Genomic DNA, 53,352 nt, shown 5'->3' with positions numbered 1-53,352 from the left:
GCGCAGCCGACACCTCCAAGATCAATGTCGTGGACCACACGGCGGGCGACCCGGCGGCCGGGCTGCCCGCGCCCTCCGCCGAGCCGGCCGCGGTCGTGCTCGCGCCCGGGCAGTCGTACGAGGTCCAGTTCGCCTGGGTGCCCTCGGAGTCCTGTCCGACCACGAACCCCTCGCCCGACCCCTCGCCCACCGAGAACAGCGGGGACGCGGGCGGCACCGGCGACACCGAGTCCGGCGTGCAGACCCAGCTCGCCTCCGGCGAGGGCGGCACGGCCGACGGCAGCGTGGCGATCACGCACACCGCCGACCCGGGGGCGCCCTCAGTCGAGGTGACGATCCCCAACGCGTGCGCGGGCACCATCTACCGGACCGAGGCGCTGCCGGCCTCCTAGGGAGCGCGCCGCCCGGTGCCGCTCCGTGAGGCGGTCGGACCTCCGGTCAGGTGGCCGGTACCGCTCCGTCAGGCGGTCAGTACCGCTCCGTCAGGTGATCGCGGCCGAACGGAGGCTCGTACGGCTCCGGCCAGAAGTCCGTGATCGCCGCGATACGGCCCGACGCGTCGGCCGTGAACAGGTTGACCGCATAGCTCTCCCTCAGGCCCTCCCTCATGAGGATCCAGCTGACCGCCTCGTCGCCCTCCGCGACGATGCGCAGCACCTGGGCGTGCCAGTCGCCCGGATACTCCTTGTTGAACTGCACATAGCGCTCCTTGCCGCGGATCCGCTCGCGCGACTGCGGCAACTCGTACACGACATCGTCCGCGAGCGTGCCGGCGAACGTCTCCCAGTCACGGGCCTCGGCCGCGGCCCAGTACGTCTCAACTGCCTTGCGCAGTGCGGTGGGTGAGGTCATGTCCGCAGTGTGCACGCCGCCACTGACAACGACGCCCGCACGTCGTCCGCCGCGATCGGGTTTCATGGCCCCATGAACAACGACAGCCCCGCGACGCCTGCCGACGTCCCCCGCTGGGAGCAGCGCTTCCGTGCCCCCCGCGTCTCCCTGCCGGACTGGGCGGAGGACGCACCGCAGCGCGCGCTGTTCGTGTCCAATGCGACCGGTACGTACGAGCTCTACGCCTGGGACCGCGACACCGGCGCGCAGCGCCAGGTCACGGACCGGCCCAACGGCACGACGGACGGGGTGCTCACCCCCGACGGCCGGGCGATCTGGTGGTTCGCGGACACCGACGGGGACGAGTTCGGCGTGTGGATGCGCCAGCCCTTCGAGGGCGCGGCGGGCGGCACGGACGAGCCGGCCGTCCCCGGTCTCGCGCCTTCGTATCCGGCCGGACTCGCCCTCTCCCGTGACGGCTCGGTGGTGGTCGTGGGGCGCTCGACGGACGACGAGGGCACGACGGTCCATGTCGTACGCGACGGGGGAGAGCCCGTCGAGATCTACCGGCACGAGGAGTCGGCCGGCGTCGGCGACCTCTCGCACGACGGCACCCTGATCGCGATCGAGCACACCGAGCACGGCGACGCGATGCACGCGGCGCTGCGCATCGTGCGCCTGGACGGCTCGACCGTGGCCGAGCTCGACGACTCCGCGGGCGGCACGAAGGAGCTGGGCCTCGAAGTTCTCGGCTTCGCCCCCGTGGACGGGGACACCCGGCTGCTCGTCGGCCACCAGCGCCGCGGCCGCTGGGAGCCGATGATCTGGGACGTCGCCGCGGGCACCGAGACGGACCTCGCCCTCGACCTGCCCGGCGACGTGAGCGCGCAGTGGTACCCGGACGGCTCGGGCCTGCTCGTCGGCCACGGCTTCGAGGCCCGCAGCGAGCTGTACCGCTTCGATCTGTCCTCGCGTGAGCTGACCCGGATCGACACCCCGCCGGGCTCGGTGGGCGGTGCCACGGCGCGCCCCGACGGCACCGTCGAGTACCTGTGGTCCTCGGCGGCCGTGCCGCCCGCGGTGCGCTCCACGACCGGCGCGGTGGTGCTCGACCCGCCCGGCCCGAAGGCCCCCGGCTCCGTGCCGGTCGAGGACGTCTGGGTGGAGGGACCCGGCGGCCGGGTGCACGCGCTCGTGCAGCGCCCCGCGGGCGAGGGCCCGTTCCCCACCGTCTTCGACATCCACGGCGGTCCGACCTGGCACGACAGCGACGAGTTCGCCGCGGGCCCGGCGGCCTGGGTGGACCACGGCTATGCGGTGGTCCGGGTCAACTACCGGGGTTCGACGGGATACGGACGCGCGTGGACCGACGCGCTCAAGCACCGGGTCGGCCTGATCGAGCTGGAGGACATCGCGGCCGTACGCGAATGGGCCGTCACCTCGGGCCTGTCCGACCCGGCCCGCCTGGTCCTCGCGGGCGCGTCCTGGGGCGGCTACCTCACCCTGCTCGGCCTCGGCACCCAGCCCGGCTCCTGGTCCCTGGGCCTGGCCTCGGTGCCGGTGGCGGACTACGTGACGGCGTACCACGACGAGATGGAGAACCTGAAGGCGATGGACCGCACGCTCCTGGGCGGCACACCGGAGGAGGTCCCGGAGCGGTACGCGGCCTCGTCCCCGCTCACGTACGTGGACGCGGTCAAGGCGCCGGTCTATATCGCGGCGGGGGTCAACGACCCGCGCTGCCCGATCCGCCAGATCGACAATTACGTCTCCCGCCTGGAGGCCCGCGGCGCCGTCCACGAGGTGTACCGCTACGACGCGGGCCACGGCTCCCTCGTGGTGGACGAGCGCATCAAGCAGGTCCGCCTGGAGCTGGAGTTCGCGGAGCGGCACCTGGGCTGAGGCCCGCGGTCCCGGCGCCCCGGGTCCACCGCCGGGCCCCCGCACTCCGGGCTCCCCGGGACCCGGGCCCGGGGAGCCCGGGGCGGGGCCGTACCGTAAAGGGGTGTACCGCTTCCTGCTGACGCCGCGCTGGTGGGGCATCAACGTCTTCGTCGCCCTCGCCATCCCCTTCTGCATCTTCATGGGGTCCTGGCAGCTCGGCCGCTTCGAGGACCGCGTCGAAGGCCACCGCACGGCGGAGCGGCAGAGCGAGCAGGCGGGCAAGGGCGCGGCCGCCCCGCTCACCGACCTGCTCCCGGTCACGAAGGAGACCTCCGGGAAGCGGGCCACGGTGACGGGCACGTGGGCCGACCAGTTCACGGTCCCCGACCGCGAGCTGGACGGGAAGCGCGGCTTCTACGTCCTCGGGCTCCTGAAGACCGACGCGGGCAAGGCGATCCCGGTGGTCCGCGGCTGGGTGCCGGCCGGCACGAAGGAGCCGTCCGCCCCGACCGGCGAGGCCACCCTGACCGGCGCGCTCCAGGCCTCCGAGAGCGCCGGCAGCGGCGCGGGCGCGGCCGGCGGCCTGCCCGAGGGCCAGCTCGGCATGATCAGCGCGGCCTCGCTGGTGAACCTGGTCCCGTACGACGTCTACGACGCGTGGATCACCGCCGACCGGGCCGCCGACGGGCTGCGCCCGGTCCCGCCGAAGGCCGCCCAGGGCACGGGGCTCGACCTGAAGGCCTTCCAGAACCTGGGCTACACCGGCGAGTGGTTCATCTTCGCGGGCTTCGTGCTGTTCATGTGGTTCCGCCTGTTCCGGCGCGAGGTGGAGTTCGCACGGGACGCGGAACTTGGCCTGGCGCCGTCCGACGAGACCGCCGCGGCCGGTGGCCGGCCCGGTGAGAGCGCCCCGGCCGAAGCCCGCCGTACCGCCGACGCCTGATCCACCCCGGCCGCCCGCGCCCGCAAACACCCGAGCGCGCAGCCGCACCCGCACGCACCCGAGCCCCGACCGGAAACGGCCGGGGCTCGGGCGGAGACAGGACTCGGACGCTCGGACGCGGGAAGGGCGTCCCTCAGGGTCCGTCAGCGGTTGCCCTGACGGCGGGCCTGGACCTTCTGCTGCATCCCGCGGGTCTTCGCGCTGATGGACTGCACCTCGGGCTTCGTGCCCTTGGCGCGGGCCTGGGCCGCGGAGAGCTTGGAGTGCTGGGGGTCCTTGGGGTGGTCGTGGGCGTGCTTGGCCATGATCCACTGTCCTCCTTGCGCCGGAAGCGGCATACCTCCTCCACTCTCCCCCCGGTACGGGGCTTCGGCCACTTGGCGCAATCGGCGACACTGGGGCCATGGGATTCGCCGTGATGGCCACGCTGCCCGGTCTCGTCGTCCTTCTGACGGTGATCGCGATCGTCGACCAGGTGCTGCTGCGCGCCGGCCGCGCGGGCATCCTGCCGTGGCGGAACGCGGCGCGGACGGGGCAGATCTCCGCCACCGGCTTCGAGCAGCTGCACGGTTCCCTGTCGCCGGGCAAGCAGCACGAGCTCAAGGAGCGCGAGTCGTCCCTCGTGCTGCGCGACGACGAGGACGACGGCGCGCCCCCGCACCGCGGCGTGATCGACCTCGACAGCGGCACGGCGGTCATCCGCCGCCCCCGGCCCTAGCCCGCCTTCGTTTCCGCTGCCCTGCCCCTAGACGGCCTTCAGCTCCGCCGCCCCGAACGACACGTCGAACCGGTCGCACCAGATCGACACGCTCCCGAAGTCGTCCAGGCGCACGTCGGCCGGGATCGCGTAGTTCTGGTCGCCCTTGTTGCCCTTGAGCTTGCCCAGGCTGACGTACTTGCCGTCGTCGAAGACCCGCCAGCCGGCCGTGCCCTCCTTGACGGGGGCGTCGGTGATCCAGACCCGCAGATCGGGCCCGTTGCTGGTGTCCAGGTCCGTGAGGCGCAACACCCGGGAGCCGTCGGCCAGTTCGAGCACCTGCACCGATCCGCGCGTCGCGTGCTCGTGGCTGATGAACGAGCCGCGCGCCAGCGCCTTCGGCTCCGCGGCGCCCGTACGCTCCCCGGCCCCGCCGCCCGGCTCCTGCGACGCCGTGCCGCCGCCCGGCGCCGAGACCCCCGGCGCGGCCTCGCGCACCGTCTCGTCCTGCCACAGCTTCCACGGCTGGAACCAGTACAGACCGAACCCCACGAGGACCGCGCCGGCCACCGCCGCGGTCACCAGGTACCGGGGCCTGAGAAGCCTGCGTACTCGGGACATGGGAACCTCCTCACCGGCACCGCGAACGCCGGCACCACCGACACGGCCGGACCGGCCGCTCACCGTATTCAACGGCGGGAGCGGCCGGTCCGATCGCGAGGAGCCGGTGACGTAAGACTTCCGTCATCAGGCCTTCGTCAGCAGGTGGCTGCCCTCAGGCCTCTGCCCTCAGGCCTCCGTCAGCGCTTGACGGTCTTGTTGTACGCGCGCAGCGCCCACCAGTACCCGAAGAGGCTGAGCCCGGCGCACCAGGCGAGGGCGATCCAGCCGTTGTTGCCGATCTCGCCGCCCATCAGCAGGCCGCGCACGGTCTCGTTGATCGGCGTGAAGGGCTGGTACTCGGCGAACCAGCGCAGGCCGGACGGCATCGAGTCGGGGTCCACGACCGCGCTGCCCATGAGGGGGAGCAGCGTCAGCGGCAGCGGGCCGTTGGAGGCGGACTCCACGGTCTTGGCGTTCATGCCCATGCCGGCGCACAGCCAGCTCAGACCCAGGGCCAGGAAGACGAGCAGGCCTGCGGCGGCGAGCCACTCGACGACCGAGGCGTCCGGCCGGAAGCCGATCGCGACGGCGAGGCCGGTGATCAGGACGAGAACGGCCGTGACCTGGATGGTGCTGCCGAGCACGTGCCCGCTGAGCATGGCGCCGCGGGAGATCGACATCGTACGGAAGCGGTTGATGATGCCTTCCGTCTTGTCGGTGCAGACGGACACCGCGGTGGCCACGGCACCGGAGGCCGCGGTCATCACGATGATGCCGGGCACGAGGTAGTTGATGTAGTCGTCGCGCGTGGTGCCGGGGCCGAGGGTGCCGGTCCCGATGGCGCCGCCGAAGACGTACACGAAGAGCAGCAGGAAGAGCAGCGGCATGACGATGATCGAGATCGTCATCGCCGGGTAGCGCTGCATGTGCTTGATGTTGCGGCGCAGCATCGTCAGCGAGTCGCGTACGGCGGTGGAGCGGCCGGAAGCGGCCGGGGCGGGGGTGAGGGTCGCGGTGCTCATCGGGCCGACTCCTTCGGCTGGTGGGGGAGGTGGGCGGGGTCGTCCGTCTTCGGCCGGCCCGTGAGGGTCAGGAAGACGTCGTCGAGGTCGGGGGTGTGCACGGTCAGGGACTCGGCGTGCACCTCGGTGGTGTCGAGGACGTCGAGGATCGCGCGCAGGTTGGTGGTGGAGCCGTCGCTGGGGATCTGCAGCGTGAGGGACTCCTCGTCGCTGGTGGCCACCCCGAACACCGAGGCGGCAGCGGCGAGTTGGGCCGCGTCGGCGAACTGGAGCCGCACGTGTCCGCCCGGGATCAGCCGCTTGAGCTCGTCGGCGGTGCCCTCGGCGATCAGCTTGCCGTGGTCCAACAGTGCGATGTTGTCGGCGAGTTGGTCCGCTTCCTCCAGGTACTGCGTGGTGAGGAAGATGGTGGTGCCCTGGCGCACGAGGTCGCGGATCAGGTCCCACATGATGCGCCGGCTGCGCGGGTCGAGGCCGGTGGTGGGTTCGTCGAGGAAGATGATGCCGGGCGCGGCGACCAGGGTCATCGCGAGGTCCAGCTTGCGGCGCATACCGCCGGAGAAGGTCGCCGCCGTCTTCTTCGCGGCCTCCGTGAGGTCGAAGCGCTCGAGCAGGTCGGCGGTGCGGCGCCTGCCCTCGGCCTTCGGCAGATGGTTCAGGTCGGCCATCAGCATCAGGTTCTCCTCGGCGGTGAGGAGGTTGTCCACGGCCGAGAACTGGCCGGTGACCCCGATCGACTTCCGTACGCGTTCGGCCTGTTCGACCATGTCGTACCCGGCGATCTGCGCCTTGCCGGAGTCGGCGGCGATCAGGGTCGAGAGGATCTCGACGGTGGTGGTCTTGCCGGCGCCGTTCGGGCCGAGCAGGGCGAAGATGCTGCCCTTGGGGATCGTGAGGTCGATCCCGTCGAGCACGACTTTGTCTCCGTAGGACTTGCGCAGTCCGAGGGCGGTGATGGCGGCGGGAGCAGTGGTGGACGTGCTCATGACAGCCGGCCTCCTTCGCGGGGGTAGGGGTGGTGAAGTCTCTTGTTCTGTACGGGCGTCGGGACCCGTGTTCTGTACGGGCGTCGGGCCCCGTGCGGGGCGGGTGGCACCCTCCGACGGGCGGAGGGCGCCCGGGGCGGGTCAGGCGCGGCGGATGACCACGTCGCCGACCGAGGTGCGGCCGCGGACCTCGACGGTCTCCTTCGAGGCGTCGGGTCCGGCGCTCGTGCCGAGGCTGTTGCGGACGGCGCCCGCCTTGGTGCTCACGTCGAGCCAGGCGGCCGTGCCCTCGGCGATGCCGATCTCCAGCGGGCCGACGGAGGTCTCGAAGCGGACGCTGCCGCGCTCGACCCGGCCGATCTGGATGCCGCCCGTGGAGGAGGCCGCGTCCACGTTGGCCCGTGCGGTGCCCACGCTGATCCGGCCGTTGGCGGCCTTGACCTGGAGGTTGCCGCTGATCACGCCGATGGCGCTGTCGCCGTTGCTGTTCTTCACGGTCGCCGAGCCCTCGATCTCGCCGAGGTCGATCCGGCCGGTGCCCGAGGTGAACAGGTGGTCGGGGCCGCTCGCGCGGTCCACGCGGATGTCGCCGAAGCCGGTTCTGACGCTGGCGGTGGCGACCTCGTCGATCTGGACGTTGCCCATCGAAGTCTTGACCGTGACGTCACCGAACCGGCCCTCGCCGTCGATGTAGATCATCGAGGCGTTGCTGTTCAGCGCGGAGCCGGTCGGCACGGCGATGACCACGTCGATCCCGCCGGACTTGTTGAACACCGAGCGGGACTTGGGCGCCTTGACGAGCAGCCGGCCGCCGGCGAGGCCGACCTGGGTGTTCTGCGCGGTGCGCACGTCGCGGTCGCTGCCCTCGTTGGTGGGCGTGACCTCGACCGTGGTGTCGGTGCGGTCGCTCGCGGTGATCCGCAGGTTCACCATGTCGCCCTCGACGGTGACGGTGATGGGTCCGGGGGTCTCGTAACGGGTCATGTCGGGTCCGTCCTTACGGTGCGAAGTCTGCGGTGGAAGTGAGGGGGGGCTCGGCGGGGTCTAGGTCGCCCAGCCGGTGAAGTCGCGGGCGTGGTCGGGGTGGTGGGGCGGGCCGGGCGGCGGTGCAAGGGCGGCGGCCACGGCGCGGCCGAGCCAGGCGTTGAGCGAGAGTCCGTCGCGGGCGGCGGCGGCTTCGGCCCGCACCTTGAGGTGGGCGGGGAGCCGGAGGTTGATCCGGGCGGTGCCGCCCTCGTCGGCGTCGGCGGGCGCGTCCGCTCCGGGGGCGGCCGGCGGCTCCGGAAGCGCCATCGCCGGGGCGGGGAAGGCTGTCGCCGGGGCGGGGAACGCCGTCGGCCGTACGCGCTCCGCCTCGTCCGGCTGCGGCGCGCTGACCACGAACTCGGGGTCGGTGCCCCGCAGCCGTACGGCCACGGAGCCCGGGGCGAGCTCCCTGGTCACCTCGGCCATGGCGTCCGACAGCGCGGCGAGGAGCGTGAGCCGGGCGGCCGACTCGAGCGGCCAGGTGAGCCGCTCGGCGAGGGCGTGGGTGTCCGGCCCGGCCGCCTCGGCGGCGGTCGCCAGTTCCTGGCGGAGGGTGTCCACGTACGGCGTGAGGTCCATGACGCCACTATGGCGCCATTGCGGCGCCAGGTCAAGCGGTCTTGGCGCGAGATGGTGCCAGAACGGGTCGGCCGGAGCGAGGGATTTGGCGTCTGTGCAGGTCAGGGCTGCTCCTGGTGGTCAAGAAAAAATCCCCGACCGCCGCTGTACGAGCGACGGACGGGGATCTGTGGTGCGAACCTCGGTGCGTGATGGCGCCACGTGGCGCCATGGGGGTGCGAGGGGTAGCTGCTGCCTAGCTCACCCACCCCGTGAACCCCTGGCCCGCCCCGCGCGCACGGGAGGCGGCGGGCTGCTCGTGCCGGGGCTCGGGGTGGATGGCCTGCGAGGCGGCGCGGACGAGCCAGGCGTTGACCGAGAGGCTGTCGCGCGCGGCGGCCTCCTCGACCCGGGCCTTGAGGTGGGCCGGCAGCCGGAAGTTGATCCGCGCCATCGAACCGTCGTCGGCCTCGGGCGCGACGGGCGGCGCGGGCGGCAGCGGCGCCTGGACGGGCGCGGCGGGCTGGGCCGCTGCCTCGGCCGCGGGCGGGTTCGTCACCACGAACTCGGGGTCGAGCCCGCGCAGCCGTACATCAACGGACCCCGGCGCCAGCTCACGGGTGACCTCGTCCATCGCCGCCGACAGGGCGTGCAGCAGGGTCAGCCGGGTGGCCGACTCCAGCGGCGCGGACAGCCGCTCGGCCAGATCGCGCGCCTCGGGCCCCGCGGCGTCGGCGGCGACGGCGAGCTCCTGGCGAAGGGTGTCCACATACGGCGTGAGGTCCATGCCGCCGATTATGGCGCGTGTGGCGCCATGGGGGGTGCGAGGGGTGCCATGGGGGGGGGCTTGGTGTGCGGGCGGGCGAATCGGGGCGAAGGGTGGTGGCGCCAGGGGCGGGGGTGTAGCGCAACGGGGTGCTCCGCTACCCCGTCTGTTCCCGCTGCCCCGGCTGCCGCACCTTCTCGGCCTGCTCGGTTGGGCCCTGCTCGGGCCTCCCCGGCCCGGTCCGTACTCGCTCCGCCCGCAACTCCCGTATGAGCGCCCGCACCGCGGCGGTCCGCGCCAGCTCGGGTGTGGTCACGTACCCGATCGTGCGGGTCGGGCGGCCGGGGCCGAGGTCGGCGATCTCCACCGTGGGCGGGGCGTCGCGCAGCGACAGCTCCGGCATGACCGCCATGCCACGGCCCTGCGCGACGAGGGCGAGCACCGTGCCGTCGTCCTCGGCGGTGATCGTCGCCCGCGGCAGCCAGTCCTGTGCCTTTCATGGTTCGTCGAACTGCCATCGACGCAACGGTCTGCCCGGCTGGTGGATTCCTCCGTAGCGTCCCGGCCATGACGATCACAGCACGCGTCGTGCACCAAGTGGCACGGCCCTCCGGCTTCCCGTCCGCCGACGACTTCGCCTTCACCGAGCAGCAGCTCGCCGCGCCCGCCCCGGGCGAGGCCCTGGTGGAGAACCTGCTGCTCTCCGTCGACCCGTACCACCGCGAACTCATGGACGAGGCAGGCCTGACGAGCGGCGCCGTCTCGTGGGGGCTCGGCTCCCCGCTGGAGGGCCGCTCCATCGGGCGCGTCCTCACCTCGGCCGACCCCGCCCTCGCCCCCGGCGACCTGGTGTACCACCGCGCGGGCTGGCGGACCCACGCGCTGGTGCGGGCCGACGCGGTGCGGGTGCTGCCCCGTTACGACGGGGTGCCGACGACCGCCTTCCTGTCGGTCCTCGGCGGTACGGGCCTGACGGCGTGGGTGGCTCTCACGCGTACCCTCCAACTGCGGCCCGGCACCGACCTGTTCGTGTCGGCGGCGGCCGGCGGGGTGGGCACGGCGGCCGGCCAACTGGCACGGCTGCTCGGGGCGCGGCGGATCATCGGCAGCGCGGGCTCGCCCGCGAAGGTCGAGCGCCTCGTGAAGGAGCTGGGCTTCGACGAGGCCTTCGACTACCACGACGGCCCGGTGTCCTCGCTGCTCGCGCAGGCCGCCCCCGACGGCCTGGACGCGACGGTGGAGAACGTCGGCGGCGACCATCTGGAGGCCGCCATCGGCTCCCTGCGCCCCTTCGGCCGGATCGCCTGGGTGGGCGCGGTCGCCCAGTACCACTCCCTCGGCTCCCCGCCGCCGGCCCCGCGCAACCTGTTCGACGTGGTGGGCAAGTCCCTGCGCCTGGAGGGTGTCATGGTCCGCAACCACCTCGATGCCCAGGCCGAGTTGGAGGACTTCGCCGTCCCGCACATCCGCTCGGGCGCGCTGGTGCCTCAGGAGACGGTGGTGGAGGGCTTCGAGAACACCGTGGAGGCGTTCCTGGGCATGCTGCGCGGCCGGAACACGGGGAAGATGATCGTGCGGGTGGGGACCTGACCGTCCCGTACGGGCCTCGCGATCACGTGTCGTTCAGCCCCACTGAGGTGCGGGGCCCCGCGGGCCGCGCGGCTTCGTCACGGCGCCGACGATCCCGCTGACCGCGCTGGTCGCGGCGAGGCTGCCGACCAGCACCATCATGGCGCCGACCATGTAGAGCCCGCTCGCGTCGTCCGACCAGTCGTAGACGGCGGCCGCGGTCAGCCCGGCGGTCACCCCGATGACACCGACCTGGGGGAGGCCGCGCGCGGCCGCCCAGACCACCGGCCCGAGCAGGGTCAGGACCAGCCCCGCCACCTGCCAGGCCTCGTACGGTCCGGTCGTCGAACCGTCGGGGTGCACGTCGCGCCGCTGGTCCCAGCCGAGCCAGGCGGCCCAGGCGGCGAGCGCGAACGCTGCCAGCGCCACCGTCGCGAGGCGCGGGTGGCGAGAGGTGAGGTCGTGGAGTCGCTTGTTCATGATCCCAGCCTCCGCGCAGACGGCGGGACGGACCACCGTACGGATACTCAGGTACCGGGCCGCCGGGTACTCACCCGCCGTCCGCACCCCCACCCCCCCAACCGACTCACCGCATCCCGGCCCGCTCCCGCAGCAACTCCACTCCCTCGCCCCGGAGTTCCGCGCAGTAGTCCGCGCGCCCTGTCATCGCCATCACGAGCGCCAGCGTGCCGCCCGTCACGGGCTTGCCCGACTCCGGGCCCGCCGTGAACGGCCCGTCGTCCGCCACGAGCCGCAGCCCGCCGATCCGCCCCTTGGCCACCACCACGAGGTCCGTGCCGGCGTAGTACCCGGCCACCGCGGTCAGCGTGCCGGCCGGATACGCGCGCCGGATGCCCAGCGGCCGCCGGATGTCCTCACCGTGCACCACCGTCTCGCCGAGCAGCGCGAGCGGCGGCAGCGGCGGCTTGCGCCGGCTCGGTACGGCGGCGCGGAAACGCGCCAGCGTCTCGGCCGCATCGGCGCCGAGCTGCCGCTCCAGCTGCATCGCCACCTGCCGGTCGAAGTCGAACCGGCAGCGCACCACGCCCGCGAACCACGTCACCGGGTTCAGGCGCGCGGCCGCCGTCAGATGCGCGAGCACCTCGCGCACGCTCAGCCCGGCACACAGCGACTCGGTCTCCCACCGCCCGGCGTCGAGCCCCGCGAGATCCTCTGCGAGAGCGGCCCGCTCGGCATGGATCAACGGCCATACGTCGCGGCCGCGCACCGGCCGCCGCGTCTGCTGCACCTGCTGGGTCATTCGGAAGCCTTCCGTGGGGAGACCGGGAACAGGGCAGACCGCTCCGGCACCGCAATCTCATCGCCAGGCAGCGGCCCGCCCGCGGCACAGGCCCACCACCCGACGAACAAGCAGCAGCCCTCAGTCGTGCGGAGCCTCCCCCGTCACCCGGTGATCCGCATGACTCAGCGCCTCCACCACAAGGCGGCGCACATGCCCGTCGCGCAGCCGGTAATGGACATGCCGTCCCTCGCGCCGGGTCTCCACCAGGCCGGCCAGGCGGAGCTTGGCGAGGTGCTGGCTGACCGCCGTACGGGAGGCCGTGCCCTGGCCGGTGAGCGTGCCGACGTCCGACTCGCCCTGGGCGAGCAGCCAGAGCAGATGCAGCCGGGTCGCGTCCGCGAGCATCGCGAACACCGCCGCCGCCTCGGCGAGACGGGCCGCGTCGGGGGCGTCCTGGTGGGCCGCGGGACGGGCCGGGCCCGCTGCGTCGGCGTCGGGGGAGGGCATGGGCTCAGCGTAGAGGAAACGTCATCGTGTGCACGTATGCGCACATGTATGTACGCTGAGGGGGCGGGCGCCGACCACCGGGCCCGATCCGGAGCGACCGCACCGACCCCGGAGGGACCGCCATGCCGACCGTGCTGCGTGACCGGACCTACCGCCGCCTGTTCACCGCCCAGGTCGTCGCCCTGCTCGGCACCGGACTCGCGACGGTCGCGCTCGGGCTGCTCGCCTACGACCTCGCGGGCGCGCGGGCCGGCTCGGTGCTCGGCACCGCGCTCGCGATCAAGATGGTGGCGTACGTGGGGATCGCGCCCGTGATCGGCGCCCTCGGGGCCCGGATCCCGCGCCGGACGCTGCTCGTCGGCTCCGATCTGCTGCGCGCCGGGGCCGCGTCGAGCCTGCCGTTCGTGACGCAGGTCTGGCAGGTGTACGTCCTGATCTTCGTGCTCCAGGCGGCGTCCGCCGCGTTCACCCCGACCTTCCAGGCCCTCGTCCCGGACGTGCTGCCCGCCGAGCGCGACTACACCCGCGCGCTCACCCTCTCCCGTCTCGCGTACGACCTGGAGAGCCTGTTCAGCCCGGCGCTCGCCGCCGCCCTGCTCACCCTCATGAGCTACCACCGGCTCTTCCTCGGCACCGTCGGCGGCTTCCTGGCCTCCGCGGTCCTGGTGGTCTCGGCGGTCCTGCCGAAGCCCGCCGCCGTCCCCCGCGGGCGCGGTGCCGCCACCGCCGGCATCCGCCTCTTCCTCGTCACCCCGAGCCTGCGCGCCCTGCTCGCCCTCGACCTCGCCGTGGCCGCGGCGAGCGCGACCGTCACCGTCAACACCGTGGTGTACGTACGGGATTCGCTCGGCCGCGGCACCGGCGACGTCGCCTTCGCGCTCGGCGCCTACGGTGCCGGTTCGATGCTGGTGGCCCTGCTGCTGCCGCGTCTCCTCGACCGGCTGGCCGACCGTACGGTGATGCTCGCCGGAGGCCTGCTGCTCACCCCCGTCTTCGTCGGCCTCGCGGTCATCTCAGGTCCGGGCGGCGGGAGTTGGCGATGGGCGGCGCTGCTCGGGTCGTGGGCGGCGTTCGGCGCGGCCTGCTCGACGGTGCTCACGCCCACCGGCCGCCTGATCCGCCGCGCGGCCCCGCCCGAGGAGCGTCCCCCGGCGTACGCCGCCCAGTTCTCGCTCTCGCACGCCTGCTGGCTGCTCACCTACCCGCTGGCCGGCTGGCTGGGGGCGGCGGCCGGCCTGCGGTCCGCGGTGCTCGTCCTCGGCGCGCTGGCCGCGGCCGCGGCGATCGCGGCCGTGCGGATGTGGCCCGCCGTGGACGCACCGGCGCACGTGCACCCCGAACTGCCCGCCGGGCACCCGCACGTGGCGGGCGCGGCCCGGACGGCCGGCGGCTGGCGGCACAGCCACCGCCCGGTCCGGGATGCGCTGCACCCGGCGCCTGCCGGCTAGCGACCGCACCCGCCTGGTCACCGTCACCGGCGGGCACCCGTCCCCTCAGCCCGCCACCGCCAACTCCCGCTCAGGCACCCGCAGATACCCACCCCGCTCCAGCAACCCGACCGCCCCCGCACACAGCACCCCCGTCGCGGCCAGCGCCACCCACGGCAGCCACACCACCCCGGTGTCGAACAGCGCGCCCACCCCCAGGTTCCCGACGGCGATCGCGATCCCGGACGCGGTGTTGTACGCGCCGTAGTACGTGGCGACCAGGCGCTCCCCGGACAGCCGCACCACGGTGTCCATCTCGAACGGGTAGAGCAGCGCCCCGCCCCAGGCGAGCAGCGCGGCACACAGCACGAGCCCCGTCACCGCGTACACCCGCGCACCGAAGCCGTCCGCCGCCTGCGCGCCCTGCCCGTACAGCCCGGGCAGCACCGGCAGGAACGCCGCCCCCATCACCGCAAGGCCCAGCGCGATGGCCCGCGGCCCCGAGAGCCGGCGCTTCGCCCAGGCCGTCAGCTTCAGCTGGCCGGACAGCGCGGCCAGCGCGGACACCGCGAAGACCGCCCCCGTGACCAGGCCGGTCCGCTCGCCGAACACCTCGCGCGCCCGCAGCGGCAGGGCGAGGTACACCTGGAAGGCGAGCACGTAACTGCCCGACATCGCCACCGCGAAGAGCAGGAACGGGCGGTTCGCCGCGATCGAGCGCCAGTCCGCGAGCACCGCACGCCAGGCCGGCTCCGCGCTCCGGTCGGCCGGTGCCCGCGCGGGCAGGGCCCGGGCCTGGAGCAGAGCGAGCGCACCGAAGATCACCGCGGAGGCCGCGCACACCGCCCTGAAGTCCCAGGCGAGCAGGGCGAGTCCGGCGAGCGGACCGACCAGGATCCCGGCCTGGTAGAAGACGTTGAACGCGGCGAAGGCCTCCACCCGCCGCTCCTCGCCCGCCTCGGCCGCGAGGTAGGCCCGTACCGCCGGATTGAACAGCGCGCCCGCAAGACCGGTCAGCGCCGAGGCCACGATCAGCGCGGGCAGCGACTGCGCGAAGCCGAGCAGCGCGAAGGCCACCGTCCGCAGCCCGCACCCGGCCAGGATCATCGGCTTGCACCCGTAGCGGTCGGCGAGCGTGCCGCCGACCAGGAACATGCCCTGCTGCGAGAGGTTCCGCACCCCGAGCACCAGTCCCACCGCCCAGGCCGCGAGCCCGAGTCCGTGCCCGAGGTGGTCGGCGAGGTAGGGCATCAGCATGTAGAAGCCGAGGTTGATGGCGAACTGATTGACCATGAGCAGCCGTACGGCCGGATCGAAGGACGCGACCTGCGCGCGCAGCCCCTTCACCGGACACCCGCCCCGCGCGCCGCGACCGCGGTCCTGCCGAGCGGATCGCGCACGCGCCGGCACCGCGTCCAGTGCGTCACCGCACGGGCGCCGGGGTCCGCGATCTCATCGGGCTCCGGCCGCGGCACCGCATCCGAAATCCCTTGCTCCGCACACCAGTTGTCGTTGTAGACCGTCTCCAGATAGCGGTACGGGCCGTCGGGGAACACCGCCGCGATCCGCGTCCCGGGCGCCGAGGTGCGCGCCGCCCAGCCCGCGACCAGCGCGACCGCGCCCACGCTCCAGCCGCCCGAGGCGTAGTGCCGCCGCGCCAACTGGCGGCAGGCCCACACCGCTTCACCCGGCGCCACCCAGTGCACCTCGGCGAAGGCCCCGTAGTCCACGTTCGCCGGATGGATGCTGGAGCCGAGCCCGCGCATCAGGCGCGGACCCGCGGGCTGCCCGAAGATCGCCGAGCCGACCGCGTCCACGCCGATCACGCGCAGGCCGGGGGAGTGCTGCCGCAGTCCGGCGGCGATCCCGGCCGAGTGCCCGCCGGTGCCCACGGCCACGACGAGGATGTCGATCCGGCCGAGCTGGGCGGTGAGTTCGGCGGCGAGCGGCGCGTAGGCCGCGACGTTGTCCGGGTTGGCGTACTGGTCGGGGCAGTACGCGCCCGGGGTGGCGGCGAGCAGCTCGGCCACCCGCGCCTTGCGGGCCTCCTGCCAGCCGCCGGTGGGATGCGGCTGCTCGACGCGGTCCACCTGCGCGCCGAGCGAGGCGAGCAGCCGCACCATCGCCGGCTCCATCCCGGGGTCGGACACCACGGTGACCGGATGTCCGTACGTGAGCCCGGCCAGGGCGAGGCCGAGCCCGAGTGTGCCGCTGGAGGACTCGATCACGGGCGCACCCGGCGCGAGCTCCCCGCGGCGCCGGGCCTCGCGGATCATGTGCAGGCCCGGACGGTCCTTGATGCCGCCGGGGTTGGCCCCTTCGAGTTTGGCGAAGAAGCCGCGCCCGTGCGGCGCGAAGGGCTGGTCCACCCACAACACCGGGGTGTTGCCCACCAGTTGGGCGGGGTGCCGGGCGACGACCGGGACGGGGGTGTGCACGGCGGGGCCGGGGGAGTCCGGCACGGGGTCGAGGGGGTCGAGCTGTTCGAGCAGGTGCAGGGCGTTCATGGCGTACGGCTCCTACGTGCCGTGGGCGCGCGAGGGCGCGGGGCACGGGATGAGAGGGCGGTTCGGGTACACGCGGACGCACCTCGGCCGCACCGCCTCCCGGTTGGGAGAGGAGGGTGGCGCGAGGTGCGGGGGCGTGCCTACAGCCGCCAGATGCCGAGCGAGGACCGGTCGCCGTCGCAGCCGGGAGGCCCGGCGGGTGGGCGGACGGCCCGCACGGGCGGCGCGCGGTGCGCGTCGTGGACCGCGGGCGCGGAAACGAACACGGCTGGCAGCTCGGGCAGTTGAGGCTCCTGCGCGCCGCCCGGGTCGCGCGGCCGGTCCACGCTGTGGTCGACGTGCCGGCTTCCGTCGTGCTCGTGAGCGGGGTTGGGGGTGAGCTGCTCGGGGTTGGGGGCTAGCTGCCCGGGGACCGCTGTGGGCGGGGCCGTCCCGGCCCCGGCGTCCTGTCCCGCGCCCTCGTTGTGCCCGGCGCCCGGGCCCGCGTCCTGCCCGGCGGCCTGATGCGGACCGGCCGCCGCGTGGTGCGCGGGCGGGCAGATCGCGACGACCCCGACGTGCGGCCCGGCGAACGGGGCGCTGTGCGCGGCGCTCGCGAGATGGGCCGTGATGAGCACGGCGAGCAGCGGCACGAGCGCGAGACGGCCCCGCCGCACCGCCCGCACCAGCACCCGCCACGCCTCGATCATGTGCCGACCGTAATTCAGCCGTTACGTGACGTCACGTTTCTGCGGGGCCGGATCGCCCGTACGTGGCGGGTCCGCGGGCTTGTGCGATGCTCGACCGGGACCGGCGCGTCACCCGTAGCCGACTGCCGCCACCAGCTATTCGGAGGCACCAGATGACCCGCTCGAACGAGATCGCGCCGCAGGGCGGCGGTGAGAGCCAAGTCGCCTTGCCTGACCGGGTGTACGAGCTTGCCCCGGCGCCCGGACGCGGGCGCGTGAGCGCCTTCGGGGAGGCCGTGACCAGGGACGGCGTCACCGTCATCCCGGTCGCCGAGATCTTCGACTTCGGCGGCGCGACGGGCCCGGACGGGCAGGGGCAGGGTCGTGGGCAGGGGCAGGGAAGCGGGCCGGGTGCGGGCGCGATGTCGGGCGCCCACCCGATCGGCTACATCGAGATCAGGAACGGCACGGCCACGTACCACCCGCTGCGCACCCCCTGGCAGCGCGTCGCCCTCCCGCTGGCCGCCCTCGCGGCGGGCGCGGCGGTGCCCGCGCTGGTCCGGTGGCTCGGCCGGTGGAGCCGCTAGCCGTCGGGTGAGGGAGGCCGGAAGCCGGCCGGGGGCCGGCGGCCTCAGTACGCCACCGTGGCGCAGTACCGCTCCGCCCACGCGGACGGCCCGTGGGAGTTGGCTGCGCGGACGGTCACGCAGATCTCGTCCCCGGAGAAGGGGCCCTTGATCGTGTAGCTGGTGGCGGCCGTGGAGTACGTCGTGTCCACGTTCTTCTGCGTGAAGTTGCTGCCCTTGTTGGTGTAGTGGATGTCGTAGCGGGTCGCGCGCGGGACCGCGTTCCAGCTCACCTTGATGGGCATGTCGCAGGCGCCGACACAGGAGTTGACGTACTTCAGGTCGTACGCGGTGAGGTTCGGCGGCGGGGAACCCGCGGCGGATCCGCCCCCGCCGTCGGACCCCGACCCCGAGCCGGATCCCGAACCGGACCCGGATCCCGAACCCGAGTCCGCGCCTCCGGCCGCGGCGGCGGAGCCCTCGCCGGTCGGTGCGCCGCCCGAACCCTGCGCGGCGCCGTCCGAACTCCCGTCGCTCTCCCGGGCGTTCGGGCTGTCACCGCCCTGCCCGTCCTCCTTGCCCTTGCCCTTGTCCTTGCTCCCGTCCTCGTCCGGGCCCTTCTCGCCGCCGGAGGGCGAACCCGACGGCGTACGGGCGGACTCGCTCCCACCGGGCGTCGCACTGGCGCTGCTGCCCGGCGGCTGCGCACGGCTGCCGTCCCCGCCGTTCCCGAACGGCTGGAGCAGGGCGACCGTGCCGCCGCCGACGGCGAGCACCGCGACGACGGGCAGCACGACGACCGTGCGGCGCCGCCGAGGCCGTCCCTCGCGGGTCGCGGTGCCGGCCCCCGCTCCCGTGCCGCCTCCGGTGTCCGCTCCTGCACCTTGTGGCCTGAGCCCGACGGTCGCGCGGTCCGCTGGGGCCGCCGGGTCCGCTGCCGCCGCCCGTACCGCCGGCGCCGCGCCCTCCTCACGCAGCGGCGAGGCCTCCGCATCAAGCAACTGGGCGGACTGCTGGGCGAGTTGAGCGATCACCGCGGCGGGCAGCCACGCGCCACGTGCCGTGACCGGCCGCGGCAGCTCCGGGTCCGCCACCAGCTCCTCGACGCCCGGCCGCAGCGCGGCGTCCTTGGTCAGGCAGCGCGCGATCAGCGCCCGCAGCGCCGCGTCCTCGACCTCCGCCAGATCGGGGTCGCCCTCCACGATCTGGTACATCACCGCGTGCTGGTTGCTCGCCCCGTGCCCGAACGGCAGCCGCCCGGTGGCCGCGTACGTCAGGACGCAGCCGAGCGTGAACACATCGCTCTTCACTCCCGCGCGCTGCCCGCGTATCTGCTCCGGCGACATGAACCCCGGCGATCCGACGGCCATCCCCGTGCTGGTGAGCAGCGACTCGACGGAGGCGTCGAGCGCCCGCGCGATCCCGAAGTCGATGACCTTGGTGCCGTCGACGGTCAGCATCACGTTGGACGGCTTGAGGTCGCGGTGCACGATGCCGGCGCCGTGGATGTCGGTCAGCGCCTTCAGGAGGCCGTCGGCCAGGGCGTACACGGACTCGGCCGGCAGCGGTCCGTGCCGCCGTACGACCTGATCGAGCGAGAGCCCCGGAACGTAGCCGGTCGCCACCCACGGCGGTTCGTCGTCCGGGCCGGCGTCGAGCACCGGCGCCGTGTGGCGCTCGCCGACCCGCCGGGACGCCTCGATCTCCTGGCGGAAGCGCGCCCTGAACTGGCGGTCGGAGACATGCTCCTCGTGGACCACCTTCACGGCCACGGTCCGCCCGCGTTCGGTCCGCGCGAGGAACACCCGGCCCATCCCGCCCGCGCCCAGCCGTCCGAGCAGCAGATACGGGCCGATGCGCGCGGGGTCGCCCACCGCGAGCGGCGTGATCCCGCCGTCCGTCCCGTCGCCGGTCCCGTCGCCGGTCCCGTCGCCCGTCCCGCCGTCCGTCCCGTCGTCCGCGCCGTCGTACGTCCCGCTCATGATGTTGTCGCTCCCCCGACTCCGCGCGCCTGGTCCCGGCGCAACGCCGTTGAGGATAAACGGAGTTGGCCGCGGCGAGGCAGGCACCCCTGTATTGACAGTCATCGATGCAGGGCGCACTGTTGATTCGAGAAATCTCGAATCAGTGGAGGTGTGTCATGGCCGATGACTCCGCGGATCTGCGCAAGGCCGTGCGCGAGCGCTACGCGGCCGCCGCCTTGCGCGCCGGAACCGCCCCGGCCGGCAGCGGGCGGACTGCCGGGTGTTGTGGCGATGCGTGCTGCGGCCCGGGGGACGTGGTGGAGGCCGGGTTCGGATCGGCCCTGTACGCGGCGCAGGAGCGCGAGACCCTTCCGGTCGAGGCGCTCGCGGCCTCGCTGGGTTGCGGGAACCCCACGGCCGTAGCCGAACTGCGCGCCGGGGAGAGGGTGTTGGATCTCGGCTCCGGCGGGGGCATCGACGTCCTGCTGTCGGCCCGGCGGGTCGGCCCCGGAGGCCGCGTGTACGGCCTGGACATGACCGACGAGATGCTCGCGCTCGCCCTGGCCAACAAGGAGAAGGCCCGTGCGGACAATGTCGAGTTCCTGAAGGGGTCCATCGAGGCGGTCCCGCTGCCTGCCGGCACCGTCGACGTCGTCATCTCGAACTGCGTGGTCAATCTGTCGACGGACAAGCGGGCCGTGTTCGCCGAGATGTTCCGCGTGCTGGTCCCGGGCGGCCGCATCGGCATCGCGGACGTGGTGGCCGAGGACGCCCTCACCGCCGAGCAGCGCGCCGAGCGCGGCGAGTGGACCGGCTGCATCGCGGGCGCGCTCTCCTTCGCGGAGTACCGAACGGGCCTCGCCGACGCGGGATTCACGGACGTCGACCTCGCGCCGACGCACCAGGTCGCGGACGGTATGCACTCGGTGGTCATCCGCGCGTCGAAGCCGGCAGCTGCGGAGCCCGCAGCCGCGGAGTCCGCAGTCGCGGAGCCCGTCGAGGCGTCGGACGTGCGGGGCTGACCGGGGCGTCGGACGTGCGGGGCCGGCCGGGGCGTTGGAAGCGCGGGGCCGGCCGGGGCGGGTCTACGAGGCGTCGATCTCCGCGATCAGCGTCTCGATCCGCTCCCTGATCGCCTCGCGGATGGGCCGTACGGCTTCGACGCCCTGGCCGGCCGGATCGTCGAGCTGCCAGTCGAGGTACTTCTTGCCGGGGAAGACCGGGCAGACGTCGCCGCAGCCCATCGTGATCACGTAGTCGGAGGACTGCACCGCCTCCGTGGTGAGCACCTTCGGGCGCTGGGCGGAGATGTCGATGCCGACCTCCCGCATCGCCTCCACCGCCGCCGGGTTGACGTGCTCGGCGGGCAGGGATCCGGCGGAGCGCACCTCGACCCTGTCGCCCGCGAGGTGGGAGAGGAAGCCGGCGGCCATCTGGGACCGTCCGGCGTTGTGCACGCAGACGAACAGCACGGAGGCTGCGGGGGTCGACGTCATCGCTTCTTCCTTCGTCGGCTCGCGATTCGGCTCGCGGTTCGGGTCCGGGTCGGTGCCCACGGTTCGGGCCGCGGCCGCTCTCGGCGGTACGGTCCGGACCGCTCCCGTCGGTTCAGTCCCTGCTGGTATCAGCATCGGCTGATGTGACAGTATCAGCCCATGCTGACATCAGTCGACGCTGAACTGATGCGGGTGCTCGCCGACCCGCTCAGGCTCCGGATCGTGACGCTGCTCGCCCGCGAGACCCTCTGCACCACGCACCTGGTCGAGGAGACCGGCGCCAAGCAGACCAACCTCTCCAACCACATGAAGGTGCTGCGCGAGGCGGGCGTCGTGGAGACCGAGCCGTGCGGCCGGTTCGTCTACTACAGGCTGAGGCCCGCGATCCTCGACGCCCTGGCCGGCTCGCTCGGCGAACTGGCCGCCACTGCACGGGAAACCGTGGAGACCGGACGCAAGAGGGCCTGCTGATGACCTCCACCGAACCCGTCACGACCGGCGGAGGGGATACGGAGGAGGCGGGCGTCGTCGCGCGCCTGTCCACCCTGGACCGCTTCCTCGCCGTCTGGATCCTGCTCGCCATGGCGCTCGGCCTGGGCCTCGGCCGGCTCGTCCCCGGCCTGGGCGACGTGCTGGCCGCCGTGGAGATCGGCGGCATCTCGCTGCCGATCGCGCTCGGCCTCCTGGTCATGATGTATCCGGTCCTCGCCAAGGTGCGCTACGACCGGCTCGATGCCGTCACCGGCGACCGCAGGCTCATGGTCTCCTCGCTGGTCGTCAACTGGGTGGCCGGGCCCGCGGTGATGTTCGCGCTGGCCTGGATCTTCCTGGCCGACCTGCCGGAGTACCGCACGGGGCTGATCATCGTCGGCCTCGCCCGCTGCATCGCGATGGTGATCATCTGGAACGACCTCGCGTGCGGTGACCGCGAGGCAGCCGCCGTCCTCGTGGCCCTCAACTCGGTCTTCCAGGTGCTGGCGTTCGGCCTGCTCGGCTGGTTCTACCTCGACCTGCTGCCCGGCTGGCTCGGCCTGGGCGAGGGGCAGGCGCTCGACATCTCGATGGTGAAGATCGCGGCGAACGTCCTCGTCTTCCTCGGCATCCCGCTCCTCGCGGGCTTCCTCACGCGGCGCCTCGGCGAGCGCAGGCTGGGGCGCGAACGCTACGAGTCCGGCTTCCTGCCGAAGATCGGGCCGTGGGCGCTCTACGGGCTGCTCTTCACGATCGTCATCCTCTTCGCCCTCCAGGGGCGGACGATCACCTCGCAGCCGCTGGACGTGGCGCGGATCGCGCTGCCGCTGCTGGTGTACTTCGCGCTGATGTGGTTCGGGACCTTCGCCCTGGGCAAGGCCGTCGGGCTCCCGTACGACCGCACGGCCACCCTCGCGTTCACCGCGGCGGGCAACAACTTCGAACTCGCCATCGCCGTGGCCATCGCCACCTTCGGCGTCACGTCCGGGCAGGCGCTGTCCGGTGTCGTCGGGCCGCTCATCGAGGTGCCGGTGCTCGTCGCGCTCGTCTACGTATCCCTGGCCTGGCGGCGGAAGTTCACCGCGGGCTGACCGGCGCGGCACCATGCGAGCGGCCGGGCACCACCGACGGGTGGTGCCCGGCCGCGCGCGTGAAAGGCGGGTCAGCGACCCGCGGCGGTGAGGACCTGCCCCATCGCGGCGAGCACGCCCGGCTCCACGCGGTAGTACACCCAGGTGCCGCGCCGCTCGGAGCTGAGCAGGCCGGCGTCCTTCAGCTTCTTGAGGTGGTGCGAGACGGTCGGCTGCGACACTCCGACATCCGAGATGTCGCACACACACGCCTCACCGCCCTCGTGCGAGGCGACCAGCGAGAACAGCCGCAGCCGCACCGGGTCGCCGAGCGCCTTGAACATCTTCGCGGCCCGCTCGGCCTCCTCGGCGTCCAAGGGCCGCTCGGTCAGCGGCGGGCAGCACGGGGCCACCCCTTCGTCCGGCTGGTCCAGGACGGGCAGTTCGGCGGCGCGTGAGGTCGGCATGCCTCAATATTGACATCCGTCGAATCAGCATGGCAAGCTCACCGCATCGCCTGATTCGACAGATGTCAAATCAGCGGTCGCCGACAGGCGGCCGTCGCGGCAGCGACCGCTCGGTACGCCCGCGCCACCGCAACCCCTGCGCACCACCCGCCCCGTCCTCGGAAACCACCAAGCCCTGGAGAACGTGATGAGCGAGAGCACCCCCGCCTCCCTGCCGACCGTGGTCATCGGCGCCGGCCCCGTCGGCCTGGCCGCCGCCGCCCACCTCGTGGTGCGCGGCATCCAACCGCTCGTGCTCGAAACCGGGGCCGCCGCCGGCAGTGCCGTCCGCGCATGGGCGCACGTACGGCTGTTCTCGCCCTGGTCCGAGGTCGTCGACGAAGCCGCCGAGAAGCTCCTGGCCCCCACTGGCTGGGTCCGCCCCGACGGCGCCGCGTACCCGACCGGCGGCGACTGGGCCGAGCGCTACCTGCAGCCGCTCGCCGACGTCCTGGGCGACGCGGTCCGCTACGGCGCGACGGTCACCGGCGTCTCCCGCTCCGGCCGCGACCGCGTCGTGGACGCCGACCGCGAGCGGCAGCCCTTCACCGTCCACGTCCGGTACGCGGACGGCCGCGAGGAGCGCCTTCGCCCGCGCCGTCATCGACGCCTCCGGCACGTGGTCCACGCCCGGCCCGCTCGGCGGTGACGGCCTGCCCGCCCTCGGCGAGCAGGGGGCCGCCGACCGTATCTCCTACCGTGTGCCCGACCTCGACGACCCTGCGGTGCGGGCCCGTTACGCGGGCCGGCGCACCGCCGTCATCGGCTCCGGGGCCTCCGCGTTCACCGCCCTCGCACAGCTGGCCGGCCTGGCCGGGGAGGCTCCGGGCACGCACACCACCTGGATCCTGCGCCGCGGCATCTCCGGATCCACCTTCGGCGGCGGTGCGGCGGACCAGCTGCCCGCCCGCGGTGCCCTGGGTCTTGCCGCCAAGGCCGCCGTCGACGCCGGCCACGCCGACGCGGTGACCGGTTTCCGTACGACAGCGGTCGAACGGACCGACGACGGCCGGCTCGTCCTGGCGGCCGAGGACGGACGCCGCCTCGAACCCGTCGACGAGATCATCGCGCTCACCGGTTTCCGGCCCGACCTCTCCTTCCTCGCCGAACTCCGCCTCGGCCTCGACGAACGGCTTCAGGCCCCTGTCGCCCTCGCCCCGCTCATCGACCCCAACGTCCACTCCTGCGGCACCGTCTACCCGCACGGCGTGAACGAGCTCTCCCACCCGGAGCAGGACGTATACCTGGCCGGCATGAAGTCGTACGGCCGCGCCCCCACGTTCCTCGCGATGACCGGGTACGAGCAGGTCCGCTCCATCACGGCGGCGCTCGCCGGGGACCGGGCCGCCGCGGAGCGCGTGGAACTCACCCTGCCCGAGACCGGCGTGTGCGGCGGAGCCGGCCTGTTCGACGGCCCGGCCGGCCCGGAGACCGCCGAGGGGTGCTGCGGAGCCCCCGCCACCTTGCAGATCGGCGCACCCGACTCGTCCTCGCAGGGCGGCTGTTGATGACCTCCACCGGACCCGCAACTAGGGTGCACGAATGACGTCGATCAAGAAATTCCAGGTCACCTTCGACTGCGCCGACCCCGAACGTGTCGCCCTCTTCTGGTGCGAGGTGCTCGGATACGTCGTGCCGCCGCCCCCGGAGGGCTTCGCCTCCTGGACCGAGTTCGACCAGTCGCTCCCGCCGGAGCAGCAGGGCTCCGCTTTCGCCTGCGTCGACCCCTCCGGCGAGGGCCCGCGCCTGTTCTTCCAGCGCGTGCCGGAGGGCAAGGTGGTGAAGAACCGCGTGCACCTCGACGTGCGCGTCGGCACGGGCCTGGTGGGCGACGAGCGCTTCGCGGCCCTGGATGCCGAACGCGCCCGCCTGGAGAAGCTCGGCGCGACGGTCGTCCTCGTCCAGCGCGCCGACGGCTTCAACGAGTCCTGCATCACGATGCAGGACGTGGAAGGAAACGAGTTCTGCCTCGACTGACCCCCGAAGGCGGCCGTCCCCAGGGCGGCCGCCACCCCGACGGAGGTTCCACGATGACCCTCGAACCGGACACCGGACACACTCCGCCGTCGGCTCCGCCTGCCTGGATCCCTACATCCTGCACCCTGCCCACCGAGGCCCGGCCCTTGCGCCTCGCAGAATGGGACGCCCTCTTCAGCACACACCTGAGGTCCCTCACCCACCCGGACCCCTGCCACCTGCGCCTCACGCTGAAGCCGGCGCCGGAAGCCGAAGCCTTCTCCGAACTCGCTCACCACGTGCGCGACTTGACGGATCACGAAGCTGCCTGCTGCTCCTTCTTCACCTTCACGGTGACGACCGAGCTCGCAGCGAAGGCGGTCCACCTGGAGGTCGCCGTGGACGAACCCCACGCCCCGGTGCTGACCGCCTTGAGGCACCGAGCGGCGGCGGCCGCCCCCGGCCTCCTCAGCACTGCCAGAGAAACGCAGCCTTCACACAGGCCCGACAGCTGAAGACATAACTGAGCCCACCGCCACCGAAGTTGGCACTGGTCTCGTGGTCGTACCCCTCTTCGAGGGAGGCCAGGAAGGCCATCGGCTCGGCACACCCCGGGCAGTCGGGCGTCTCGTCCCCTTGCAGCCAGACCACGTCACCGCCCAGCTGCCCCAACACCTTCTCCCCGTCCCCGACTTCACCTTCGGGCCGCGGCAGCAACAGGGAGACCGCACCGAGCAGCGTCTCCCCCTCGGCAGGCACGACCGCAGGCGCCAACTCGGCGAGCCCACCGGTGAACAGATACGCCCGATTCCCCCCACCCACGGCATCCCAGTCATCACACAACCCGGGATCGTTCTGACAGAAGAACACCGACACGGCCTCCGACGCCGCCGCCTCCTCCCCGCCCCCGACAGGCAGGTGGGCGAGGAACTGCATGGCCCCCTCGCACTCGGCGCACTCGGGCCACTCGAACCCGTCCGGCACGAGCGGCACCCCGCCGGTACGGAGCACGGGCGCGTCAGCAGCGGTCTCCCCGCCGTAGGTCAGCAACATGCGCACACCCTAACGACCTCCCGAGCGCGCCCTCCCGCCCGCTAGTGTCGGCCCCATGTCCAGCCCAGGAGACGTACCGCCGGAGATCCTGAACCGCCTGCGCCCGATCTGCGGTCAACTGCCCGAGGCGTACGAGGAGCCGGCCTGGATCGGCCTGCGCTGGCGCATCCGCACCCGGACCTTCGCCCACGTCTACGCCCCGGACCCGGACCGCCACCCGGCCTACGCCCCGTACGCGACCGCGGACCGCGAACTGACCGTGGTGTCCTTCCGCGTCCCCGCCGACGACCTCCTGGGCCTCACGGTCGCAGGCTTCCCCTTCCTGCGCGCCGGCTGGGGCCAGAACGTCGCCGCCGCCATCCTCGGCGACCACACGGACTGGCAGGAACTCACCGAACTCCTCACGGACAGCTACCTCCAACTGGCCCCGAAATTCCTGGCGTCCAGGGTGCTGCTTCCCGAGGGGCTGCAGTGAAGTGGCCGCCAGCAGGTGGTTGATCGAGTCGGCGTCCTGGCCGAAGCTGTCGGCTGGATGGTCGGGATATCTGCTGCTGGAGAAGGGATCTCCCGGCCATGGAACAACCGACACCGGACGCTGTCACCTCCCCCGCATGCACAAGCCTGCGGCGGTAGTTCACCGCGCCCGACGCGTCGAAAAGCCCAAGCCGGAACCTCGTGATCTGGCCTACGCTCGGCCAGCCTGCTTCAGCCGACATGCAGTGAACCCGCGGTACCGGCCGCGAGCGGGTCAACGACCCAGGGAGGGGCCGATGTGGGATGGGGCGTTCTACCGAGTCCGGCGTGACGGCTACGAGATCTGCTTCGTGCCCAACGCCGGAGTCCCCCTCGACGAGATCGATGACGTCGACATGTGGGTGACCTTCGACGACGGCCGGCGCTGGTCGGGGACCATCTGCACCCTGGACGACGTCCGCCGCACCATGGACCGCTGGCAGCAGACAGGGGAATGCCTCGGCGGCCGCTACTTTTTCATCTGGGACGGCCTCATCGTCCGAGACCGAGGCATCTCCGGCATGGTCGAGGTCGTCGACGACCTCGTGCGGACCGGCCACTACAGATCCGCCCTCCGCGAACTGGGTCCGGAAGGGCCGTGAGACGCCCGCTGTGCGTACGCCGGATTGCGTCCCCTGCCTCCACGGGTCAAGGGGAGACAGGCTGAGCCTGCGGAGTCTGCTGCACGAGCACCGCGGTGGCACGTTCGAGAAGGTCGATCAGCGCCGCGTGTTCCGCGTCGGTGAAGGCGTCGGAGAGTGCGCGTTCGAGGACGACCACCTCTCGGTAGGCGAGGGTGAGCAGACGCTGCCCTTCATCGGTCAACGCGGCGATGAGGACCTTCGCATGCATGGGGGAGGGCGTGCGGTCGATCAGACCCTTCTTCTGCAGACCCGTGAGCACGCTCGCCATCGTCTGCTGTGTGACACCACATGCCCGAGCCAGCTGGGCCCCGGAGTTGCCACCCTCGCTGGAGAGCAGAAGCAGCACGGAGTACTGCGTCATGGTCAACCCGTAGCCCCGCAGCACGGCTTCGTGATGCGCCATGAGCGCCTGCTCCGCGCGACGGATGCGCGAGCACAGCAGGTCTTGCGCCGGACTCTCGGCCATCCCGCCTCCCTTTTATCAGCTACCTGTGTTGACTCAGCCAACTGATACTCGTAGCGTCTTCCTGTCTCAGGATACTGATTCAGCTCAGGAGGCTGAAAATGAAGGCAGTTGTTCTCGGAGCCGACGACGCGTTCACCCTCGCCACCGTCGACGAACCCCGGCCCGGGCCTGGTGAGGTGGCCATCCGCGTGCAATACGCCGGCCTTCAGTGGGGCGACGTGCTCGTCCGTAACGGTCACTTCCCCGTCCCCCGTCCGTTTGTGCCGGGATTCGAGGCGGCCGGACGCATCACCGCCGTCGGCGCAGGTGTCGATCCTGACCGCGTCGGCGAACACGTTGCCGTACTGACCAGCGGCGGCGCTTTCGCCGAGGTCGTGGTCGCACCCGCCCCACTCGCCTTTCCCGCACGCGGCCTGGATGCGCGTACAGCAGCAGCGTCCGGCTGGGCCGCGCCTACCGCCTACGACTTGATCCACACAGTCACCCGGGTCCGATCCGGGGAGAGCGTCCTCATCCATGCCGCCCTCGGCGGTGTCGGCAGCCTGGCGGCTCAATTCGCCCGAGCCGCCGGAGCCTCTCGCGTCATCGGTACAGTCGCCGACCCGGACCAGGCGGAGTACGCCTCCCGGCTCGGCTACGACCGGCTTGTGTCACGCCACGAGTTTCCCGCCTCCCTCGGCGGTGACACCTTCGACGTGATCCTCGATCCGATCGGGGGCCCGACCCGCCTGGCGAACGTGGACCACCTGGCCCCGCACGGCCGCCTTGCCGTCTACGGCAACATGGCAACCTTCGAGCCCGTACGGATCGGCACGAACGACCTGCTCATGTCCGGGCAATCCGTTCTGACCTACAACGGCAGTCTGCTCAGCCGGACCCACCCTGAGCGCATCGCCGACGCTGCAGGCAAGGCCCTGCGACTACTGGCCGACGGGCAGGCCGGCATCGACATCAGTGCCGAGTATGAGCTGGCCGAACTCGCCACAGGTATCGAGCGGTTGGCCAAGGGCGGCACTCGCGGCAAAGGCATCGTCCGCATCGCCTGAGCGCGATGGTTCGCCGACATCCGGGTTCTTGGCGGAGTGTGGTCTGCGCACTGACGGCGGCAACTCGGTACGCCCTCGATGCGCATGAAGCACTCGACCCCGCATGTCCTGCCTGACGCTGCTCCGACGGAGCCTGGAGGCAGCCTGATCGAGCTGTCGTACCTACGCCGCGGCCCGGCTCGTAGGCTGTCGACCTACGCAGAAGGCGGAGGTCATGGACATACCGAACGTCATCGGGGACTGGCAGGAGTACCAGTCCGAGCAGTGGGCCGGCCTGAGGGTCCGTGTGCACAGCCTTAAGAAGCGGGAGCCACCGCGCGGTCGCGATGACGACGCGAAGGGTCTGACATACATCACCTTCCAGGTGACCTTCGAGAACCGCGGTACCACCTTCTTCAACATCGACCTCTTCGACCATCCCCAACACTTCGACGTGAGGGTGGGCAGAGACGGACTGGGAGCGTACGTGGACGAGCGTGCCTCCAGCGGCATCTACGACTTCAACCTGTATCCGCAACGCAGGGCCACAGCAGTGGTCTTCGCGGCGGCGCCCACTGCCCAGCTCAAGCAGCTGGCAATTCAGATCAGCCCCGGTATCGACGACGATCAGTCGTTCGGATACGTATGGGTAGGTGGCCTCGGCGTGCACGAAGGCTCTACGCGCGGCAGCTCACGCGCGTCGAACTCGACGTCGGGTGTGGCCCACGAGGTGGAGCGCTTCTTGCAAGACGAGGCTCCTGGGAGCTGACGCCCTGCACGGCCATGCGTTGGCATGTGCCGTTGAAGCGTGCGTCAGGGCCTCTGCCTCACGTCGGCCGACGCTTCGGCGGCACCGGTCCTGGGATCACGTCGAGGTTCAAGTGCTCCTTGAACAGGTGGACCAGATTGGCGCCGTCCAGTAGTTCGAGACGCCCGTGCTCGTTGGCGAACGCCTCGCTGGCCCGGCCAAACCATGAGGTCGTCACGAGGATGCCCTTGGCCGCCCGCTTGTGTTCCACGACGCCGGCCAGGGCCGAGACGGTCTCGAACGGCACCACGTTCTTGGTGCGCTTGGCCTGGATGACGCACAGGCCCTTCATCACCGGGTCGGTGTTCATCGCGATGGCGTCCACGCCCTCGTCCTTCGAGGGCTGAGTGTTCACGCTGTCCAGGCCGATGGCCTCGAACAACTGCCGGATCAGGTGCTCGAACTCCGTGGGCGTCAGGTCCATGAGCACAGGGCGGCTGTCCAGCCCTGCAACGACGTCCAGGCTGTCCATGAGCCGGAACTTACTGAGGTCAAAGGTGACCAGAGGCCGCACCGGCTCCAGCTCGTACGGGTTCGGTGAGATCAGCGAGCGCAGCCGCTTCAAGCAGGCACGTGGGTCCACCTGCGTCAGGACCAGCTGCGCGAACTCCTCCCGGTCCGTCTGGAGGGTGATCAGACAGGGGTGCACCTCGCGCCCAGTGGCCCGGTCGATCGTGGCCACATGTCCGTTGAGCGCGATGGACTTGACGACGCCCTCGGTGTCGGCGGCGAACAGCTCGTGCACGGTGCGCAGCGCGGTCTGGGCGAGGACGGAGGCGTAGAGCTCCTTGCGCTCCTTGTCGGGGCGGGGCACGGGATTCATCTCGTCCCGGGACTTCACGTAGCGGTACGCGCGGGCCGCGGGAACGACGTCTTCCAGCGGGAGGTCGATTTCGACGAGCAGGTCACCGGTATCCGCCTGGTACGACACCCGGTGCGCTTTGGGGAAGCCGTGCGGGTACTTGGAGGCGGCAAGTGCCTGGTCGATGAACCACTCCACAGCTTCGACGTCCCGCTCACGATAGGCCGCCCGGCGTTCCTCGATCCGCGCGTTCCACTCCTCGACCCGAGCGGCCTCCAGATGGTTCTGCTCCTCGTGCTTGGCCCGGAGCTTGTCCAGCTTCTCGACGCGCTTCTTCTCGTCCCGCGCATGGTCGCGCAACGCCTTGTCGAACCGTGCTCGGGCCTGCTCGACTTCAGCGTCGTATCCCTTCCGGCCGAAGCCGAGCGCACCGAGGATGCCGCGTGGTGGCTCCGGCTCGTACTCCTCCCAGCGGGGCTGCGGGGCGGCCTTGGCCCGCCCCTTGGGAGGAGCGAAGGCTGTCGGCGTGAACGTCTGCTTGAGCCGGTCGAAGGTCGGTGGGCTGCTTTCGAGCACAGCCGTCCGCAGGAGGTTGGCCAGTTGCTCGACGTCGTTCTCGAGGACGTAGGTACGGTCGACGGCTTCCTGCGCCCGGGCCGCCTCGTACGCGAGCTTTTCCTCGCGTGCCTTACGTTTCGCTTCGGCCTCCGCCGCCTTGCGCGCCTTCTCGTACTCCCTGGCCTGTCGTGCGAGTTCCCTGGCGTAGGGATCGCTTCCGCCCGCGCCGCCTCTGCCTGCCACTGCGCCCCCCGGTCAGTGCATGATCCTTCTGCCGAACCTCCGCAGTATTACGTACCCGTCCGACAGCGTCAGGAGGCACCAGAAGGTTGGCGAACATGCACGGTGATCTGGCTCAAGCCGCGAGGACGAGCGGACTGCCGTTAATCAACGGGGGGCGTCAGAGCGCCCATCGTCCGGCCCCGGCCGCAGCTGCGGCGGCCGAGGCGCCGGCAGATCGATCAAGTCGCCGACCCCGGCGACTTGTTGCAGTGTGCGCGCCAATGAGTGCTGCGCCTCGCGGGTCGCACCCAGCTGACGGCGCAGTTCGTCCGTTTCCGGCCACGCTCGCGCGTACGTCACGGGATCCTGGTCCGCCGGGCGCATCGCCTCGTATGAAGTCAGCTTGGGGCCTCAGCCATCTCTCCCGGTCGTCCTCGATGTCCTCGGGTTCTTCAGCCTCCAGCCCCGTTCGCTGGTCGGTACTCGAGGAGCGCAGGAGATCGTTTGCCTCGAATTCGGCGTAGGCGGAGGCGAATGCCTGCCCCAGGCTCGCTCAGTCCAGGGCGGGGGTTGAATCAAGTTTCACGCCGGAACCGTACCCTCCGTCACTGACAAGCTGCTGGTCAGGGAGGTGCCATGGCTTCCCGGGTTGTCAAGAGGGGCGTCCGGTCCTCAGTTGGCATGTCGCGCGCACCCGGTGCGCCCTTGAAGCCGTCCAGGGGCCGGCTGCGTCCGGCCACCCTCGGCCTTCGGGATCAATCCCGAGCGCTCCGGACGGCACGACTGAGACAAAGACTGAGACTGGGCGGTTCGTGTGCGCGGCACCGCAACCGCACGGCAGTGTTCGGGCATGTACCTGGCATGAAGCAAGTGCAGTGGTCTCGCCGCAGCCGAGGAGCCATGAAACCCGGCCGAGCGTCGCCCGTCACTCGGACACTTGGGCAGCGGCGAGTCTGGGTTCGGCAGAGGGCTCAGAGACGCAGACGGATAACGGTCCTTCTCATCGCCGTAGGGGCGCTCGCATTGCTTGTTGGCCTGCCGTGGCTGGTGTGGCGGGGCCCCTATGTGCTGGACGGCAGCCACCTCGACGACGACGAGTTGAAGAAGGGCTCGGCCGCGTTGGTTACCGGGTTTCGAACGGCGCTTGTCGCCTGCGTCGCTGCGCTGGGCGCTAGCGTTGCATTGCTCTACACCGCCCGCACGTACCGCCTGACCCGGCGTGGCCAGATCACCGAGCGGTTCACCAAGGCTCTGGAACGACTCGGCTCAGATCAGCGGTACGTCCGTATTGGGGGCATCCTCGCGCTGGGGCAGATCGTCCGGGACGCACCCGAGCAGGTGGCTACCGATGCGGCACGCGTCCTTGGCCACTTCATCCGCGACCGCGCCCCGAAGGCTGCGCCAGCACCAAACTCCGAAGAATCCGAGTCCACTTCTCCATCCGGGGGCCTGTCGGAACTCCCCAGCGAGCCGGATGCGGACGTCCAGGCGGCGCTCACCGCCCTGACCCGCGCGGAATCACGCAGCTACGTAGACCCCCACGAATTCCTCGAGCTTCGTGGCCTCCACCTCGCTGGAGCGCAACTTCACCAAGCAGACCTCACTGCAGCCTTCTTGAGCGGGACGACACTCACCGGGGCCGACCTAGGCGATGCAACGCTCACCGAGGCCAACTTGATCGGGGTGAATCTCGCCGGGGCCGATTTGACCGATGCGACGCTAACTGGGGCCACCCTGGACGGGGTAACGCTTACCAGGGCGATCCTGTCTCGCGCGATCCTCACTGGCGCCAAGCTGACCGATGCGACGCTCACCGGGGCCATCCTGACCAATGCGACGCTCACTGGGGCCAACTTAATGAGGGCAAACCTTGCCAGGGCCAACCTAATTGGGGTGACACTTACAAAGGCCCACCTGCCGGAGGCGACGCTCACCGAAGCCAGTCTGGACAAGGCGACCCTCGACGAAGTCAATCTGGATGGGGCGGATCTGGGGCGGGCCAAGGGACTCCCGCGGTCGCTCACGGGGCTGCAAACAGATGAACACACGGTCCTGCCCCCCGAGTGGCGGCAGATAACGCCGTCATAACCCAATCCCTGCTCTCTGATCACGGCATCCCGCTGGGGAGGATTGCGCTGCTGGTCGGCCACACCAGCCAGGCGACCACGGAGGCGGTCTACCGCAAGCAGCTCCGGCCAGTGATCACACAGGGAGCTGAAGCGATGGACGACATCTTCGCGGAGGAGCAGAAGGCCGCGGATAAGGAGGGCGCCGCGGAGACCGGCGAGGTGGCCTGACCAAATTCGTTTGGCCCCCCAAGCACGACAGAGGCCCAATCGCGATCAAGCGATTGGGCCTCTGACCTGTGTCGGGGTGGCGGGATTTGAACCCACGACCTCTTCGTCCCGAACTACCGGCGGGACGGTCACTGAGGGCTGCTGGGCTGGCCAGACGGGCAATGAAGGGCTATTACGGCCGGTAGTGGTCGCCACGGTTGCTGTACTTCTCTGCTGTACCGCAGCCCGACTTGGCGCGCCTCTCAGTCGGTCTCGCGCGCCCATGCGTAGGGCATCGTGTCAGTGGTGTCGATGATCCACGGGCTCAGGTATCGGGCGTGACAGCCCGTGCACCGTGCGACGAACGTACCGACGTCAGGATTCGTCATGATGCTGTAGTGCGCTGACGGCAGGGCTCGGACCGTGTAGCCGTTGGCCGTACTTTCCAGCGCTGGCCAGTTCGGGGAACACCGACAGGGGGCGCCCTTGGCGAACGTGTCATCGTCGGGTGCGTGGTGCGTGCCTTTGAGCGTCTTGTAGAGCTTCCTCAATCCCCGCACGCTGTGCTCGCATTCTGTGATCGCCGAACAGGGGCGACTGCGCGGTGCCCCTCCTGGGCGGACACCGTACAGCGCGGTCGGTGGAGCGGCTTTGGGCTGGAGCTGCTTTGGGGCGAGTGATCATGGCCCCTTACGCTCGCCGCGATTCGGGCAGTCTCTGGACCTGCCCGCAATAGCCCGAATCGGGGCCATGATCTTAGAGGCTCGCCCCAAAGTGGCTGCGTAAAGCCGCGGAGCCGACCGCCCCAGCCCCGTGCCGGCCGTTTGAACCTCAGGTTGGCGCCCTCGCCGAGCGCGCCGCGGGGCGCGGCTGCCGGTGGCGGAGACATGGAGGCGGGCCGCGCCAAGAGCGGCGCGCGCCCCGCCGTGCGGGGCGCCTTGAACCCGTAGAGAAGGTTTTTACTCAAGCACCGGTTCCGGCTACGCGGCTGCGGGCGTCTCGCCGTGCTCGAGATAGACCGGCGCTGCCGACGATCGGGCTGCGATGGCCGCGTGAATGCGTCGGGCCAACCGCGGGATCGTGCGCTCGTTGATCTCGGCAGGGTCCAGGAAGTGGAAGCTCGTCAGCTCGTCGGGCTGAAGCGTGATCCGGTCCAGGTCTTCGGCGCTGAGCTCGCCGCCATCGAAGAGGTACAGAACCTTGTCGCCCTCGCTGCCGTTCGGCGCCCAGTCGACCGCGAGAAGTCGGCCCAGTGGCGGAGTGATTCCGAGCTCTTCGCGGACTTCGCGGGCTGCGGCCTGGAGCGGGGACTCGCCGGTCTCGACATAGCCGCCGGGGACGTCCCAGTAGTCCTTGTAGGACGGCTCGACCATGAGCACGCGCCCGTTCTGGTCAAAGAAGAGCGCACCCGCGGCCATGCGCGGATGCGCCATCTTCGCTTCGTGCTCGTTGACTGCCATGCAGCCGAGCGTACCTAGGCGACATAACCCGCAAGAGCCCAACTGCCCGGTGATTTATGAGCTGGATCTTACGAATTGGTGCTATGAAGTTCGTCCTTGGCTACGCGCACGAAGCGTTCCTCGGCTTGCTGGAATGCTTGAATAGCTTGCAAGCAGTGTTGGCTATTACTCGGAGGGCTCGGCGAGTTACCCTGCCTGAGGGCAAAGCGCTCATCATCGGACAGTGTGTCGTCATCCAGCGATCCCTCGATCCGACTGCATTCTGCTCTAGCTTCTCGTATCTCCTGAGCGCGTTGCTCCTCGGTCATTGAGTGAGATTGATCCGAGGAGGTAAAGGCTTGCTTCAAGCGGTACAGGGCACTTAGGTAGTCCGATGCAGGGCTGCTTACGCGAGTGTCTGAGTGGGTCGTTGCTCTGAGGAGTTTCCCCCAGGCTCGCGAGTAGTCAGCTTGGCTGGGATACGTCATCACTAGTATCTCCAGCTCATTCACCATCGCGGCTGCCGCGGATGCCACCGCATCCGGCCCTTCTAGCTCGATGATTGTCTGCGCTTCTTTTAGCTGCTTCAAGTGATCTCTGACGTTGATCTTCAGTGCTGTAAATTCACCGTCTGAGACGTCTTCCTCGCATTCCAATTCGCACCGTTCGCAGTCTTCCCGAGTTTGATGAGCCACAATAAGGAAGGTGGCGTATGCGTCACGTTGAATTCCCCGACGCCACTGCCTATGGGTTTCAATTGCTGTGGTCTTGACGGCATCGAGAGCTGCTCTGTAGTTGGCCTCCGCCTGGGCAATTCCTGCCCGCGCGGTTTCTTCAGCGTTGCGCATGGCGCCTTGCATCTGCCATCGGCCGATGATGAGCGCACTCGGAATCCCTACGGCGGCGACTACCGCAGCGGCGATCGCCCCTACCCCCTGCAAGTCCATGGCCTAGATATTGGATCCGTGAGCCGCCCGGTTGAACTGGCGGCCATCATGCGTACGGACCTGCGGTCCGTCTTCCTGAAGTGCATCCAGGATGCGTACGGCGTAGACCTCGCCCATCCGCTCGGAGACCTCGGCAGGTGTCAGCCAGTCGACCGCGATCGACTCGTCCGAGAGCTGCTCCTGTCCTCCCTCGGGGCGGCACCGGAAGACCAAGGCCACGATTCCTCGCGCCGTGTTCTTGTAGACCCCGGTCAGGCGCTCGACCTCGACCTTGATTCCGGTCTCCTCGTAGACCTCACGACGCACGCCCTCCTCGGGCGCCTCGGCCAGTTCGAGCACGCCGCCTGGTGGTTCCCAAGTGCCGTTGTCTGCACGCTTGATCGCCAGAATGCGGCCGTCCTCGCGTACGACGGCGCCTGCCACAGACACAGAGTGGAGCGGCGTTGACCTTTCATCGTGGCCACTGTTACTCATGTACAGGAGCATAGAAGGAAGAGAAGGACTATGACGAGTGCAGTAGGAGAGAAATCGGCGAAGCCGAAGTACCTCCAGATCGCCGACGATCTAGAGCAGGACATCAGGACCGGCGTGCTCGCCCCTGCTGCCGATGTGCCCAGTGAGACCACGCTCATGGATCGGTACAAGGTCTCGTCTGGCACGGTGCGCAAGGCGATCGCTGAACTGCGGGCGCTCGGCCTCGTCGAGACACACCACGGCAAGGGCTCGACGGTGAAGTCCCGGCCGCCCGTCACGCGTAAGTCCTCGGACCGGTTCAGGCGCTCGCACCGGAAGGCCGGCAAGGCTGCGTACCTCGCGGAGACCGAACAGGCCGGGGTGAAGGCGGATGTACGGGTCCTGTCGGTTGGCCCTGTCGCGGCTCCAGCCGAGATCGCGAAGCGGCTCGCAGTGAAGGAGGGCGCGAAGGTGCTCGCCCGTCGGCGGCTCTACTTCAGCGACGGCACCCCGACGGAGGAGGCGACCTCGTACCTGCCCTGGGACGTCGCGCGCGACATCCCCGAGCTGTTCGAGCACAACCCGGGCGGTGGCGGTATCTACGCCAGGCTTGAGGAGCACGGCCGCGAGCTCGCCGAGTTCACCGAGACCGTACGGGCGCGTCTGGCGACCAAGCAGGAGGTGAGCGCGCTGAGCCTCAGTCCCGGTTCGCCCGTGATCCACCTGACGCGGAACGCGGTGACCACGGAGGGACGCGTCGTTGAGGTCTGCGACACCGTGATGGCCGCTGACCAGTTCGTTCTCGACTACCGGATCCCTGCTACGGATTGACGTTGCGTCAGCTCTGATCGGCCCGCCAAGAATCTTCGGCTTGGCGGGTTGACTCATGTATAGGAGTTGGGCACTCTTATTCACATCACTCATGTACATGAGTGACTGAGTCCAACTCATCTACAGGAGTCAACTCATGCCGTCCTTCAAGATCGACACTTCGACCGCTGTCACGTTCATCGCGGTCGAGCCGAAGCCCAAGCTGAAGAACCGGCAGACCGGTGAGATCGCCATCGACATGGAGACCGGCGCGCAGATGATGACCGTCGGCCTGACGATCGCCGATGACGGCGAGGCGAACCTCTACACCGTCTCCGTCCCTGTGACCGGCATCCCCAAGGGGCTGACCCTCGGCATGCCCGTGAAGGTCGTCGGGCTCAAGGCCCGTGACTGGGAGAACGTGAGCGGCGGAGAGAAGCGGTTCGGCATCGCCTTCCGCGCGGTCGCCCTGGCATGTGTGGCGATTCGGGAGAGGGCACCCACCGACGTGGCTGTTTGGCGGGGAAGCGACAATGGCGTCGTGGAGACAGCCGACCGCATCATCGTTGCTTTGGATTTCGATAACCGTCGGGCAGCCGACGAGATTGTCGACCGGCTTGGGGACGAGTGCCACTTCTACAAGGTCGGGTTGGAACTCCTCACCGCAGCGGGACCCGACCTTGTCAGGCACCTCGTGTCCAAGGGCAAAGACGTGTTCTTGGACCTGAAGCTGTTCGAGATCCCGAATTCCGTGGCCGGCGCGGTCCGCGCTGCGGGCGCTCTCGGGGTGTCGATGGTGACGGTGCACGGTATGGGCGGCCGCGGCATCATGGCGGCTGCCGTCGCCGCGGCTCGCGACTTCCCGGAGCTTCGCGTGCTTGCGCTAACCGTGGTGACCAGCATGACCGACGCGGATCTCACTGATGTCGGCGTAGCGGCTTCGACACAAGCTCAGGTGCTACGGCTGGCTCATCTGGCACAGGAGGTCGGGTGCCACGGTGTGATCGCTTCGCCCCAGGAAGTGGCGTCGCTGCGTGGCCTGCTGGGGCCCGGCCCCGAGATCGTGACACCGGGAGTGATACTGCCCAGGGAGTCATCGGGCGAGCATTCCCGTCCCGGGACGCCGCGCGTCGCTGTCGCCGCGGGCGCCTCGCACATCGTCGTGGGCCGGTCGGTCACCCGTGCGGCAGATCCGGTGGCCGCGATGCGGGTCATCCGCGCCGACCTGGCGTCTTGACTGGAGAGGGACTCGTACCTGGTTCAGTCGCCTGCCGGTGACCGTGGCCGTCCGCCCCAGCGCACGCTCTTTTCGCTGCGGATGGAGGCGCGTTCGCGTCCGGGTGCGGCTCAGCTTCCAATACCCGCGGCCCGGAGCCGTTCCCGCGCGGGCTCCCATGACCCGTCCAGAGGAGCGAGCGCAGACGGGAATCCGCCTGTGTCCTTGAAACCGCTCGACGTGGCGACGCAGACGACGGGGCCCTCGACCATCTCGGCGTCCGACAAGGTCCTCAGCCCGGCGAGCCCCGCTGCCGCTGACAGCTCTACCCACATCCCCTGAGCGGCGAGTTCGGCCTGCGCTGCGCGCATCTCCGCGTCGTCCACGAGCAGGGCCCGCCCATCGCTTTCAGCGACCGCGAGAACTCCGCGGTAGCCATTCACGGCGCAGTCAATGCCGTACGCATCCGTGGCCCCGACCGTCACGCGAGTGGCGGGTACGCCTTGGCGCAGGGCCGCCGCCAGCGGACCGCCCGCCGCCGGCTCACAACTGAACAGCCGCGGCACACGATCAGTCAGACCCAGACGGCAGAGCTCTATGAACCCCTTCCATACTCCGAACAGCAGCTCGCCGTATCCGGTGGGCACGAACACCGCGCCCGGCACGCCGAGTTCGGCCGCAATCTCATACGCCACCGTTTTGTAGCCCTCGGCCCCGAACGAGTGCCCGGTGTGGAACGGAGTGAGGTTACTGACCGGGTGGAAGCCGAACTCGTCGGAGATCCGCTCCGCAAGCGGCCAGCGGGCCTCGGTCGGCATCGGCAGCACCACTGCACCGTAGGCGCTGAGGAACGCAGCAACGGCGGGCGGCAGTTCTGGCGATGTGAGCACCACGCAGCGCAGCCCCGCCCGCGCCGCGTAGGCCGCCGCTGAGGCGCCGTGATTACCGGAAGAGGCCACCACGACACCTGGGGCGCCCATCGCGACCGCGGCACTGGTCGTGACCCGGTTGAGACGGTCCTTATGACTCCATGTGGGATTGCGCGACTCGTCCTTGACGTACAGGCCCTCGCCGATCTCCAGCAGCGGTGTGTCGCCCTCGCCCAGGCCGGGCGCTGCCAACGGCGGCAACAGGGGCGCCCAGCGTTCCAGGCCCGCGCCGAATGCCGTCTGGCCTGTCAGAAAGTCCGTGGGGATCCGTCCATAGTCGTAGTCCACCTCGACGGGGTACGACACATCGGGGGAGCTCGTCTGCGGGCAGCCATGACTCAACGGCGGCCACAACGAATAGCGGACGTCCGGATCACCGAGGGAACGCTGGCCCGTGGCCACGGAGGCGGAATCGATCACGATCGGGAGTCTAAGAGTCCCCCACCTGTCCACCAGGCCCCCCACCCCATGCAGGTGGAGGTACTCGCTGCGACAGTCTGGGGGAGTGGATTTCCTTGATCCACTCCCCGTTCACTCCCCAGCGCCCCCAAAACATAAATCAGGCCCGGCTCTCCAAGAAGGAGAACCGGGCCTGACCTGCTATCTCAGCTGTCGGGGTGGCGGGATTTGAACCCACGACCTCTTCGTCCCGAACGAAGCGCGCTGCCAAGCTGCGCTACACCCCGATGTCGTACTCCACGCCCCACAGTCCTGCAGGTCGCGGCGACATCGATTACTTTAGCGGACCGGCGCCCGGAGACGAAATCCGGTTTTCGTGGAGGGCAAACGAGGGGCGGATGCGGTCGAGGCCCACGTACGCCAGGGCCAGGGCGTAGAAGCAGAGGCCGAAGACCACCGCATTGCCGGCGACGCCGCCGTAGCCGTGCTGGTCGACGTCCAGGAACGGGTACGGGTAGCGGGCCGGGGAGCCCGGGGACAACGCGGCACCGCGGATCAGGGCGAAGGCCAGGTAGGCCAGGGGATAGAGCATCCACCAGCCCGCGTGGCGCAGGCGCAGGCCGCCGGGGCGGGTGAGCAGGAACCAGTCGATGACGGCGCCCAGCGGGGTGACCGTGTGGAGCAGGTTGTTCGAGGCCGTGTGCCAGCCGGAGACCATGGCGACCTGGTCCGTCATGGAGAAGTCGGAGGCCGCGTTCGCCAGGACGAGGTGGTAGACGAGTCCGGTGATGGAGATGTAGAGGACCGTGCCGGTCTTCAGCCACGCGGGGAGCGGGGGCCGCCCCGTCCAGGCGCGCCAGGCGGAGACGGCGAAGACCGCCGCGACGATCAGGTTGCTCTGGATGGTGAAGTAGCTGAGGACGCGCAGCGGGCTGCCCAGGATCAGGTCGATCACGATCCCGGTGATCGCCGCCAGCGAGATCAGGGCGCGGAAGGCGGCCGCGAGGGGGCGGCGAGCCGCGGGCGGCGTCACTGCCCCTACCGGGACATGTCCGGAAATGTGAGACCTCGTCATGGAGACACGGTAGACAACCGTCCCCGAGCCCGCCCGCCCGGGGAGGGGGGTGCCCGGTCCGCCCGCCCGCGAAGGCAGGCGTAGCTCAGCCCTCCCGCTCCACCAACGTCAGCAGCGTCGCCTCCGGCGGGCACGCGAAGCGCACCGGGGTGTAGCGGTTGGTGCCGCAGCCCGCCGAGACGTGGAGGTAGGAGGTGTGGCCGCCGGCCGTGTGCGTGGAGAGGCCCTTCACGCGGTCGGTGTCCAGGTCGCAGTTGGTGACCAGCGCCCCGTAGAAGGGGATGCAGAGCTGGCCGCCGTGCGTGTGCCCGGCGAGGATCAGCGGATAGCCGTCCTGCGTGAACGCGTCGAGCGAGCGGAGATACGGGGCGTGCACGACGCCGATCGAGAAGTCGGCGCTCTGGTCGGGCCCGCCTGCCACGTGTTCGTAGCGGTCGCGGCGGATGTGCGGGTCGTCCAGGCCCGTGAAGGCGATCTCGTATCCGTCGATCTTCAGCGTGCCGCGTGTGTTCGTGAGCTCGACCCAGCCCGCCGCGTCGAAGCCGTCGCGCAAGTCCTCCCACGGGTTGTGGACGGCGCCGACGACGGGCGGGTTGCCGTTGAGCCCGTGCTTGCCCTGGACTTTCTCCAGGAGGTAGCGGGCAGGGTTACGGGGCCGCGGACCGTAGTAGTCGTTCGAGCCGAAGACGTACGCGCCCGGGAACTCCATCAACGGGCCCAGCGCGTCCAGGACTTCGGGCACCCCGTTCTGGTCGGACAGGTTGTCCCCGGTGTTGATCACGAAGTCGGGGCGCAGGCCGGCGAGCGACTGCAGCCAGCGGCGCTTCTTGTGCTGCCCGCACACCATGTGGATGTCGGAGACCTGGAGGACGCGCAGCGGCCGCATGCCGGCCGGGAGCACCGGCACCGTCACCCGCCGCAGGCGGAAGGACCGGGCCTCGAACCCCGCCGCATAGACGAGACCGGCGGCGCCTGCCGCCGCGATTCCCAGGGGTACTCCGTATCGCGCGCGCATGCCCCCCATCGTCGCAGACGGATGCGGAGCGTCACAGTCCGCCTGCGGGGTGCGGATACGGGCGGCCCCGTCCCGCCGTGCGAGGGACCTCCCCGAAGCCCGTACGGAAGCGAAATGCGCAGGCATCACACGCGCCGTACCTGCGACACTGAACCCATGACCACGCTCAAGACCAAGCTGCAGGACGACCTCAATGTCGCGATCAAGGCGCGCGACGAGCTGCGCTCCGCCACCCTGCGGATGACCCTCGCCGCGATCACCAAGGAGGAGGTCGCGGGCAAGGAGAAGCGCGAGCTCTCCGACGACGAGGTGCAGAAGGTGATCACCCGCGAGGCGAAGAAGCGCCGCGAGGCCGCGGAGGCCTTCGCGCAGGGCGGGCGCGCCGAGTCGGCCGAGCGCGAGAAGGCGGAGGGCGAGGTGCTCGCGGAGTACCTGCCGAAGCAGCTGAGCGACGACGAGCTGGCGCAGATCGTGGCGCAGGCCGTCGAGGAGGCGAAGGCCGCCGGCGCCGAGGGCCCGCGCGCGATGGGCCAGGTCATGAAGATCGTGAACCCGAAGGTGGCCGGTCAGGCCGAGGGCGGCCGCGTCGCCGCCGCGGTGAAGCAGGCGCTCGCCGGCTGAGCCGGGAGCCGCGGGAGCTGCGGAAGCCGCGCAGCGCGTACGAAGACGAGGGCGCCCCCTGTTGGATCAGGGGGCGCCCTCGTCTTCGTACGCGGCCGGGGTCAGCGGGGCTCGGGCCAGCCTCCGCCGTTGCCGCCTCCGTTGCCGTTGCCGCCGTTGTCACCGCCGCCGATGATGTCCGGCGGGAGGGAGATGCCCGGGAAGGGCTCCTCGCCGTCGTTGCCGCCGTTGTCACCGCCGCCGGGGCGTCCGGGCTTGCCGTCGTCCTCGTGGTCGTCGTCCGGCTTCTCCTTCTTGGGGCCGTCCGGGATGTGCACGCGGTTGAACTGCGGTGCGTCCTTGCCCTCCAGGGCTCCGCTCATCGCGTCGCGCCAGATCGGACCAGGCACCTCGCCACCGAAGACCTTGCCGTGGAAGCGGCCGCCGATCGTGATGTTCTGCATCTCGACCGACTGGGTCGGGGAGCCCACCCAGACGGCGCCGGACATGTTCGGGGTGTAGCCGACGAACCAGGCGTTCTTGCGGCTGTCCGTCGTACCCGTCTTACCGGCGTTGTCACGGCCGCTCAGACCCGCCTTCGCACCGGTACCGGAGTCGACCACGCCGCTCAGGAGCGAGTTGATGGCGTCGGCCGTCTGCACCGACATCGCCTGCTCACAGGTCGACTTGGGCACCTCGAGGGACTTGCCGTTGGCGTCGGTGATCGACTCGATGGCGACCGGGGAGCAGTAGGTGCCGCGGTTGGCGAAGGTCGCGTACGCGCTCGCCATCGTCAGCGGGGAGATCGAGTCCGAGCCCAGCGTGAGCGGAGAGGGCTGCTCGGTGATCGGCTTGCCGTCGCCCTGGGTGACGTGGAGCTTCTTGGTCATTTCCAGGACGGGACACATGCCGATGTCGGCGATCATCTGGACGAAGTAGGTGTTGACCGACTTCTCCATCGCCTCCTTCAGCGCGTACGGGCCCACCTCGGACTCGTTCTCGTTCTCCACGGTGTCGCCGGCAGGGTTGTTGTACGTCGAATCGCAGCCCGAGATCGGAGCCGGATACGGCATCTCATACGGCGCCGGATACACCTGGTCCAGCGGCTTGCCCTGCTCTATGGCGGCAGCGGCCACGAATGGCTTGAACGTCGAACCGGTGGGGAAGCCCTGGCTGTCGCCCATCCGCCGGTCGACCGAGTAGTTGATCACGGTCTCGTTCTTCTTCGACTCACCGCCGTACGGCCGCGACTGGCCCATCGCCAGGATCTTGCCGCTGCCCGGTTCGACGATGGTGGCGGCGGCCGCCACCGAGTCCTTCTGGTAGACGTGATCCTTCAACGAAGCCTGCACGGACTCCTGCGCCTGCGGATCCAGCGTCGTCTTGATGCGCAGACCGCCTCGGTTCCACTTCTCCACGCGCTCCTCGCGCGTGTCGCCGAAGGTGGGACTGTCGAGGAAGGCTCGCTTGACGTAGTCGCAGAAGAACCCCGCACCATTAGTCGCAGTGATACAGCCGTTCTTCGGCTTGGACACCTTCAGCTTGATGTCGCTGGCCTTCGCCTTGTCGGCCTCCTGCTGCGAGATGTCGCCGGTGGCGACCATCCGCTGGAGCACGACATTGCGCCGCTTCTTGGCCTCCTGCTCGTCGTTGACCGGGTCGTAGCGGCTCGGCGACTGCACGATGCCGGCGAGCAGCGCGGCCTCTTGCAGGTTCAGGTCCTTGGCGGGCTTGGAGAAGTAGCGCTGCGCGGCGGCCTCGACGCCGTAGGCCTGCTGCCCGAAGAACGTGATGTTCAGGTAGTTCTCGAGGATCTTCTTCTTGCCCAGCTTCTCCTCGACCTGGATCGCGAACTTCAGCTCGCGGATCTTGCGGCCCAGGGTCTGCTGGGTGGCCTCGCGGAACTTGGCCGGGTCGTCCATCGCCTCTTCGACGAAGACGTTCTTCACGTACTGCTGCGTGAGGGTCGAAGCACCCTGGGAGACACCGCCCGAGCGCGCGTTCTCGTTGAGGGCGCGCAGGATGCCCTTGAGGTCGACCGCGCCGTGCTCGTAGAAGCGCGAGTCCTCGATCGCGACGATCGCCTTCTGCATGTACGGCGAGATGTTCTTGATGTCCACGAGCGTGCGGTCGCGGGCGAAGACCGTAGCGATCGGGTTGTCGTTCGCGTCGGTGATCGTGGTGCGCTGCATCAGCGGCGGCTGCTGGAGATTGGCCGGGATCTCGTCGAACTCCTCGACCGACCCCTTGGCCGCCAGGCCGAACACTCCGGCCGCCGGCAGTGCGATACCGGCCATGACCGCGCCGGAGAGCACGCTGACGCCGAGGAACTTGGCGGCCTGCTGCGTCGGCGACAGTCCGCCACCCGAGAGCTTCTTACCCATGGGGGCAGCCTAATCCGTAGGTCTGTGGGTTCCGAGGGATCGGTCCGTCATCGGGATGTTCGGGCCGGGACCTCACCAGTTCCCCGTTCGGCGCGGCGAACACGGCGGCGGTCCGAACCGGACCCCCGAATGTGATCTGAACCACGGCAGCACCCGGCATGCCAAGGTTCCGATTCGCCGGACAGGCGCGCAGGCGTTGGCCTAAGCTGCTCACAACTGTCACAGCAGTGCGGTCCCGTATCAAGCCTCCGGAACCCCCGAAGTCGCCGGAGAAGCTGTCCGTTTCCGCCTCATGCGTCATCCGGCGCCCGTTGTGACCCAGCTGAACTGCCCCGATCTGCCGGGTAGGTCACGCATGTCCGCAGCTCACTCCGTCGGGTGATCTGCCGCTTACGCATAGTCCGTTCGGGCCATTCAAGATTGGGCCCGAAGGGGGTGTTGCGCTGTGCCCACCTTCCGTAACGTCCTCAACTGGCGGCGGTGAATATGCCGCTGCCGCCGTGGGGGAGCCTCGATTCGGGAGAGGACGGCGCCGGCATGGGCTGGGTAGTTGACTGGAGTGCGCAGGCAGCCTGCCGCACTACTGATCCGGATGAACTGTTCGTACAAGGTGCGGCACAGAACAGGGCCAAGGCGGTGTGCACCGGGTGTCCGGTGCGTACGGAGTGCCTGGCGGACGCCCTGGACAATCGCGTCGAGTTCGGCGTGTGGGGCGGGATGACCGAGCGGGAGCGGCGCGCACTGCTGCGCAGGCGGCCCACGGTCACCTCCTGGCGCCGTCTGCTCGAGACCGCTCGCAGCGAGTACGAGCGCAGCACGGGCCTGCTGCCCGTGGACGAAGAGGACAGCGAGACGTACGAGAGCTACGCCGCGGTGGGCTAGGCCCGTACAGCGGCTCACGCAGCTCCGGCAGCTTGTTGCAGAGCTTCCGGCAGCGTCTTACGCAGCTCCGGCCGGTCGACCACCGGACGCGAGCCGGTCGCCGATGTCGCGTAGCCCTGCGAGGTCATGGACGTCGCCGGGCAGCGCGGCCACCTCTGCGACCGCCACCTCCGGGTGGAGGGCGGTGAAGCGGTCACGGGTGCGCTGTTCGCGTGCCAGCAGTTGCATGCGTTCCGCGTGCAACCGCAGGAGTCCTGCGGTGAGTTCGGGAGTGCTGGGGGATTCGGGAGAGGTACGCACCTCTTCCTTCCCGCCCTCCTGATCCACAATGCCGCCCGTTTCAAGATTTTCTCCGGGGCCCGCATTTCCTGCGGGGACCGCGTGCTCCTCGCTCAACTCGGCCTCCGCGGCGGGCAGTTCACCGTCCGCGGCGTCGGCGGGAAGGTCGGCGGTGAGCGCTTCCGCAGCGGCCAGCGCCCGCTCGGCCGAGAGCCGCGCGGCCCCGCTGCCGTGCACGCGGTTGAGGACGAGTCCGGCCAGCGGCATACGGTCCGCCGCGAGCCGCTCCACGAAGTACGCGGCCTCGCGCAGCGCGTCCCGCTCGGGCGCGGCCACCACGAGGAAGGCCGTCCCCGGCGCCTGGAGCAGCCGGTACGTGGCGTCGGCCCGCGTACGGAACCCGCCGAACATCGTGTCCATCGCGGCCACGAACGTCTGCACGTCCTTGAGGAACGGACCGCCGAGCAGCTTGCCGAGCGTGCCGGTCATCATCGACATCCCGACGTTCAGGAACTTCATCCCGGCCCGCCCGCCGACCTTCGCCGGCGCCATCAGGACCCGGATGAACTTGCCGTCCAGGAAGGACCCGAGGCGGCTCGGCGCGTCGAGGAAGTCCAGGGCCGAGCGCGAGGGAGGCGTGTCGACGACGATCAGGTCCCACTCGTCGCGCGAGCGCAGCTGCCCCAGCTTCTCCATCGCCATGTACTCCTGCGTACCGGCGAAACCGGCCGACAGGGACTGGTAGAAGGGGTTCTCCAGGATTGCGCGGGCCCGGTCCTCGTCCGCGTGCGTCTCGACGATCTCGTCGAACGTGCGCTTCATGTCGAGCATCATGGCGTGCAGTTCGCCGTCGCCCTCGATGTCCTTGACCCGCCGCGGGGTGTTGTCGAGGGAGTCGATGCCCATCGACTGGGCCAGCCGGCGCGCCGGGTCGATGGTCAGCACGACCACCTTGCGCCCGCGTTCGGCCGCGCGCAGCCCGAGGGCCGCCGCGGTGGTCGTCTTGCCCACGCCGCCGGCGCCGCAGCACACGATGATGCGGGTCTTCGGGTCGTCGAGCAGCGGATCGACGTCGAGCGTCGGGGGCACATCCAGCGTCATGAGACTCCCTAGACTCCCTGCCTGCGCAGCGTGGCGGCCAGCCGGTAGAGCCCGGCCAGGTCGATGCCCTCGCTGAGGAACTCCAACTCCTGCACGGGCAGACCGAGTCGGGCCAGCTCGGCGCGCTGCTCCTCTTCGAGTGCGATCCGCTCGGCGTACTCGGCGGCCTGCTCAAGGAGCGGCTCGACCAGCTGCTCCGCGAGCCCGCCCTTGCGTGCACCGCCGAGCCCGGCCCGCGACAGCTCCTTGGCGATGGCCGTCTTCTTCACGTCCTGCGGTACGGGGCCGTCGAGGAGCGTGGGCCGCACCATGTTGACCAGGATCCGGCCCACCGGGAGGCCGGCCGAGCGCAGTTCGGCCACGCCGTCGATGGTCTCCTGGACCGGCATCTCCTCGAGCAGCGTCACCAAGTGCACCGATGTCTCGGCCGACTTGAGGACGCGCATCACCGCCTGCGCCTGGTTGTGTATCGGGCCGATCTTCGCGAGCCCGGCCACCTCGTCGTTCACGTTGAGGAAGCGGGTGATGCGGCCGGTGGGCGGGGCGTCCATCACCACGTAGTCGTACGCGTAACGCCCCCGCTTGTCCTTGCGCCGTACCGCCTCGCAGGCCTTGCCCGTCAGCAGGACGTCCCGGACGCCCGGCGCGATGGTCGTGGCGAAGTCGATGGCGCCGAGCTTGCGCAGGGCGCGGCCCGCGCCGCCGAGCCGGTAGAACATCTGGAGGTAGTCGAGGAGCGCCAGCTCGGCGTCTATGGCCAGCGCGTACACCTCGCCGCCGCCCGGAGCGACCGCGATCTTGCGCTCCTCGTACGGCAGCGCCTCGGTCTCGAAGAGCTGGGCGATGCCCTGCCGGCCCTCGACCTCGACGAGGAGGGTGCGCTTCCCCTCGGTCGCGAGGGCGAGCGCGAGAGCGGCGGCGACCGTGGTCTTACCGGTCCCGCCCTTGCCGCTGACGACCTGAAGCCTGCTCACGCCTTCGAGCGTAACCAGTACGCCGCGGTTGAATCCGCGGGGCTCGGCATCGGGCGGGGATCTTCGGGTGGCGGAGGCTGTGGATCTCCGGTCATCCGACGGGTCGCACCGCGGACCCGCGGCCCCGGCCGGGGCATTACGCTCGGCTCCATGACCAAGTACGAATACGCGACCGTGCCGCTCCTCGTGCACGCGACGAAGCAGATCCTGGACACCTGGGGCGAGGACGGCTGGGAGCTCGTCCAGGTCGTGCCCGGGCCGAACAACCCCGAGCAGCTCGTGGCCTACCTCAAGCGGGAGAAGCAGGCATGAGCGGCGCGGTCGAGGCCAGGCTCGCCGAGCTCGGCCTGAAACTCCCCGGCGTCGCGGCGCCGCTCGCGGCCTACCAGCCCGCGGTCCGCTCCGGGAACTACGTGTACACCGCGGGCCAGCTCCCGATGGTGGAGGGCAAGCTGCCGACGACCGGCAAGGTCGGCGGCGAGGTGACGCCCGAGGAGGCCAAGGACCTGGCCCGTACGTGCGCGCTGAACGCGCTCGCCGCGGTCAAGTCGATCGCCGGCGACCTCGACCGCGTCCGGATCGTGAAGGTCACCGGCTTCGTCGCCTCGGCGACGGACTTCACCGGCCAGCCCGCGGTCCTCAACGGCGCGAGCGAGCTGCTCGGCGAGGTCTTCGGCGACAAGGGCGTGCACGCGCGCAGCGCGGTGGGTGTGGCGGTGCTGCCGCTCGACGCCCCGGTCGAGATCGAGTTCATCGTGGAGATCGAGGAGGGCTGAGGCCCTCCTCCGGGCACGTGGTCCCCGGGTCCCGGTCGCACCCGCGCGACCGGGGCCTTCGCGTATCCGCCCGCCTGCCCCGTACAGGATTGGTTGCCTCTCGAACATCCCGGCGGGAGCGGATAGCCTCCGCCCATGGCATCGTCGACAGGTCAGTGGTACCCGCCGGAATGGCCCGACCGGATCAGGGCGCTCGCGAACGGCGAGCTCACGCCCGCGGTCCCGCGCAAGGCCGCGACCGTGCTGCTCCTGCGCGAAGGCACCGAGGGCACGGATGTCTACATGCTGCGCCGCCGCACCTCGATGGCGTTCGCCGGCGGCGCGTACGCCTATCCCGGCGGCTCCGTCGACCCGCGCGACGACGATCGGCACGTCGACTGGGCCGGGCCCTCGCTGAGCACCTGGGCCGGACGGCTCGGGGTCGGTGAGGCCGAGGCGCAGGCCATCGTGTGCGCCGCCGTGCGCGAGACCTTCGAGGAGGCGGGCGTGCTGCTCGCCGGGCCGACCGCGGACTCGGTCGTCGGCGACGTGTCCGGCGAGGACTGGGAGGCCGACCGGGCCGCCCTCGTCGAACGGGAGCTGTCCTTCGCGGAGTTCCTCGCCCGCCGCGGTCTCGTCCTGCGCTCCGACCTGCTCGGGGTGTGGGCGCGCTGGATCACCCCGGAGTTCGAACAGCGCCGGTACGACACCTGGTTCTTCGTCGCGGCCCTGCCCGCCGGGCAGCGCACCCGCAACGCCTCCACCGAGGCCGACCGCACGGTGTGGATCCGGCCCGCCGAGGCGGCCGGCGGCTACGACCGCGGCGAGCTGACGATGATGCCGCCCACGATCACGACCCTGCGCCAGCTGGAGCCCTTCGGCTCGCCCGCCGAGGCCCTCGCCGCCTCCGCGGACCGCGACCTGACCCCCGTACTCGCCCGAGCGCGCCTCGCCGACGGCGAGTTGGTGCTGTCCTGGCCGGGGCACGACGAGTTCACCAAGCACATCGCCCTGAAGGCTCCCGAGAACGGCTCCACCGCATGACCGACGCAGCCGCCCTGCCGGGCCAGCCCCGCGGCGGGGTCCTCTCCGGCCCCGCGACCGACCGCGCCGTCAACGTCCTCGCGCCGAACGCCAATGCGATGACCCTGGACGGCACCAACACCTGGATCCTCTCCGAGCCGGACTCCCCGCTCGCGGTCGTGGTCGACCCGGGGCCGCTCGACGAGGGGCACCTGCGGAACGTCATCGAGACGGCCGAGCGGGCCGGCAAGCGCATCGCGCTGACCCTCCTCACGCACGGCCACCCCGACCACGCGGAGGGCGCCTCGCGCTTCTCGGACCTCACGGACACGCACGTACGGGCCCTTGACCCGTCCCTGCGCCTGGGCGACGAGGGCCTGAGCGCGGGCGAGGTCCTGGAGATCGGCGGCCTGGAGATCCGCGTCGTGCCCACCCCGGGCCACACGGCCGACTCGCTCTGCTTCCATCTCCCCGCGGACCAGGCGGTCCTGACGGGGGACACGATCCTCGGGCGCGGTACGACGGTGGTCGCCCACCCCGACGGCCGGCTCGGCGACTACCTGGACTCCCTGCGCCGGCTGCGCTCGCTGACGGTGGACGACGGGGTGCACACGGTGCTCCCGGGCCACGGCCCGGTCCTCGAGGACGCCCAGGGCGCGGTCGAGTTCTACCTCGCCCACCGCGCCCACCGCCTGGCCCAGGTCGAGACGGCGGTGGAGCAGGGCCATGTGACGGCCCAGGAAGTCGTGGCGGCGGTCTACGCGGACGTGGACCGGTCGCTGTGGCCGGCGGCAGAGCTTTCGGTGCGGGCGCAGTTGGAGTATCTGCGGGAGCACGGGTTGATCTAGGGGCGCCGGGTGTCGGGGCAGAGCCCTCCCGCCATGGCAGCGGTGCTCCCCTGTCAGGGTTTCGGCCGCGCGTGGTGCGCGTCCTGCTCCTGCTCGCGGATCCGGATCACATCGGCGCCGCCCGTCTTGATCGAGCCCTGAGCGCGCTCCCCGGCCGCGCGCATGGCGTCCTGCCAGCCCTGCGCGTAGCCGGAGGTGCGGGCCTCCTCGAGCTCGTCACGGCGATACACGGCGAAGTCCCCCCTCGTCGTGGCGTGCCCCAGCGCCAGCAGCAGATCAGCGAGCCGTTCGGTGTCCATGGCCACTTGACCCGCCCCGACCCGGAAGCCGGTGCCCTGTTGCGCGTCGGCACGCTGATGGTCCACCGAGTCGTCCAGGTCATCAGTTGTGCCGCCCATAGAGCCCCCACCCCAGTCGTTCAGTCAGCGTCTTTCAGTGCGCCGCCGAGCCTCCTTCTCGTACGAGGGCAGGAACGGAGCAGCCACTTGGAGGAAGAGGTCCCGGCGCTCCTCGGGCACGCCGAGCAGCTCCGCGGCCTCTTCCAGCGTGATGGTCCGGCCTTCTGCGGCGCTCGAACAATTGTACGACGTTGACGCGGGAAGGTCTTCTTCCGTGAGCCGGCCGGATCGGATCAGCACGTCCCGCACCGGCACTCCGAGCGCCCGCGCGAGGCCGCGCATCGTGGTCAGGTCAGGCATGCTCTGGCGCTGCAGCAGCCGGGTCACTGCGGCGCGATGAACCCCGGCATCGTCGGCGATACGCGTGCGCCCGCCCCCGCGCGGATTGTCGATGTCGTAGCCCCGGGACCTCATGAGGTCCTCCATCCAGGCCGCGAACTCCTCGAGTGCGTCCCTCGACACGTGAATCCCCTTCGTTCTATTCCATCCGACCTCAGCCTAGTGCGCGTGCGCGCACAGTTAAACAGCGGTCTGACCAGGAAGCTTTCTGTTGCGTGCGACCCCGCAACATGGCAGGATCGCCGAACATTCGAAGGTGCGTTCTATTCCATCCATTCGAACGCCGAGAATGCTCGAGCCTGTGGAGCCCGCATGAACGAGAAGTCCGACATCCGCGAATCTTCTGCAACCGCACCCTGCATGCCCGCCGCCTGCGCATCCCGAGAAGAGCCTGCCGCCTGCGCCCCGCGCGAGCCGCTCGCCTGTGTCGCAGCCCCCGGCATCCGGATGCGGCTCGAACTGCTCGCCGACCGCTTCACCGAACTGCTCGCGGCGGCGGCCGCCTCTGCCCTCGCTGTGGACCGGCTGTACATCAGCGACGCCCTCAGGGATGTCACCGACGGTGTGGTCGAGCTGGAGGAGGCGGTGCTCGCCAGGACCGGGGGTGGCCGTCCCCGCAAGGGCGGCGTGCCGGTGAGGTTGCGCCGGCTTGCCGCTGCCGCCGGACGGATAGCCGGGGACGATGTGCTGGCTCCGCACGTGCTCAGTGAGGTGGCCCGGATGAGCCTGCGCTGTGACGGGGTGCTCGGTGGCGAGACGCGTCGCGGCGCGGTGTGCCGGTGCGTGGCCGGCGAGGCTTTGCGAGCGTGCTCGCAACAAGTAGTTGCGAGCACGCACGATCTGCTGCATAGTTGAGGCACGGAGCGGCCCACACCGGCTCCTCCGCTCACCGACTCCTCGCCCCGGCGCGGCGATCGCGTACGACCCGGCCCTTCGCAGCGGCCCGCTCGTACCCGCGCGGCACGGAGTCAACTCGCCCCTGCCAGAGGGGAATTCCGTATGGCGAACACAGCAGAATCCATGCTCGACAAGTGCCGGTCCTATATCGGCTACAAAGAGGGACCGGACAACGACACGATCTTCGGCGCCTGGTATCCGATGAACCACCAGCCTTGGTGCGCGATGTTCATCTCGTACTGCGCGGCGAAGACCGACAACGCAGACATCATCCCGAAGTACGCGTCGTGCGCCGTGGGTGTCGACTGGTTCAGGGACCGTGGAAAGTTCGATTCGACACCGACCGTCGGTGCGATCGTCTTCTACGGCGCCGGTGGCGGTGAACACACCGAAATCGTCGAGTCGTTCACGAGCTCCTCGATCACGACCATCGGCGGAAATACCAACAACGACGGTTCCGCGAACGGCGACGGTGTGTATCGCCGCGTCGTCAGCCGCAGCTCCAGCCGTATTTACGGTTACGGCCACCCCGACTACACGGAAGGTTCTGATATGCCGAAGCGAGTGAGTGTTGCGCGTAAGGCCGCTGACACGTTGGTGGCGGGTGCGTGGGAGATCGTCAGTTTCGACACCGAGTTTGCGGATGGTGGTGCGATGCATCCGGCTGATGGTGCTTCGTTCATCCAGGGGCCGGCGCACTATCTGGTGACGGCTTCGGCGCGGATCTCGGGTCTTGCGGAGGGGACGACGATTCAGACCCGGTTCGTGGAGGTCAACGGTGCGGGTGCGGGTGTGGTGCAGAAGGCCGGGCCGATCCAGGAGCACCTGGTGACCTCGGGCGACACCTTCATCACGCAGTCCCGCAACGGTGCTTACTGCGATGACGGCAACCGGGTGCAGTGGCACATCCAGGTCGCCACCGGAACAGCGGACGGCACGCTCGCATTCTCCGACCT

The 53,352-nt window shown here is 70.4% G+C and carries 58 protein-coding genes, 1 tRNA gene and 4 pseudogenes (1 of these 63 only partly in view); 30 read left to right on the top strand and 33 right to left on the bottom strand.

The window, feature by feature from the left end:
- Positions 1-392: the final stretch of a DUF4232 domain-containing protein gene (locus tag BLT97_RS20420; protein WP_093612334.1), read on the top strand. It extends 649 nt beyond the left edge of the window; only the last 392 of its 1,041 coding nucleotides appear in the window; its start codon lies beyond the left edge, outside the window; the stop codon is at positions 390-392.
- 76 nt (positions 393-468) lie between these two features.
- On the opposite strand, the gene BLT97_RS20415 is transcribed toward BLT97_RS20420, so the two are convergent.
- Positions 469-852, bottom strand: coding sequence for a nuclear transport factor 2 family protein (locus tag BLT97_RS20415; protein WP_093612332.1), 384 nt, complete (start codon positions 850-852; stop codon positions 469-471).
- A gap of 72 nt (positions 853-924) precedes the next feature.
- Between BLT97_RS20415 and BLT97_RS20410 the strand changes: the two genes are divergently transcribed.
- Both BLT97_RS20410 and BLT97_RS20405 read left to right on the top strand, forming a co-directional pair.
- Positions 925-2,733, top strand: a complete 1,809-nt coding sequence (locus BLT97_RS20410; protein WP_093612330.1) for a S9 family peptidase — start codon at positions 925-927, stop codon at positions 2,731-2,733.
- 103 nt (positions 2,734-2,836) lie between these two features.
- Positions 2,837-3,658, top strand: coding sequence for an SURF1 family protein (locus BLT97_RS20405; RefSeq protein ID WP_093612328.1), 822 nt, complete (start codon positions 2,837-2,839; stop codon positions 3,656-3,658).
- A gap of 143 nt (positions 3,659-3,801) precedes the next feature.
- Here BLT97_RS20405 and BLT97_RS37915 read toward each other — a convergent pair whose 3' ends face one another.
- The gene (locus BLT97_RS37915) at positions 3,802-3,963 is read right to left on the bottom strand and encodes a hypothetical protein (RefSeq protein WP_176953844.1); all 162 of its coding nucleotides are present in this window, start codon (positions 3,961-3,963) and stop codon (positions 3,802-3,804) included.
- A 98-nt stretch (positions 3,964-4,061) separates the two neighbouring features.
- Between BLT97_RS37915 and BLT97_RS20400 the strand changes: the two genes are divergently transcribed.
- Positions 4,062-4,376, top strand: a complete 315-nt coding sequence (locus BLT97_RS20400) for a DUF6191 domain-containing protein (protein ID WP_093612326.1) — start codon at positions 4,062-4,064, stop codon at positions 4,374-4,376.
- A gap of 27 nt (positions 4,377-4,403) precedes the next feature.
- On the opposite strand, the gene BLT97_RS20395 is transcribed toward BLT97_RS20400, so the two are convergent.
- From BLT97_RS20395 to BLT97_RS20365, 7 genes and pseudogenes are all read right to left on the bottom strand, one after another.
- Positions 4,404-4,976, bottom strand: a complete 573-nt coding sequence (locus tag BLT97_RS20395; RefSeq protein WP_093612324.1) for a DM13 domain-containing protein — start codon at positions 4,974-4,976, stop codon at positions 4,404-4,406.
- Between the two features lie 179 nt (positions 4,977-5,155).
- The gene (locus BLT97_RS20390) at positions 5,156-5,980 is read right to left on the bottom strand and encodes an ABC transporter permease (protein ID WP_093612322.1); all 825 of its coding nucleotides are present in this window, start codon (positions 5,978-5,980) and stop codon (positions 5,156-5,158) included.
- Complete coding sequence (locus BLT97_RS20385) at positions 5,977-6,966, bottom strand: ATP-binding cassette domain-containing protein (RefSeq protein ID WP_093612320.1); 990 nt, start codon at positions 6,964-6,966, stop codon at positions 5,977-5,979. Before BLT97_RS20385 ends, BLT97_RS20390 begins: the two co-directional genes overlap by 4 nt.
- Positions 6,967-7,107: 141 nt before the next feature.
- Positions 7,108-7,950 (bottom strand): DUF4097 family beta strand repeat-containing protein, encoded by an 843-nt coding sequence (locus BLT97_RS20380; protein ID WP_093612318.1) that lies wholly within the window; start codon positions 7,948-7,950, stop codon positions 7,108-7,110.
- Positions 7,951-8,010: 60 nt separating this feature from the next.
- Positions 8,011-8,571 carry a toxin-antitoxin system HicB family antitoxin gene (locus BLT97_RS20375; protein WP_093612316.1) on the bottom strand — a complete coding sequence of 187 codons (561 nt, stop codon included), beginning with the start codon at positions 8,569-8,571 and terminating at the stop codon, positions 8,011-8,013.
- Between the two features lie 235 nt (positions 8,572-8,806).
- Positions 8,807-9,337: a hypothetical protein gene (locus BLT97_RS20370; protein ID WP_093612314.1), complete on the bottom strand. Its 531-nt coding sequence runs from the start codon at positions 9,335-9,337 to the stop codon at positions 8,807-8,809.
- A gap of 136 nt (positions 9,338-9,473) precedes the next feature.
- Positions 9,474-9,809, bottom strand: a pseudogene (locus tag BLT97_RS20365) (LysR substrate-binding domain-containing protein); the annotation flags it as partial.
- Positions 9,810-9,883: 74 nt separating this feature from the next.
- Here BLT97_RS20365 and BLT97_RS20360 point away from each other — a divergent pair.
- Entirely contained in the window at positions 9,884-10,906 is a 1,023-nt protein-coding gene (locus BLT97_RS20360) for an NADP-dependent oxidoreductase (protein WP_093612310.1), read from the top strand.
- A gap of 33 nt (positions 10,907-10,939) precedes the next feature.
- Here BLT97_RS20360 and BLT97_RS20355 read toward each other — a convergent pair whose 3' ends face one another.
- From BLT97_RS20355 to BLT97_RS20345, 3 genes are all read right to left on the bottom strand, one after another.
- Positions 10,940-11,365: a hypothetical protein gene (locus BLT97_RS20355; protein ID WP_093612745.1), complete on the bottom strand. Its 426-nt coding sequence runs from the start codon at positions 11,363-11,365 to the stop codon at positions 10,940-10,942.
- 106 nt (positions 11,366-11,471) lie between these two features.
- Positions 11,472-12,146, bottom strand: a complete 675-nt coding sequence (locus BLT97_RS20350; protein ID WP_093612308.1) for a maleylpyruvate isomerase family mycothiol-dependent enzyme — start codon at positions 12,144-12,146, stop codon at positions 11,472-11,474.
- Between the two features lie 120 nt (positions 12,147-12,266).
- Positions 12,267-12,635 carry an ArsR/SmtB family transcription factor gene (locus tag BLT97_RS20345; protein WP_093612306.1) on the bottom strand — a complete coding sequence of 123 codons (369 nt, stop codon included), beginning with the start codon at positions 12,633-12,635 and terminating at the stop codon, positions 12,267-12,269.
- 122 nt (positions 12,636-12,757) lie between these two features.
- Between BLT97_RS20345 and BLT97_RS20340 the strand changes: the two genes are divergently transcribed.
- Complete coding sequence (locus tag BLT97_RS20340) at positions 12,758-14,083, top strand: MFS transporter (RefSeq protein ID WP_093612304.1); 1,326 nt, start codon at positions 12,758-12,760, stop codon at positions 14,081-14,083.
- A gap of 45 nt (positions 14,084-14,128) precedes the next feature.
- Here BLT97_RS20340 and BLT97_RS20335 read toward each other — a convergent pair whose 3' ends face one another.
- The 3 genes from BLT97_RS20335 to BLT97_RS20325 all read right to left on the bottom strand — a co-directional run bounded on the left by BLT97_RS20335 (position 14,129) and on the right by BLT97_RS20325 (position 17,258).
- Complete coding sequence (locus tag BLT97_RS20335; protein ID WP_093612302.1) at positions 14,129-15,409, bottom strand: MFS transporter; 1,281 nt, start codon at positions 15,407-15,409, stop codon at positions 14,129-14,131.
- Positions 15,406-16,569 carry a pyridoxal-phosphate dependent enzyme gene (locus BLT97_RS20330; protein ID WP_093612300.1) on the bottom strand — a complete coding sequence of 388 codons (1,164 nt, stop codon included), beginning with the start codon at positions 16,567-16,569 and terminating at the stop codon, positions 15,406-15,408. Before BLT97_RS20330 ends, BLT97_RS20335 begins: the two co-directional genes overlap by 4 nt.
- Before the next feature lie 140 nt (positions 16,570-16,709).
- Entirely contained in the window at positions 16,710-17,258 is a 549-nt protein-coding gene (locus BLT97_RS20325; protein ID WP_093612298.1) for a hypothetical protein, read from the bottom strand.
- A 152-nt stretch (positions 17,259-17,410) separates the two neighbouring features.
- On the opposite strand from BLT97_RS20325, the gene BLT97_RS20320 reads away from it, so the two are divergent.
- A complete protein-coding gene (locus BLT97_RS20320) occupies positions 17,411-17,824 on the top strand; it encodes a hypothetical protein (protein WP_093612296.1) in 414 nt (137 codons plus the stop codon).
- Positions 17,825-17,868: 44 nt separating this feature from the next.
- Here BLT97_RS20320 and BLT97_RS20315 read toward each other — a convergent pair whose 3' ends face one another.
- Positions 17,869-19,785: a protein kinase domain-containing protein gene (locus BLT97_RS20315; RefSeq protein ID WP_093612294.1), complete on the bottom strand. Its 1,917-nt coding sequence runs from the start codon at positions 19,783-19,785 to the stop codon at positions 17,869-17,871.
- A 158-nt stretch (positions 19,786-19,943) separates the two neighbouring features.
- Between BLT97_RS20315 and arsM the strand changes: the two genes are divergently transcribed.
- A complete protein-coding gene (gene arsM / locus BLT97_RS20310) occupies positions 19,944-20,789 on the top strand; it encodes an arsenite methyltransferase (protein WP_093612292.1) in 846 nt (281 codons plus the stop codon).
- Between the two features lie 63 nt (positions 20,790-20,852).
- Here arsM and BLT97_RS20305 read toward each other — a convergent pair whose 3' ends face one another.
- Positions 20,853-21,263 carry an arsenate reductase ArsC gene (locus tag BLT97_RS20305; protein WP_093612290.1) on the bottom strand — a complete coding sequence of 137 codons (411 nt, stop codon included), beginning with the start codon at positions 21,261-21,263 and terminating at the stop codon, positions 20,853-20,855.
- 159 nt (positions 21,264-21,422) lie between these two features.
- Here BLT97_RS20305 and BLT97_RS20300 point away from each other — a divergent pair, with 159 nt between their 5' ends.
- Together BLT97_RS20300 and arsB are read left to right on the top strand one after the other, a co-directional pair.
- Positions 21,423-21,734, top strand: a complete 312-nt coding sequence (locus BLT97_RS20300; RefSeq protein ID WP_093612288.1) for an ArsR/SmtB family transcription factor — start codon at positions 21,423-21,425, stop codon at positions 21,732-21,734.
- A complete protein-coding gene (gene arsB, locus BLT97_RS20295; protein ID WP_093612286.1) occupies positions 21,734-22,825 on the top strand; it encodes an ACR3 family arsenite efflux transporter in 1,092 nt (363 codons plus the stop codon). Before BLT97_RS20300 ends, arsB begins: the two co-directional genes overlap by 1 nt.
- Before the next feature lie 71 nt (positions 22,826-22,896).
- On the opposite strand, the gene BLT97_RS20290 is transcribed toward arsB, so the two are convergent.
- Complete coding sequence (locus BLT97_RS20290) at positions 22,897-23,271, bottom strand: ArsR/SmtB family transcription factor (RefSeq protein ID WP_093612284.1); 375 nt, start codon at positions 23,269-23,271, stop codon at positions 22,897-22,899.
- Positions 23,272-23,458: 187 nt separating this feature from the next.
- On the opposite strand from BLT97_RS20290, the pseudogene BLT97_RS37910 reads away from it, so the two are divergent.
- From BLT97_RS37910 to BLT97_RS20270, 3 genes and pseudogenes are all read left to right on the top strand, one after another.
- Positions 23,459-24,818: pseudogene (locus BLT97_RS37910) on the top strand (NAD(P)-binding domain-containing protein).
- A 34-nt stretch (positions 24,819-24,852) separates the two neighbouring features.
- Positions 24,853-25,287: a VOC family protein gene (locus tag BLT97_RS20275; RefSeq protein ID WP_093612278.1), complete on the top strand. Its 435-nt coding sequence runs from the start codon at positions 24,853-24,855 to the stop codon at positions 25,285-25,287.
- A 53-nt stretch (positions 25,288-25,340) separates the two neighbouring features.
- Positions 25,341-25,781 carry a hypothetical protein gene (locus BLT97_RS20270; RefSeq protein WP_093612276.1) on the top strand — a complete coding sequence of 147 codons (441 nt, stop codon included), beginning with the start codon at positions 25,341-25,343 and terminating at the stop codon, positions 25,779-25,781.
- Here BLT97_RS20270 and BLT97_RS20265 read toward each other — a convergent pair.
- A complete protein-coding gene (locus BLT97_RS20265) occupies positions 25,735-26,319 on the bottom strand; it encodes a hypothetical protein (protein ID WP_093612274.1) in 585 nt (194 codons plus the stop codon). The genes BLT97_RS20270 and BLT97_RS20265 overlap by 47 nt on opposite strands.
- Positions 26,320-26,374: 55 nt before the next feature.
- Between BLT97_RS20265 and BLT97_RS20260 the strand changes: the two genes are divergently transcribed.
- Positions 26,375-26,794, top strand: coding sequence for an MmcQ/YjbR family DNA-binding protein (locus tag BLT97_RS20260; protein WP_093612272.1), 420 nt, complete (start codon positions 26,375-26,377; stop codon positions 26,792-26,794).
- A 295-nt stretch (positions 26,795-27,089) separates the two neighbouring features.
- The gene (locus BLT97_RS20255; RefSeq protein WP_093612270.1) at positions 27,090-27,434 is read left to right on the top strand and encodes a hypothetical protein; all 345 of its coding nucleotides are present in this window, start codon (positions 27,090-27,092) and stop codon (positions 27,432-27,434) included.
- A gap of 46 nt (positions 27,435-27,480) precedes the next feature.
- Here the strand turns inward: BLT97_RS20255 and BLT97_RS20250 are convergent, their stop codons facing one another.
- Positions 27,481-27,942 carry a MarR family winged helix-turn-helix transcriptional regulator gene (locus BLT97_RS20250; protein ID WP_093612268.1) on the bottom strand — a complete coding sequence of 154 codons (462 nt, stop codon included), beginning with the start codon at positions 27,940-27,942 and terminating at the stop codon, positions 27,481-27,483.
- Positions 27,943-28,118: 176 nt separating this feature from the next.
- Here BLT97_RS20250 and BLT97_RS20245 point away from each other — a divergent pair, with 176 nt between their 5' ends.
- Both BLT97_RS20245 and BLT97_RS20240 read left to right on the top strand, forming a co-directional pair.
- Complete coding sequence (locus tag BLT97_RS20245) at positions 28,119-28,988, top strand: quinone oxidoreductase family protein (RefSeq protein WP_245769437.1); 870 nt, start codon at positions 28,119-28,121, stop codon at positions 28,986-28,988.
- Between the two features lie 214 nt (positions 28,989-29,202).
- Entirely contained in the window at positions 29,203-29,736 is a 534-nt protein-coding gene (locus tag BLT97_RS20240; RefSeq protein ID WP_093612264.1) for a hypothetical protein, read from the top strand.
- 58 nt (positions 29,737-29,794) lie between these two features.
- On the opposite strand, the gene BLT97_RS20235 is transcribed toward BLT97_RS20240, so the two are convergent.
- A complete protein-coding gene (locus BLT97_RS20235; RefSeq protein ID WP_245769436.1) occupies positions 29,795-31,378 on the bottom strand; it encodes a restriction endonuclease in 1,584 nt (527 codons plus the stop codon).
- Between the two features lie 1,044 nt (positions 31,379-32,422).
- Between BLT97_RS20235 and BLT97_RS20230 the strand changes: the two genes are divergently transcribed.
- Both BLT97_RS20230 and BLT97_RS39175 read left to right on the top strand, forming a co-directional pair.
- Positions 32,423-33,445 (top strand): pentapeptide repeat-containing protein, encoded by a 1,023-nt coding sequence (locus BLT97_RS20230; protein WP_176953843.1) that lies wholly within the window; start codon positions 32,423-32,425, stop codon positions 33,443-33,445.
- Positions 33,446-33,450: 5 nt separating this feature from the next.
- Positions 33,451-33,654: pseudogene (locus BLT97_RS39175) on the top strand (site-specific integrase); the annotation flags it as partial.
- 959 nt (positions 33,655-34,613) lie between these two features.
- Here the strand turns inward: BLT97_RS39175 and BLT97_RS20220 are convergent.
- The 3 genes from BLT97_RS20220 to BLT97_RS20215 form a co-directional block, all read right to left on the bottom strand.
- Entirely contained in the window at positions 34,614-35,093 is a 480-nt protein-coding gene (locus BLT97_RS20220) for an NUDIX domain-containing protein (protein ID WP_093612260.1), read from the bottom strand.
- 68 nt (positions 35,094-35,161) lie between these two features.
- Positions 35,162-36,019, bottom strand: coding sequence for a hypothetical protein (locus tag BLT97_RS37545; protein WP_143041358.1), 858 nt, complete (start codon positions 36,017-36,019; stop codon positions 35,162-35,164).
- A 3-nt stretch (positions 36,020-36,022) separates the two neighbouring features.
- A complete protein-coding gene (locus tag BLT97_RS20215) occupies positions 36,023-36,505 on the bottom strand; it encodes an NUDIX hydrolase (protein ID WP_093612258.1) in 483 nt (160 codons plus the stop codon).
- A gap of 18 nt (positions 36,506-36,523) precedes the next feature.
- Between BLT97_RS20215 and BLT97_RS20210 the strand changes: the two genes are divergently transcribed.
- The 3 genes and pseudogenes from BLT97_RS20210 to pyrF all read left to right on the top strand — a co-directional run bounded on the left by BLT97_RS20210 (position 36,524) and on the right by pyrF (position 38,519).
- Positions 36,524-37,303, top strand: coding sequence for a GntR family transcriptional regulator (locus tag BLT97_RS20210; RefSeq protein ID WP_093612256.1), 780 nt, complete (start codon positions 36,524-36,526; stop codon positions 37,301-37,303).
- Between the two features lie 136 nt (positions 37,304-37,439).
- Positions 37,440-37,766: pseudogene (locus BLT97_RS38295) on the top strand (SCO3933 family regulatory protein); the annotation flags it as partial.
- Positions 37,761-38,519, top strand: a complete 759-nt coding sequence (gene pyrF / locus BLT97_RS20205) for an orotidine-5'-phosphate decarboxylase (RefSeq protein WP_245769453.1) — start codon at positions 37,761-37,763, stop codon at positions 38,517-38,519. The pseudogene BLT97_RS38295 and the gene pyrF, both read left to right, overlap by 6 nt.
- Before the next feature lie 110 nt (positions 38,520-38,629).
- Here the strand turns inward: pyrF and BLT97_RS20200 are convergent, their stop codons facing one another.
- The 4 genes from BLT97_RS20200 to BLT97_RS20185 all read right to left on the bottom strand — a co-directional run bounded on the left by BLT97_RS20200 (position 38,630) and on the right by BLT97_RS20185 (position 41,916).
- Entirely contained in the window at positions 38,630-39,850 is a 1,221-nt protein-coding gene (locus tag BLT97_RS20200; protein ID WP_245769452.1) for a threonine synthase, read from the bottom strand.
- Positions 39,851-40,039: 189 nt separating this feature from the next.
- Positions 40,040-40,113, bottom strand: a tRNA-Pro gene (locus BLT97_RS20195).
- Positions 40,114-40,160: 47 nt separating this feature from the next.
- On the bottom strand, positions 40,161-40,901 hold the full coding sequence (locus BLT97_RS20190) for a Pr6Pr family membrane protein (RefSeq protein WP_093612254.1): 741 nt from the start codon (positions 40,899-40,901) through the stop codon (positions 40,161-40,163).
- 85 nt (positions 40,902-40,986) lie between these two features.
- On the bottom strand, positions 40,987-41,916 hold the full coding sequence (locus BLT97_RS20185; RefSeq protein WP_093612252.1) for a metallophosphoesterase: 930 nt from the start codon (positions 41,914-41,916) through the stop codon (positions 40,987-40,989).
- 156 nt (positions 41,917-42,072) lie between these two features.
- Between BLT97_RS20185 and BLT97_RS20180 the strand changes: the two genes are divergently transcribed.
- Complete coding sequence (locus tag BLT97_RS20180) at positions 42,073-42,537, top strand: GatB/YqeY domain-containing protein (protein WP_093612250.1); 465 nt, start codon at positions 42,073-42,075, stop codon at positions 42,535-42,537.
- A gap of 101 nt (positions 42,538-42,638) precedes the next feature.
- Here BLT97_RS20180 and BLT97_RS20175 read toward each other — a convergent pair whose 3' ends face one another.
- A complete protein-coding gene (locus tag BLT97_RS20175) occupies positions 42,639-44,900 on the bottom strand; it encodes a transglycosylase domain-containing protein (protein ID WP_093612248.1) in 2,262 nt (753 codons plus the stop codon).
- 537 nt (positions 44,901-45,437) lie between these two features.
- Between BLT97_RS20175 and BLT97_RS20165 the strand changes: the two genes are divergently transcribed.
- Positions 45,438-45,782, top strand: coding sequence for a WhiB family transcriptional regulator (locus BLT97_RS20165; RefSeq protein ID WP_176953842.1), 345 nt, complete (start codon positions 45,438-45,440; stop codon positions 45,780-45,782).
- 57 nt (positions 45,783-45,839) lie between these two features.
- Here BLT97_RS20165 and bagB read toward each other — a convergent pair whose 3' ends face one another.
- Entirely contained in the window at positions 45,840-47,162 is a 1,323-nt protein-coding gene (gene bagB, locus BLT97_RS20160; protein ID WP_093612244.1) for an ATPase BagB, read from the bottom strand.
- Positions 47,163-47,170: 8 nt separating this feature from the next.
- A complete protein-coding gene (gene bagA / locus BLT97_RS20155; protein ID WP_093612242.1) occupies positions 47,171-48,136 on the bottom strand; it encodes an ATPase BagA in 966 nt (321 codons plus the stop codon).
- Positions 48,137-48,286: 150 nt separating this feature from the next.
- Between bagA and sp36 the strand changes: the two genes are divergently transcribed.
- The 4 genes from sp36 to BLT97_RS20135 all read left to right on the top strand — a co-directional run bounded on the left by sp36 (position 48,287) and on the right by BLT97_RS20135 (position 50,762).
- The gene (gene sp36, locus BLT97_RS20150; RefSeq protein ID WP_018386146.1) at positions 48,287-48,448 is read left to right on the top strand and encodes a Sp36 family protein; all 162 of its coding nucleotides are present in this window, start codon (positions 48,287-48,289) and stop codon (positions 48,446-48,448) included.
- Positions 48,445-48,912 carry a RidA family protein gene (locus BLT97_RS20145; RefSeq protein ID WP_093612240.1) on the top strand — a complete coding sequence of 156 codons (468 nt, stop codon included), beginning with the start codon at positions 48,445-48,447 and terminating at the stop codon, positions 48,910-48,912. The genes sp36 and BLT97_RS20145 overlap by 4 nt, the downstream gene beginning before the upstream one ends.
- Before the next feature lie 135 nt (positions 48,913-49,047).
- On the top strand, positions 49,048-49,935 hold the full coding sequence (locus BLT97_RS20140) for an NUDIX hydrolase (RefSeq protein ID WP_093612238.1): 888 nt from the start codon (positions 49,048-49,050) through the stop codon (positions 49,933-49,935).
- A complete protein-coding gene (locus BLT97_RS20135) occupies positions 49,932-50,762 on the top strand; it encodes an MBL fold metallo-hydrolase (protein ID WP_093612236.1) in 831 nt (276 codons plus the stop codon). The genes BLT97_RS20140 and BLT97_RS20135 overlap by 4 nt, the downstream gene beginning before the upstream one ends.
- A 53-nt stretch (positions 50,763-50,815) precedes the next feature.
- On the opposite strand, the gene BLT97_RS20130 is transcribed toward BLT97_RS20135, so the two are convergent.
- Both BLT97_RS20130 and BLT97_RS20125 read right to left on the bottom strand, forming a co-directional pair.
- Positions 50,816-51,160 (bottom strand): hypothetical protein, encoded by a 345-nt coding sequence (locus tag BLT97_RS20130; protein WP_093612234.1) that lies wholly within the window; start codon positions 51,158-51,160, stop codon positions 50,816-50,818.
- Positions 51,161-51,184: 24 nt separating this feature from the next.
- The gene (locus BLT97_RS20125) at positions 51,185-51,622 is read right to left on the bottom strand and encodes a helix-turn-helix domain-containing protein (protein WP_093612231.1); all 438 of its coding nucleotides are present in this window, start codon (positions 51,620-51,622) and stop codon (positions 51,185-51,187) included.
- A gap of 189 nt (positions 51,623-51,811) precedes the next feature.
- Here BLT97_RS20125 and BLT97_RS20120 point away from each other — a divergent pair, with 189 nt between their 5' ends.
- Positions 51,812-52,354: a hypothetical protein gene (locus BLT97_RS20120; protein WP_143041357.1), complete on the top strand. Its 543-nt coding sequence runs from the start codon at positions 51,812-51,814 to the stop codon at positions 52,352-52,354.
- A 144-nt stretch (positions 52,355-52,498) separates the two neighbouring features.
- A partial coding sequence (locus tag BLT97_RS37310; protein ID WP_143041356.1) for a CHAP domain-containing protein occupies positions 52,499-53,352 on the top strand: 854 nt, incomplete at its 3' end.

It is taken from the genome of Streptomyces indicus (assembly GCF_900100315.1).
Lineage (GTDB): Bacteria > Actinomycetota > Actinomycetes > Streptomycetales > Streptomycetaceae > Streptomyces > Streptomyces indicus.
Note: the sequence above shows the minus strand (reverse complement) of the source record. Positions and strands in the feature narration are given on the sequence as shown.

Coding starts and splice junctions, on each gene's coding strand:
- BLT97_RS20415 (WP_093612332.1), bottom strand. CDS start 852: ATGACCTCACCCACCGCACTGCGCAAGGCAGTTGAGACGTACTGGGCC.
- BLT97_RS20410 (WP_093612330.1), top strand. CDS start 925: ATGAACAACGACAGCCCCGCGACGCCTGCCGACGTCCCCCGCTGGGAG.
- BLT97_RS37915 (WP_176953844.1), bottom strand. CDS start 3,963: ATGGCCAAGCACGCCCACGACCACCCCAAGGACCCCCAGCACTCCAAG.
- BLT97_RS20400 (WP_093612326.1), top strand. CDS start 4,062: ATGGGATTCGCCGTGATGGCCACGCTGCCCGGTCTCGTCGTCCTTCTG.
- BLT97_RS20395 (WP_093612324.1), bottom strand. CDS start 4,976: ATGTCCCGAGTACGCAGGCTTCTCAGGCCCCGGTACCTGGTGACCGCG.
- BLT97_RS20390 (WP_093612322.1), bottom strand. CDS start 5,980: ATGAGCACCGCGACCCTCACCCCCGCCCCGGCCGCTTCCGGCCGCTCC.
- BLT97_RS20385 (WP_093612320.1), bottom strand. CDS start 6,966: ATGAGCACGTCCACCACTGCTCCCGCCGCCATCACCGCCCTCGGACTG.
- BLT97_RS20380 (WP_093612318.1), bottom strand. CDS start 7,950: ATGACCCGTTACGAGACCCCCGGACCCATCACCGTCACCGTCGAGGGC.
- BLT97_RS20375 (WP_093612316.1), bottom strand. CDS start 8,571: ATGGACCTCACGCCGTACGTGGACACCCTCCGCCAGGAACTGGCGACC.
- BLT97_RS20370 (WP_093612314.1), bottom strand. CDS start 9,337: ATGGACCTCACGCCGTATGTGGACACCCTTCGCCAGGAGCTCGCCGTC.
- BLT97_RS20360 (WP_093612310.1), top strand. CDS start 9,884: ATGACGATCACAGCACGCGTCGTGCACCAAGTGGCACGGCCCTCCGGC.
- BLT97_RS20355 (WP_093612745.1), bottom strand. CDS start 11,365: ATGAACAAGCGACTCCACGACCTCACCTCTCGCCACCCGCGCCTCGCG.
- BLT97_RS20350 (WP_093612308.1), bottom strand. CDS start 12,146: ATGACCCAGCAGGTGCAGCAGACGCGGCGGCCGGTGCGCGGCCGCGAC.
- BLT97_RS20345 (WP_093612306.1), bottom strand. CDS start 12,635: ATGCCCTCCCCCGACGCCGACGCAGCGGGCCCGGCCCGTCCCGCGGCC.
- BLT97_RS20340 (WP_093612304.1), top strand. CDS start 12,758: ATGCCGACCGTGCTGCGTGACCGGACCTACCGCCGCCTGTTCACCGCC.
- BLT97_RS20330 (WP_093612300.1), bottom strand. CDS start 16,569: ATGAACGCCCTGCACCTGCTCGAACAGCTCGACCCCCTCGACCCCGTG.
- BLT97_RS20325 (WP_093612298.1), bottom strand. CDS start 17,258: ATGATCGAGGCGTGGCGGGTGCTGGTGCGGGCGGTGCGGCGGGGCCGT.
- BLT97_RS20320 (WP_093612296.1), top strand. CDS start 17,411: ATGACCCGCTCGAACGAGATCGCGCCGCAGGGCGGCGGTGAGAGCCAA.
- BLT97_RS20315 (WP_093612294.1), bottom strand. CDS start 19,785: ATGAGCGGGACGTACGACGGCGCGGACGACGGGACGGACGGCGGGACG.
- arsM (WP_093612292.1), top strand. CDS start 19,944: ATGGCCGATGACTCCGCGGATCTGCGCAAGGCCGTGCGCGAGCGCTAC.
- BLT97_RS20305 (WP_093612290.1), bottom strand. CDS start 21,263: ATGACGTCGACCCCCGCAGCCTCCGTGCTGTTCGTCTGCGTGCACAAC.
- BLT97_RS20300 (WP_093612288.1), top strand. CDS start 21,423: ATGCTGACATCAGTCGACGCTGAACTGATGCGGGTGCTCGCCGACCCG.
- arsB (WP_093612286.1), top strand. CDS start 21,734: ATGACCTCCACCGAACCCGTCACGACCGGCGGAGGGGATACGGAGGAG.
- BLT97_RS20290 (WP_093612284.1), bottom strand. CDS start 23,271: ATGCCGACCTCACGCGCCGCCGAACTGCCCGTCCTGGACCAGCCGGAC.
- BLT97_RS20275 (WP_093612278.1), top strand. CDS start 24,853: ATGACGTCGATCAAGAAATTCCAGGTCACCTTCGACTGCGCCGACCCC.
- BLT97_RS20270 (WP_093612276.1), top strand. CDS start 25,341: ATGACCCTCGAACCGGACACCGGACACACTCCGCCGTCGGCTCCGCCT.
- BLT97_RS20265 (WP_093612274.1), bottom strand. CDS start 26,319: ATGTTGCTGACCTACGGCGGGGAGACCGCTGCTGACGCGCCCGTGCTC.
- BLT97_RS20260 (WP_093612272.1), top strand. CDS start 26,375: ATGTCCAGCCCAGGAGACGTACCGCCGGAGATCCTGAACCGCCTGCGC.
- BLT97_RS20255 (WP_093612270.1), top strand. CDS start 27,090: ATGTGGGATGGGGCGTTCTACCGAGTCCGGCGTGACGGCTACGAGATC.
- BLT97_RS20250 (WP_093612268.1), bottom strand. CDS start 27,942: ATGGCCGAGAGTCCGGCGCAAGACCTGCTGTGCTCGCGCATCCGTCGC.
- BLT97_RS20240 (WP_093612264.1), top strand. CDS start 29,203: ATGGACATACCGAACGTCATCGGGGACTGGCAGGAGTACCAGTCCGAG.
- BLT97_RS20220 (WP_093612260.1), bottom strand. CDS start 35,093: ATGGCAGTCAACGAGCACGAAGCGAAGATGGCGCATCCGCGCATGGCC.
- BLT97_RS37545 (WP_143041358.1), bottom strand. CDS start 36,019: ATGGACTTGCAGGGGGTAGGGGCGATCGCCGCTGCGGTAGTCGCCGCC.
- BLT97_RS20215 (WP_093612258.1), bottom strand. CDS start 36,505: ATGCTCCTGTACATGAGTAACAGTGGCCACGATGAAAGGTCAACGCCG.
- BLT97_RS20210 (WP_093612256.1), top strand. CDS start 36,524: ATGACGAGTGCAGTAGGAGAGAAATCGGCGAAGCCGAAGTACCTCCAG.
- BLT97_RS20190 (WP_093612254.1), bottom strand. CDS start 40,901: ATGACGAGGTCTCACATTTCCGGACATGTCCCGGTAGGGGCAGTGACG.
- BLT97_RS20185 (WP_093612252.1), bottom strand. CDS start 41,916: ATGCGCGCGCGATACGGAGTACCCCTGGGAATCGCGGCGGCAGGCGCC.
- BLT97_RS20180 (WP_093612250.1), top strand. CDS start 42,073: ATGACCACGCTCAAGACCAAGCTGCAGGACGACCTCAATGTCGCGATC.
- BLT97_RS20175 (WP_093612248.1), bottom strand. CDS start 44,900: ATGGGTAAGAAGCTCTCGGGTGGCGGACTGTCGCCGACGCAGCAGGCC.
- BLT97_RS20165 (WP_176953842.1), top strand. CDS start 45,438: ATGGGCTGGGTAGTTGACTGGAGTGCGCAGGCAGCCTGCCGCACTACT.
- bagB (WP_093612244.1), bottom strand. CDS start 47,162: ATGACGCTGGATGTGCCCCCGACGCTCGACGTCGATCCGCTGCTCGAC.
- sp36 (WP_018386146.1), top strand. CDS start 48,287: ATGACCAAGTACGAATACGCGACCGTGCCGCTCCTCGTGCACGCGACG.
- BLT97_RS20145 (WP_093612240.1), top strand. CDS start 48,445: ATGAGCGGCGCGGTCGAGGCCAGGCTCGCCGAGCTCGGCCTGAAACTC.
- BLT97_RS20140 (WP_093612238.1), top strand. CDS start 49,048: ATGGCATCGTCGACAGGTCAGTGGTACCCGCCGGAATGGCCCGACCGG.
- BLT97_RS20135 (WP_093612236.1), top strand. CDS start 49,932: ATGACCGACGCAGCCGCCCTGCCGGGCCAGCCCCGCGGCGGGGTCCTC.
- BLT97_RS20130 (WP_093612234.1), bottom strand. CDS start 51,160: ATGGGCGGCACAACTGATGACCTGGACGACTCGGTGGACCATCAGCGT.
- BLT97_RS20120 (WP_143041357.1), top strand. CDS start 51,812: ATGAACGAGAAGTCCGACATCCGCGAATCTTCTGCAACCGCACCCTGC.